Origin of the sequence: Amycolatopsis sp. NPDC050768 (assembly GCF_040654155.1) — a bacterium.
Classification (GTDB): Bacteria; Actinomycetota; Actinomycetes; order Mycobacteriales; family Pseudonocardiaceae; genus Amycolatopsis.
In genome coordinates, this window is sequence record NZ_JBFAHL010000001.1 from 839,486 (window position 1) to 895,170 (window position 55,685).

Annotated in this window: 56 protein-coding genes and 1 tRNA gene (1 of these 57 cut by a window edge); 17 read left to right on the forward strand and 40 right to left on the reverse strand. The window is 68.5% G+C overall.

The window, feature by feature from the left end; translation table 11 throughout:
• Positions 1-224: 224 nt before the first annotated feature.
• The 10 genes from AB0H62_RS04330 to AB0H62_RS04375 all read right to left on the reverse strand — a co-directional run bounded on the left by AB0H62_RS04330 (position 225) and on the right by AB0H62_RS04375 (position 10,203).
• Positions 225-1,193 carry a glutamate ABC transporter substrate-binding protein gene (locus AB0H62_RS04330; protein WP_255638613.1) on the reverse strand — a complete coding sequence of 323 codons (969 nt, stop codon included), beginning with the start codon at positions 1,191-1,193 and terminating at the stop codon, positions 225-227.
• Positions 1,194-1,350: 157 nt separating this feature from the next.
• A complete protein-coding gene (locus AB0H62_RS04335; RefSeq protein WP_220245839.1) occupies positions 1,351-2,763 on the reverse strand; it encodes a hypothetical protein in 1,413 nt (470 codons plus the stop codon).
• Between the two features lie 95 nt (positions 2,764-2,858).
• A complete protein-coding gene (locus AB0H62_RS04340) occupies positions 2,859-3,104 on the reverse strand; it encodes a DUF397 domain-containing protein (RefSeq protein ID WP_360584046.1) in 246 nt (81 codons plus the stop codon).
• Between the two features lie 11 nt (positions 3,105-3,115).
• A complete protein-coding gene (locus tag AB0H62_RS04345) occupies positions 3,116-3,964 on the reverse strand; it encodes a helix-turn-helix transcriptional regulator (protein ID WP_220245837.1) in 849 nt (282 codons plus the stop codon).
• A gap of 108 nt (positions 3,965-4,072) precedes the next feature.
• Positions 4,073-5,320 carry a GAF domain-containing protein gene (locus tag AB0H62_RS04350; RefSeq protein ID WP_360584663.1) on the reverse strand — a complete coding sequence of 416 codons (1,248 nt, stop codon included), beginning with the start codon at positions 5,318-5,320 and terminating at the stop codon, positions 4,073-4,075.
• A 210-nt stretch (positions 5,321-5,530) separates the two neighbouring features.
• Positions 5,531-6,673 (reverse strand): acetoin dehydrogenase dihydrolipoyllysine-residue acetyltransferase subunit, encoded by a 1,143-nt coding sequence (locus AB0H62_RS04355; RefSeq protein WP_360584048.1) that lies wholly within the window; start codon positions 6,671-6,673, stop codon positions 5,531-5,533.
• The gene (locus AB0H62_RS04360; RefSeq protein WP_360584050.1) at positions 6,673-7,686 is read right to left on the reverse strand and encodes an alpha-ketoacid dehydrogenase subunit beta; all 1,014 of its coding nucleotides are present in this window, start codon (positions 7,684-7,686) and stop codon (positions 6,673-6,675) included. The genes AB0H62_RS04355 and AB0H62_RS04360 overlap by 1 nt, the downstream gene beginning before the upstream one ends.
• A gap of 14 nt (positions 7,687-7,700) precedes the next feature.
• Positions 7,701-8,657, reverse strand: a complete 957-nt coding sequence (locus AB0H62_RS04365) for a thiamine pyrophosphate-dependent dehydrogenase E1 component subunit alpha (protein ID WP_354873093.1) — start codon at positions 8,655-8,657, stop codon at positions 7,701-7,703.
• Entirely contained in the window at positions 8,654-9,703 is a 1,050-nt protein-coding gene (locus tag AB0H62_RS04370) for an NAD(+)/NADH kinase (RefSeq protein ID WP_360584053.1), read from the reverse strand. The genes AB0H62_RS04365 and AB0H62_RS04370 overlap by 4 nt, the downstream gene beginning before the upstream one ends.
• Positions 9,704-9,981: 278 nt before the next feature.
• A complete protein-coding gene (locus AB0H62_RS04375) occupies positions 9,982-10,203 on the reverse strand; it encodes a heavy-metal-associated domain-containing protein (protein WP_220245832.1) in 222 nt (73 codons plus the stop codon).
• 108 nt (positions 10,204-10,311) lie between these two features.
• Between AB0H62_RS04375 and AB0H62_RS04380 the strand changes: the two genes are divergently transcribed.
• Complete coding sequence (locus AB0H62_RS04380; RefSeq protein WP_360584055.1) at positions 10,312-10,452, forward strand: hypothetical protein; 141 nt, start codon at positions 10,312-10,314, stop codon at positions 10,450-10,452.
• A 1-nt stretch (position 10,453) separates the two neighbouring features.
• Here the strand turns inward: AB0H62_RS04380 and AB0H62_RS04385 are convergent, their stop codons facing one another.
• From AB0H62_RS04385 to AB0H62_RS04395, 3 genes are all read right to left on the reverse strand, one after another.
• Positions 10,454-10,657, reverse strand: coding sequence for a cold-shock protein (locus AB0H62_RS04385; protein ID WP_013222289.1), 204 nt, complete (start codon positions 10,655-10,657; stop codon positions 10,454-10,456).
• A gap of 227 nt (positions 10,658-10,884) precedes the next feature.
• The gene (locus AB0H62_RS04390; protein WP_220247900.1) at positions 10,885-11,115 is read right to left on the reverse strand and encodes a hypothetical protein; all 231 of its coding nucleotides are present in this window, start codon (positions 11,113-11,115) and stop codon (positions 10,885-10,887) included.
• Positions 11,116-11,394: 279 nt separating this feature from the next.
• Positions 11,395-13,056: a thiamine pyrophosphate-dependent enzyme gene (locus tag AB0H62_RS04395; RefSeq protein WP_220247311.1), complete on the reverse strand. Its 1,662-nt coding sequence runs from the start codon at positions 13,054-13,056 to the stop codon at positions 11,395-11,397.
• Between the two features lie 117 nt (positions 13,057-13,173).
• Between AB0H62_RS04395 and AB0H62_RS04400 the strand changes: the two genes are divergently transcribed.
• From AB0H62_RS04400 to AB0H62_RS04415, 4 genes are all read left to right on the forward strand, one after another.
• Positions 13,174-14,454, forward strand: coding sequence for a hydroxyacid-oxoacid transhydrogenase (locus AB0H62_RS04400; RefSeq protein WP_220245830.1), 1,281 nt, complete (start codon positions 13,174-13,176; stop codon positions 14,452-14,454).
• Entirely contained in the window at positions 14,448-14,861 is a 414-nt protein-coding gene (locus tag AB0H62_RS04405) for a thioesterase family protein (protein ID WP_220245829.1), read from the forward strand. Before AB0H62_RS04400 ends, AB0H62_RS04405 begins: the two co-directional genes overlap by 7 nt.
• Positions 14,862-14,948: 87 nt before the next feature.
• Positions 14,949-15,572: an isochorismatase family cysteine hydrolase gene (locus tag AB0H62_RS04410; protein ID WP_360584058.1), complete on the forward strand. Its 624-nt coding sequence runs from the start codon at positions 14,949-14,951 to the stop codon at positions 15,570-15,572.
• A 218-nt stretch (positions 15,573-15,790) separates the two neighbouring features.
• Positions 15,791-17,005, forward strand: coding sequence for a cytochrome P450 (locus AB0H62_RS04415; RefSeq protein ID WP_360584060.1), 1,215 nt, complete (start codon positions 15,791-15,793; stop codon positions 17,003-17,005).
• Here AB0H62_RS04415 and AB0H62_RS04420 read toward each other — a convergent pair.
• From AB0H62_RS04420 to AB0H62_RS04450, 7 genes are all read right to left on the reverse strand, one after another.
• Positions 16,992-18,242 (reverse strand): cytochrome P450, encoded by a 1,251-nt coding sequence (locus AB0H62_RS04420; protein ID WP_354873082.1) that lies wholly within the window; start codon positions 18,240-18,242, stop codon positions 16,992-16,994. The two genes, AB0H62_RS04415 and AB0H62_RS04420, sit on opposite strands and share 14 nt — an antisense overlap.
• Positions 18,239-18,769, reverse strand: coding sequence for an ATP/GTP-binding protein (locus tag AB0H62_RS04425; RefSeq protein ID WP_220247310.1), 531 nt, complete (start codon positions 18,767-18,769; stop codon positions 18,239-18,241). Before AB0H62_RS04425 ends, AB0H62_RS04420 begins: the two co-directional genes overlap by 4 nt.
• Positions 18,770-18,821: 52 nt before the next feature.
• Positions 18,822-19,181, reverse strand: a complete 360-nt coding sequence (locus AB0H62_RS04430; protein ID WP_220245825.1) for a DUF742 domain-containing protein — start codon at positions 19,179-19,181, stop codon at positions 18,822-18,824.
• Positions 19,178-19,591: a roadblock/LC7 domain-containing protein gene (locus AB0H62_RS04435; protein ID WP_220245824.1), complete on the reverse strand. Its 414-nt coding sequence runs from the start codon at positions 19,589-19,591 to the stop codon at positions 19,178-19,180. The genes AB0H62_RS04430 and AB0H62_RS04435 overlap by 4 nt, the downstream gene beginning before the upstream one ends.
• Before the next feature lie 67 nt (positions 19,592-19,658).
• Positions 19,659-21,110, reverse strand: a complete 1,452-nt coding sequence (locus tag AB0H62_RS04440) for an ATP-binding protein (RefSeq protein WP_360584063.1) — start codon at positions 21,108-21,110, stop codon at positions 19,659-19,661.
• A gap of 481 nt (positions 21,111-21,591) precedes the next feature.
• Entirely contained in the window at positions 21,592-22,821 is a 1,230-nt protein-coding gene (locus tag AB0H62_RS04445) for a glycosyltransferase 87 family protein (RefSeq protein WP_360584065.1), read from the reverse strand.
• A gap of 149 nt (positions 22,822-22,970) precedes the next feature.
• Entirely contained in the window at positions 22,971-23,681 is a 711-nt protein-coding gene (locus tag AB0H62_RS04450) for a LysR substrate-binding domain-containing protein (protein WP_360584066.1), read from the reverse strand.
• Between the two features lie 37 nt (positions 23,682-23,718).
• Here AB0H62_RS04450 and AB0H62_RS04455 point away from each other — a divergent pair, with 37 nt between their 5' ends.
• From AB0H62_RS04455 to AB0H62_RS04470, 4 genes are all read left to right on the forward strand, one after another.
• Entirely contained in the window at positions 23,719-24,090 is a 372-nt protein-coding gene (locus AB0H62_RS04455; protein ID WP_360584068.1) for a DUF5997 family protein, read from the forward strand.
• 126 nt (positions 24,091-24,216) lie between these two features.
• A complete protein-coding gene (locus AB0H62_RS04460) occupies positions 24,217-25,023 on the forward strand; it encodes a metalloregulator ArsR/SmtB family transcription factor (RefSeq protein WP_360584070.1) in 807 nt (268 codons plus the stop codon).
• The gene (locus tag AB0H62_RS04465) at positions 25,020-25,607 is read left to right on the forward strand and encodes a dihydrofolate reductase family protein (RefSeq protein WP_360584072.1); all 588 of its coding nucleotides are present in this window, start codon (positions 25,020-25,022) and stop codon (positions 25,605-25,607) included. The genes AB0H62_RS04460 and AB0H62_RS04465 overlap by 4 nt, the downstream gene beginning before the upstream one ends.
• Positions 25,608-25,719: 112 nt before the next feature.
• Positions 25,720-25,795, forward strand: a tRNA-Lys gene (locus AB0H62_RS04470).
• Positions 25,796-26,175: 380 nt separating this feature from the next.
• Here AB0H62_RS04470 and AB0H62_RS04475 read toward each other — a convergent pair.
• Positions 26,176-27,348 (reverse strand): tyrosine-type recombinase/integrase, encoded by a 1,173-nt coding sequence (locus AB0H62_RS04475; protein ID WP_360584073.1) that lies wholly within the window; start codon positions 27,346-27,348, stop codon positions 26,176-26,178.
• A gap of 409 nt (positions 27,349-27,757) precedes the next feature.
• Here AB0H62_RS04475 and AB0H62_RS04480 point away from each other — a divergent pair, with 409 nt between their 5' ends.
• A complete protein-coding gene (locus tag AB0H62_RS04480) occupies positions 27,758-29,137 on the forward strand; it encodes a hypothetical protein (protein WP_360584075.1) in 1,380 nt (459 codons plus the stop codon).
• Here the strand turns inward: AB0H62_RS04480 and AB0H62_RS04485 are convergent.
• Both AB0H62_RS04485 and AB0H62_RS04490 read right to left on the reverse strand, forming a co-directional pair.
• Positions 29,131-30,045, reverse strand: coding sequence for a hypothetical protein (locus AB0H62_RS04485; RefSeq protein WP_360584077.1), 915 nt, complete (start codon positions 30,043-30,045; stop codon positions 29,131-29,133). The two genes, AB0H62_RS04480 and AB0H62_RS04485, sit on opposite strands and share 7 nt — an antisense overlap.
• A 135-nt stretch (positions 30,046-30,180) precedes the next feature.
• Positions 30,181-30,573, reverse strand: coding sequence for a hypothetical protein (locus AB0H62_RS04490; protein ID WP_360584079.1), 393 nt, complete (start codon positions 30,571-30,573; stop codon positions 30,181-30,183).
• Positions 30,574-30,735: 162 nt separating this feature from the next.
• On the opposite strand from AB0H62_RS04490, the gene AB0H62_RS04495 reads away from it, so the two are divergent.
• Positions 30,736-31,410, forward strand: coding sequence for an ATP-binding protein (locus tag AB0H62_RS04495; protein WP_360584081.1), 675 nt, complete (start codon positions 30,736-30,738; stop codon positions 31,408-31,410).
• 102 nt (positions 31,411-31,512) lie between these two features.
• Here AB0H62_RS04495 and AB0H62_RS04500 read toward each other — a convergent pair whose 3' ends face one another.
• Positions 31,513-31,833, reverse strand: coding sequence for a hypothetical protein (locus AB0H62_RS04500; protein ID WP_360584083.1), 321 nt, complete (start codon positions 31,831-31,833; stop codon positions 31,513-31,515).
• Positions 31,834-31,874: 41 nt separating this feature from the next.
• Positions 31,875-35,147, reverse strand: a complete 3,273-nt coding sequence (locus tag AB0H62_RS04505; RefSeq protein ID WP_360584084.1) for a polymorphic toxin-type HINT domain-containing protein — start codon at positions 35,145-35,147, stop codon at positions 31,875-31,877.
• Here AB0H62_RS04505 and AB0H62_RS04510 point away from each other — a divergent pair.
• Positions 35,118-36,023 carry an MFS transporter gene (locus tag AB0H62_RS04510; protein ID WP_360584086.1) on the forward strand — a complete coding sequence of 302 codons (906 nt, stop codon included), beginning with the start codon at positions 35,118-35,120 and terminating at the stop codon, positions 36,021-36,023. The genes AB0H62_RS04505 and AB0H62_RS04510 overlap by 30 nt on opposite strands.
• Positions 36,024-36,069: 46 nt before the next feature.
• Here AB0H62_RS04510 and AB0H62_RS04515 read toward each other — a convergent pair whose 3' ends face one another.
• The 7 genes from AB0H62_RS04515 to AB0H62_RS04545 form a co-directional block, all read right to left on the reverse strand.
• Positions 36,070-37,044: a GlxA family transcriptional regulator gene (locus AB0H62_RS04515; RefSeq protein ID WP_360584088.1), complete on the reverse strand. Its 975-nt coding sequence runs from the start codon at positions 37,042-37,044 to the stop codon at positions 36,070-36,072.
• On the reverse strand, positions 37,041-38,474 hold the full coding sequence (locus AB0H62_RS04520) for an MFS transporter (RefSeq protein ID WP_220245816.1): 1,434 nt from the start codon (positions 38,472-38,474) through the stop codon (positions 37,041-37,043). Before AB0H62_RS04520 ends, AB0H62_RS04515 begins: the two co-directional genes overlap by 4 nt.
• Positions 38,475-38,651: 177 nt before the next feature.
• A complete protein-coding gene (locus AB0H62_RS04525) occupies positions 38,652-39,092 on the reverse strand; it encodes a nitroreductase family deazaflavin-dependent oxidoreductase (protein ID WP_220245815.1) in 441 nt (146 codons plus the stop codon).
• A 100-nt stretch (positions 39,093-39,192) separates the two neighbouring features.
• Positions 39,193-39,795, reverse strand: coding sequence for a TetR/AcrR family transcriptional regulator (locus tag AB0H62_RS04530; protein WP_255638609.1), 603 nt, complete (start codon positions 39,793-39,795; stop codon positions 39,193-39,195).
• A 24-nt stretch (positions 39,796-39,819) separates the two neighbouring features.
• On the reverse strand, positions 39,820-40,008 hold the full coding sequence (locus AB0H62_RS04535) for a hypothetical protein (protein ID WP_220245814.1): 189 nt from the start codon (positions 40,006-40,008) through the stop codon (positions 39,820-39,822).
• 246 nt (positions 40,009-40,254) lie between these two features.
• Positions 40,255-40,959 (reverse strand): GAF and ANTAR domain-containing protein, encoded by a 705-nt coding sequence (locus tag AB0H62_RS04540; RefSeq protein WP_220245813.1) that lies wholly within the window; start codon positions 40,957-40,959, stop codon positions 40,255-40,257.
• A gap of 115 nt (positions 40,960-41,074) precedes the next feature.
• The gene (locus AB0H62_RS04545; protein WP_255638608.1) at positions 41,075-41,209 is read right to left on the reverse strand and encodes a hypothetical protein; all 135 of its coding nucleotides are present in this window, start codon (positions 41,207-41,209) and stop codon (positions 41,075-41,077) included.
• A 132-nt stretch (positions 41,210-41,341) separates the two neighbouring features.
• Between AB0H62_RS04545 and AB0H62_RS04550 the strand changes: the two genes are divergently transcribed.
• The gene (locus AB0H62_RS04550) at positions 41,342-42,058 is read left to right on the forward strand and encodes a GAF and ANTAR domain-containing protein (RefSeq protein WP_255638607.1); all 717 of its coding nucleotides are present in this window, start codon (positions 41,342-41,344) and stop codon (positions 42,056-42,058) included.
• 25 nt (positions 42,059-42,083) lie between these two features.
• On the opposite strand, the gene AB0H62_RS04555 is transcribed toward AB0H62_RS04550, so the two are convergent.
• On the reverse strand, positions 42,084-42,803 hold the full coding sequence (locus tag AB0H62_RS04555; RefSeq protein ID WP_360584092.1) for a glutamine amidotransferase: 720 nt from the start codon (positions 42,801-42,803) through the stop codon (positions 42,084-42,086).
• Positions 42,800-43,342, reverse strand: coding sequence for an XRE family transcriptional regulator (locus AB0H62_RS04560; protein WP_220245810.1), 543 nt, complete (start codon positions 43,340-43,342; stop codon positions 42,800-42,802). Before AB0H62_RS04560 ends, AB0H62_RS04555 begins: the two co-directional genes overlap by 4 nt.
• Positions 43,343-43,469: 127 nt before the next feature.
• Here AB0H62_RS04560 and AB0H62_RS04565 point away from each other — a divergent pair, with 127 nt between their 5' ends.
• Positions 43,470-44,900 carry an amidase family protein gene (locus AB0H62_RS04565; RefSeq protein ID WP_360584094.1) on the forward strand — a complete coding sequence of 477 codons (1,431 nt, stop codon included), beginning with the start codon at positions 43,470-43,472 and terminating at the stop codon, positions 44,898-44,900.
• On the opposite strand, the gene AB0H62_RS04570 is transcribed toward AB0H62_RS04565, so the two are convergent.
• The 3 genes from AB0H62_RS04570 to AB0H62_RS04580 form a co-directional block, all read right to left on the reverse strand.
• Entirely contained in the window at positions 44,897-46,021 is a 1,125-nt protein-coding gene (locus tag AB0H62_RS04570) for a DUF916 domain-containing protein (protein WP_360584096.1), read from the reverse strand. The two genes, AB0H62_RS04565 and AB0H62_RS04570, sit on opposite strands and share 4 nt — an antisense overlap.
• Positions 46,022-46,110: 89 nt before the next feature.
• On the reverse strand, positions 46,111-47,703 hold the full coding sequence (locus AB0H62_RS04575; RefSeq protein ID WP_255638606.1) for a metallophosphoesterase family protein: 1,593 nt from the start codon (positions 47,701-47,703) through the stop codon (positions 46,111-46,113).
• A gap of 121 nt (positions 47,704-47,824) precedes the next feature.
• Positions 47,825-49,036 carry a HupE/UreJ family protein gene (locus tag AB0H62_RS04580; protein WP_360584098.1) on the reverse strand — a complete coding sequence of 404 codons (1,212 nt, stop codon included), beginning with the start codon at positions 49,034-49,036 and terminating at the stop codon, positions 47,825-47,827.
• 181 nt (positions 49,037-49,217) lie between these two features.
• Here AB0H62_RS04580 and AB0H62_RS04585 point away from each other — a divergent pair, with 181 nt between their 5' ends.
• Complete coding sequence (locus tag AB0H62_RS04585) at positions 49,218-49,871, forward strand: hypothetical protein (protein ID WP_360584100.1); 654 nt, start codon at positions 49,218-49,220, stop codon at positions 49,869-49,871.
• A 60-nt stretch (positions 49,872-49,931) separates the two neighbouring features.
• Here AB0H62_RS04585 and AB0H62_RS04590 read toward each other — a convergent pair whose 3' ends face one another.
• Entirely contained in the window at positions 49,932-50,822 is an 891-nt protein-coding gene (locus AB0H62_RS04590; RefSeq protein WP_220245806.1) for an SDR family oxidoreductase, read from the reverse strand.
• A gap of 47 nt (positions 50,823-50,869) precedes the next feature.
• Positions 50,870-51,613 carry an SDR family oxidoreductase gene (locus AB0H62_RS04595; RefSeq protein WP_220245805.1) on the reverse strand — a complete coding sequence of 248 codons (744 nt, stop codon included), beginning with the start codon at positions 51,611-51,613 and terminating at the stop codon, positions 50,870-50,872.
• Positions 51,614-51,904: 291 nt separating this feature from the next.
• On the opposite strand from AB0H62_RS04595, the gene AB0H62_RS04600 reads away from it, so the two are divergent.
• Together AB0H62_RS04600 and AB0H62_RS04605 are read left to right on the forward strand one after the other, a co-directional pair.
• On the forward strand, positions 51,905-53,317 hold the full coding sequence (locus AB0H62_RS04600; protein WP_360584103.1) for a phosphodiester glycosidase family protein: 1,413 nt from the start codon (positions 51,905-51,907) through the stop codon (positions 53,315-53,317).
• Between the two features lie 965 nt (positions 53,318-54,282).
• Positions 54,283-55,281 carry an Ig-like domain-containing protein gene (locus AB0H62_RS04605; RefSeq protein WP_360584665.1) on the forward strand — a complete coding sequence of 333 codons (999 nt, stop codon included), beginning with the start codon at positions 54,283-54,285 and terminating at the stop codon, positions 55,279-55,281.
• Between the two features lie 57 nt (positions 55,282-55,338).
• On the opposite strand, the gene AB0H62_RS04610 is transcribed toward AB0H62_RS04605, so the two are convergent.
• Positions 55,339-55,685: the 3' portion of a DUF427 domain-containing protein gene (locus AB0H62_RS04610; RefSeq protein WP_220245803.1), read on the reverse strand. The gene runs 31 nt beyond the window's last position; 347 of the gene's 378 nt are visible here — the last part of the coding sequence; the start codon falls outside the window, past its right edge; the stop codon is at positions 55,339-55,341.

The window sequence follows — 55,685 nt, forward strand, 5'->3', positions numbered from 1 at the left end:
GAGCGGTCCCCTCACGCACCGGCGGCGGTCTGAACGGTCCCCTCGCGAGGTGAGAGCGGCGCGAGCGATCCCCTCACACGGCCGAAACGGCGCGAGCGGTCCCCTCACGCACCGGCGGCGGTCTGAACGGTCCCCTCGCGAGGTGAGAGCGGCGCGAGCGATCCCCTCACACGGCCGAAACGGCGCGAGACGGCCGTGGCGGAAGGGTGCGCCACTCGATCGGACTACTTGTAGTTCGGCGAAGGCGGCGTGGCCGGGCCCAGGCGGGCGCCGACCCATTTCTGGTAGCTGGATTGCCACGTGCCGTTGGTGCGGGTGGTTTCGAGGACCGAGTTGACGTAGCGGACGAGGTCCGGTTGGTCCTTGGGGATGCCGATGCCGTAGTTCTCCGTGGTCATGGGCGCGCCGGCGACCTTGACGGTGGGGTCTTGGGCGGCCATGCCCGCGAGGATGGTGTCGTCGGTGGAGACGGCGTCGACCTGGTGTTGCTGGAGCATGATGAGGCAGTCGGACCAGTTGTCGACCGAGATGGCCGTGGGGTGGGCCGGGTCGGTGGCGATTTTGGCCAACGAAGTCGACTGTTTGGTGGCGCAGACGCGTTTGCCCTTCAAATCAGACAAGGATTCGGCGTTGGAGGCCTTGGGGACGAGGATCTTCTGGCCTGCGACGTAGTAGACCGACGAGAAGGCCACGTCCTTCAGGCGCGCGCACGTGATCGAGTAGGTGCGGACGACGATGTCGACCTGGTGGTCCTTCAGCACCTGCTCACGTTGCGACGACGCGATCGCCCGGAACTGCACGTGGCCCTCGGCCGAGCCGAAGATCGCGGCGGCGATCTGGTTGACCATGTCGATGTCGAAGCCCTCGAGGTTGCCCGACTTGGGATTCCGGAAGCCGAACAGGTACGTGGTCTGGTCGACGCCCGCGATGAGCTTGCCGCGGGCCTTGATCTTCGCGACCGAAGGCGAGCTGACGGAGGCGCCGGCGGGAGAAAGGCTGGCGGTGGGGTCGCAGCTGGAGTCGGACGAGCCACCGGCGGAGGCGTCGGGCCCGCCGACGTCCGCGGGCATCGGCCAGGCCGCGTCACTCACCGGAGCCGGGTCGATCGGCTGAAGTGCCGAGCCGCACGCGGTGGCCAATACCGCGACCACCGCCAGTGCGGCCGCCCGGAACAAGTGACGCGACCGAATCACCGGTACTCCCTCAATCTCCGCCGTCCGCAGGTCACGATGCCCGCTGTCGCCGATCTCCGTCTCATGCTGTGGGCGCCGTCAACCGACGCCGAACCCCGCCGAGCGCACGACACGGCAGCCGCCGGCCGTGCGGAGGACGTCGGGGAGGGAGCCGGGGTCACCGGTACTCCCGGAGGCGTTCGCGGACGCCGACCGTCACGCCGCCGGCGGCGAGCACCGCGAGGAAGCCCACGCCGGGGGCCAACGCCGTCAACGCGTTGTCGCCGGCCTGGGTGTCGTCCAGGAATTCCTGGCGGCAGACTTCGATGGCGTCCTGGAGGTTGGCGTCGAGGCGCGCGAAGGCGGCCGCGGCGCTGCCCTGGCTGACGGAGGTCGCGAAGTCGACGGCCTGCTGGTACTGGCCGGAGTCGTCGAGTTTGCGGACTTCCAGGTGGGCCAGTGACCACTCGCGGGCGGCTTCTTCGGCGGCCTCGATCTTCTGCTGGCCGGGGGTGCCGGCGGCGAGGTCGCGGGCCTGGCCCAGCAGGCCGCCCGCGCCGTCGGCGCCGACCAGCTGCTCGGCGAGCTTGATGAACTGCTGTTCGTACGTGCCGCCGTCGCCGCGGGCGACCAGGGTCAACGTCTCGTCGGCGCGGGCCTGCAGGGCGGCGATGCGCGCGCGGGCGAGCACGTCGACCTGCGAGCTGCCGTCGGTCTTGCCCGCGCCGACCAGACTGCCCTGCACGACGAGCGCCACGGCGCCCCACAGCATCGACAGCACGATGCACGCCGTCGCCACGAGCAGGCCGATGTTGACCACGCGGTTGGTCTTGCGCGTGAGGTACACCTGCGTGACGACCAACGCCGCCACCAGCGCGAGCAACAGCGCGACGGCCGCCCACGGGAAACCGGTGCTGTCGTCCTGCTCGGCGGAAAGCTTGTCGGTGTCCGCGCGGTACAGCGCTTCAGCCGCGGGCAGGATCGTCGTCCGCATCAGCTGGGAAGCCTCGCGAAGGTACGAAGCACCCGAGGGGAAGCCCTGACGGTTGTTCGCGCGCGCCGTCTCGACGATCCCGGTGTACACGGGGATCTTCTGGTTCAGGATGTCCACCTGGTGAGCGGCGTCACCCACATCGGCGGTGTCCGACGCGGCCTTCGCCAACGCCGAACCCGCCTCCGCGATGTCCTGCTCGTACTTCTTGCGAAGCTCCGGCGGCTCGGTGCCCACCGACAGGAACGTGGTCGCCGCCGTCGCGTCCGCATCGGACAGCGAGCGGAACACCTGCTGCGCCGCCGCCGCGAGCGGTTCGCGGTAGCTGATCAGGCCGGAGATGGTGTCGTCTTTGTCCTGCGCCGACAGCGTGCCCACAAGCCCCGCCACCAGCGACAGCAACACCAATCCCACGGCGATCACCGAAAGACGGCCCGGCGTCGTCGCCGCCGATCTCACGATCGCGCGCACCGCCTGGCCCGGCAGCTCCAGCAAGCCCGCGATGCCGCTGCGGCCTTCCGGTTCCTCAGGCGGGGGCGCGGAAGCACCCGTACCGCCAGTGCCCGCAGACGTCTCCGGCCGCGTCACCGTGCTGGTCATCCCCGATCCTCCCCGTACGCCACCCGCAGAAGGTAGCCGGTCGCGGAGAGCCGGGCGAACCTCACCCGGAAGGTGTCACCAGCACGTGATCTCGATCAGCGCCCGGCAGCGGCCAAGAACGCGGTCCACGCTTCAGCCGAAACGGTGAGGTGACCCGCACCACGGTCCTTCGTGTCCCGCACGCCGATCTCGATCGACGGGGTGGCAGTGACCTCGACACAGTTGGCCTGGTCAGTGCTGAAGGAACTCTTCTGCCACCTGCCAACCTCAACACAGTTGGACTGCGAAGTGCTGTAGGAGCTCTTGCGCCAAGTTGCCTGGACTGGGTTCGGGGCGATCATCGTGCGTGCTCCTAGGATGCGGTCATCTTGTCGATCACCGTGGAAATCAGCCCGGCGGAATCCTCGGGTGACAAAGCCGCGGCAAGAATCCCACGCCAGCCGAGCCTAGCACGGGCAACTGGCTCCTCATCCTCGATAAAGCTGGTGGCGCTGCGGGTTTCCGCATGGGTGAGAGTCGGCTCATCGCGAAACTCGAGGATCACGAGCGGCCCTTCGAGGCCGGGGTGCCCGCCTGCGCTGAAGGGCACAACCTGCATCGTGACACAGCTGCGATTGTTGATAGCGAGCAAGGACTCCAGTTGCAGCCGCATCACTTCTGAGTCGCCGATTATGCGGCGGACTGCCGTTTCCTCAACCAGCAGATGGACTTCGGGTGCATCTCGCCGACTGAGAACCAGCTGCCGAGCCAATCGCGCCGCGACGAGTCCCTCGACATCGGACTCGGTCAAGCTCGGGTTTGTCGCGTGAATGACCGCCCGCGCATAGTCCGGCGTCTGCGCCAGGCCGGGGATCACCAGCGGCTCGTAGTTCTTGATCCGCAGCGCGTCGTCCTCGAAGCGGATCAGTTCCTTCCAGGTGGGTGGCAGCTTGCCGTGGATCTCGTGCCAGTTGCGCTCCTCGCCGTCGCGCAACAGCTTCAGCAGCTCTTGGCGCTTTTCCGTTGGTGCGTGCAAGAAGCCGAGGATGGCGGAGACGTCGTCCACGTAGAGGCCGCGGTCGCCGGTCTCCATGCGGCTGATCTTGCTCTCCGAGAAGCCGAGGCCCTCGGAAACCTCTCTGCACGTGAGGTTCGCCTTGATCCGCAAGGCCCGCAGCTCCGCGGAGACCCGGCGCTGCCGCACCGATGTTCGCTTGGTCATGGTGCACACCATCGCCGCTTGCCACGCGGGCAAGAAAGATCACTCACACCAATGGTGGTTGCGCGTACGCGGGGCAACCCGCGCGTGCCAGCGCTTCGCGCACCAAAACTAGCCCGCGACGGCCGATCCGTGCACGACGACTTCGAGGTTGTCGGCGAACCGGTACGGCCGCCCGACGATGATCCCGCCGACGATCCGCCGCAGCCGCGAAACCTCGGCGCGGACGGTGACCGTGCGCGTCGCGTCGCCGAACAACACTGACGAGAGTTGTGAAGCGCTGCAGCCGTTTCGGTGGGCGGCGAGGGCGTACAGGAGCTGTGCGTGACGCGGGGAGACGCGGTGGGTCCATTCGCTCGCGGAGCCGTAAACCGTGAGCACCGGTTCGCCGGGGATGCGCAGGTCGAGGGAAACCCGGGTCGGCGGAGCGGCTTCGGAGTCGGTCATGCGAATGAGCCAGCCGCCGGGCAGTGGTTCGACCACGCAGTGACCGTGGGCGGGCAGCCACAGCGGGCCGGGTCCCACGGACACGGGCAACGGCAGCCGGCCGGCGGCCGCGAGGCCGGTGGCGGCAGAGATCGCGGAGGGAGTGGTGGTGGCGATCCAGCCGTGCTGATCGGTCACCAGCGCGCGGCCGGAAACCTTGGCCAGCAAAGGAACCGCGATGCCACGCAGGCGTTCGAGGTCGGTCAGGTGCGTGGTGCGCAGCTGGGATTCGGCAAGGCGGCCGACGGCGTCGACGAGGGCGAGGGTGGTGGCGTGGACCGTCGAGGCGGAGCCGGAGAGGTCGACGACGCCGAGGAGCCGGCCGTCGCGGGGATCGTGCAGCGGGGCGGCGGCACAGGTCCAGTCGTGCTGGGCGCGGACGTAGTGCTCGGCGGAGTAGACCTGCACCGGCCGGCGAGCCACGAGCGCCGTGCCGATGGCGTTGGTGCCGACGGCTTCTTCCTGCCAATCGACGCCCTCCACGAAGCCGAGGCGATCGGCGCGGCGGCGGACGGGAACCGAGCCGTCGCGCCAGAGGACGTGGCCTGCGGCGTCGACGATCACCATGATGTGCGCGGCCTGCTCGGCCAGGCTGAGCAGGCCGCCGCGCAGTATCGGCAGCAGCGGGGCGAGGCCGCTTTCGCGGCGGCGTTCTTCGAGCTCGACGGCGTCTAGGATCGGCGAGGACGCGCCGCGGTCCGGGTCGATGCCGAGCCGCTGTACGCGGGACCAGGACTCGCTGATCACCGAACGCGGCGCGCTGGGCAGCGCTTCGCCGGCGATGGCGGCTTCGTGGAGACGGGCGAGAGCGCGCGCGTGCCGTCGGGGGTCAACCCCGACCGGCAACGCTGCCTCGAGGTGCTGCTGGCCCAACAACCACCCGCTCCTAGTCCGACTCCCCCAATGTGGCGTTCGGTGCGCTCAACGCACCCAACGCCGCATTGGGGTGCTCCTCACCCGGCCTCCGGCGCCAGTGTGCAGGTGGTCGGGCCGTGATCGGAAGGGGCGGTGACTTCACCGACAGAGTCGATCAAGGGTCGAGCAAGGCCGTGACGGCGTCGGTCAAGGCCGTAAGGACGTCGGTCAAGGCCGTGCCGATCTCTCCGTCGCCTCTGAGACGATCTCGACAACCACCTCGACAACGGCCGACGGTTTCTCCAAGTGGACCAGGTGGCCGGCGCCCTCGACGGAGTGGACGTCCGGGAGGCCGGCCGCGTTTTCGGGTGGGAGGACGGCGTCTTCGCTGCCCCAGACCACAGTGATCGGGCCTTCGTACCGGGCCAGGAGCGGGGCGATGTGCAGGGCCGGGGTGTCGTCGTCTTCGAGCAGGGTGCCGAGGAGTTTCTCCAGGACTCGGTCGACGCCGTCGAGGCGTTTGTACTTGAGGAGGTCGTCGGCGAGACGGCGCGTGACCAGGTCCGGGTCGGCGAAGAGTGCGCTGAGGTGGGGTTTCAGTTCTCGCCTCGACGTGGCGGTGGCGAAGCCGCGCAGGTAACCGGCGTTGATGCGGTCACCGAAGCCGGCCGGGGCCACCAGCGCGAGCGAAGAGACCTTCGCGGGTTGTGCCGCGGCGGCAGCCACGACGACGGCGCCGCCGAGCGAGTGGCCGACGAGGTGCGCCTTCGTGACGTTGAGTGTTTCGAGGAAGCCGAGGACGGCGTTGGCGAGGGTGGTGAGGGAGCCGTCGCCGACGTCCTTGGTGGACTCGCCGTGACCGGGGAGGTCGAGCGCGTGGACGGTACGGCCGTCGGCGAGCGGCTCCTGGACGAAGAGCCAGGAGTTCTTGTCGCCGCCGTAGCCGTGGACGAGGACCACCACCTCGTCGTCCGCATCGCCGCTGTCACCGAGCGTGGCGTAACTGAGGGTGCGGCCGTCGACCTCGACGGTGCCGGTGACCGGTCCCGCCGCCTCCTCGACCACGCCTTCGGCCAGCTCCCGCAACGCGGTTTCGGCTGCTTCGTTGACCTCGGCGTCGGCGACGGAGGAGGGCGCGACCAGGGCGATCGTTGCGCCGACGGGCACGTCCTCCCCCGCCGGCGCGATCACCCGGCGCAACACGCCGGAGCCCGGGGACTCCAGCGTGCCGGTGATCTTGTCTGTGTCGATGTCAACGAGGTCGTCACCCTCGGTGATGTCGTCGCCTTCGGTGGCGAGCCAGTCGGTGATGCGGCCCGTCTTCATCGACAGGCCCCACTTGGGCATGGTCACACGCTGGATCTCGGCCATCACCGAGTCCAGCCCACCACGGCTTTCGCCGCGTTGACCACCTGCTGGGGGCCGGGGATGTAGAGGTCTTCGAGCGCGTCGGAGAAGGGCACGGGCGTGTGTGGCGGCGTGACCATCTCGATGGGTGCGCGCAGGGACGCGAACCCTTCGCGGGCGACGAGCGCGGAGATGTCGGTGGCGAGGTTGCAGCGCGGGGAAGCCTCGTCGACGATCACGAGCCGGCCGGTGTTCTCGACGCTTTCGAGGATCGTCTCGGTGTCGAGTGGACTGGTCGTGCGCGGGTCGATCACCTCGGCCTCGACCCCGGTCGAGGCCAGCTCGCGCGCGGCTTCCTCGGCGACGCCGACCATGCGGCCGATGGCGACGATGGTGACGTCCTCGCCGTCGCGGACGACGTTGGCTTCGCCGAAGGGAATGGTGTAGCTGTCTTCGGGGACTTCGCCGGAGGTGTCGTAGAGGGCCTTGTGCTCGCAGAAGATCACGGGGTCGTCGTCGCGAATGGACTGGATGAGCAGGCCCTTGGCCTCGTACGGGCTGGAGGGCACCACGACCTTGAGTCCCGGGATGTGCGTGAAGATCGGGTACAGGCACTGGGAATGCTGGGCGGCGGCCCGCAGCCCGGCGCCGTACATCGTGCGGATCACCACGGGCGTGCGCGCGTTGCCGCCGAACATGTAGCGGAACTTGGCCGCCTGGTTGAAGATCTGGTCGAAGCAGACGCCCATGAAGTCGATGAACATCAGCTCGGCCACGGGCCGCTGGCCGGCCGTCGCGGCGCCGATGGCCGCGCCGATGAAGGCCGATTCGGAGATCGGCGTATCGAGCACCCGGCCGGGGAAACGGTGGAAAAGCCCTTTGGTGACACCGAGAACGCCGCCCCACGCGTCTTCCTCACCGGGGCTGCCCGCGCCGCCGGCGTTGTCCTCGCCCATCACGATCACCGACTCGTCGCGCTGCATCTCCTGCGCGAGGGCCTCGTTGATCGCTTCGCGGTAGCTGATCGTGCGTGCCATGACTCGCGCTCCCTTCAGTACGAGACGTAGACGTCGGTCTCCAGGTCGGCTCGGGTGGGTTTGGGTGCGGCTTTGGCTTCCGCCACGGCTTCTTCGACAAGTTTCGCGACTTCGGTGTCGACCTTGTCGAGGCTTTCCTCGGACAGCTCGCCGCTTTCGACCACTCGGGTACGGAAGCGCTTGAGGCAGTCGAGGTGCTCGCGGGCGTGGGCGACCTCGTCGGCGCGGTAGGCCTGCTGGTCGCCCTCGAAGTGGCCGAAGTAGCGCGTGAACTTCATTTCCAGGAGCGTGGGACCGCCGCCGGCGCGGGCGCGGTCGATGGCCTCACCGGCGGCTTCGGTCACGGCGAAGAAGTCGTAGCCGTCGACGATCACGCCGGGCATGCCGAAGCCGGCGGCGCGGTCGGCGATGTTGTCCGAGGCCACGGACCAGGTGCTCGACGTCGCTTCGGCGTAACCGTTGTTCTCGGCGACGAAGACCGCGGGCAGGTTCCACACGGACGCGAGGTTGAGGGCTTCGAGCGTGGTGCCCTGGTTGCTCGCGCCGTCGCCGAAGAAGGCGACGCCGACGCCACCGGTCCCCTGCTGCTTCGCCGCGAGCGCGGTGCCGCAGATGAGCGGCGGGCCGCCGCCGACGATGCCGTTGGCGCCGAGCATGCCCTTCGACAGGTCGGCGATGTGCATCGAGCCACCCTTGCCGTGACAAGATCCCGTGGTGCGGCCGTAGATCTCGGCCATCATGGCCTTCACGTCCACGCCCTTGGCGATGCAGTGGCCATGGCCGCGGTGGGTGCTGGCGATGGTGTCGCGGCGGTCGAGGTGGCTGCAGACGCCGGTGGCCGAAGCCTCCTCGCCGGCGTAGAGGTGGACGAAGCCGGGGATGTCGCCGGTGGCGAACTCCTCGTGCACGCGTTCCTCGAACGCGCGGATCGTGCGCATGGTGCGATAGGCCTCCAGCAAGGTCTCCGTCATCGTCGACGCTCCTTTCCCTTCGTAGGCGCACCGCCTTCGGTGGATGTGGTGCGCAACAACCCTCGTTGGGCCGCTTCGGCCATCACCGCGCGGACGTCGACGCACCACGGCCCGTCGGACCGGAGCTCGACGTACGCGCTCTCCCCTGGCTTGAGTTCGAGCTCGCGTTCACCGTCGACGGCGATCACGCCACCGCCTGCGGCGAGGTCCACGCGCATGCCCTGCTGGAGCACGCCCCAGCCGCGCACGCCGACGGCTTTCACCAGGCCGGGGGCGATGGGCGCGTGGACCACGTGCGGGGTGACGCCGACGGGCCCGAGCTTGAGGGCGACGCCGTCGGCGCTGGAGCGCGGGCTCGGGCAGAGCTGGCCCGCGATGCTGGAGAGGCCGATGCCGTCGGGCTCGGCGAAGGTGCAGTAGAGCTCGGTGAGCGACGCCGGATCCCACAGCGCCTTCGCGCCGACGTGCTTGCTCAGGGTCACGGCGACGTCCACCAGGGCGATCTCGCGCCGCGCCTTGGTGACGACTTCGAGCTTGCTGACGCGGTGGGTGACCAGGTCGGGGTCGATCTGACCGCTCGCGATGAAGCCGGCGGCGAGACCCGCGACGGTGGCTTCGCGCATCTGCGGGAAGGCGTTGTTGGTGCCGGTGGACAGCGCGAGCAGCGGCACCTCGCCGCACGCCTTCGCGGCGACCCGGGCCGTGCCGTCGCCGCCGAGGCACACGATCACGCCGGCACCCGCGTCGACCATCCGGCGGACGGCGTTGATCGTGTCCTGCGCCGTGCCCGTGAGCGGGTCTTTGTCGCAGAACTCGACACCCGGCAGCGGCTCGCGGCTCAGCCGGCGGTGCACGGCCGCGGAAATGCCACCGAGGTCGGTGGAAACGAGCGTTCTCTCGACGCCCGTGATGGCGAACGCGGCCAGCACGCGCTGGACCATGTTGGCCTTCTCGGCCGTCGGGAACACGGACGCCTGCGCCACCAGCCGCCGGATGTCCCGCCCCGACGCCGGGTTGGCGACGATGCCCGCCACACCTGGGCCCACCACAGTTCTCCTTGTCCTGCTTGTGCCGGTTCAGCAGACCGTGTGAAGCCGGATAGGGGAAGGGTTGCGGAGGGTTGCAGCTCGATTGCTCACCCGGACGGCCCAGTACTTCGGCCGGGGGAATCACCCACCCGAGGCAGGGCACGAAGGGGCACACCGTGCGACACGGCTTGCGCCGATCCGGTGACTTCCCCGCGTGGGCGGCGGCCGCGGCGGCGCGACGCAGTGCTCCGAGGCAGTGCTCTGAGGCGGTGCTCTGATCCGCCGGTTCTGATCCGCTAGACGAGTGCCGCGGTGCCTTCGTAGGTGTAACCCGCTTCTTCGACCGCACCGCGGACGACGTCTTCGGTGAGCTCTTCGGCGCTGCGCACGACAACGCGGCCGGTTTCGACGTCGACCTCGACGCTTTCGACGCCCGGAAGGTCGGTGATTTCCTCGGTGACCGACTGTGCACAGTGGCCGCAGGACATCCCGGAGACGGTGTAGCCGTTCTCGATCATGGCGCGCAGCCTACGAGGTCCACGTCAGACACGATCGGGTGATAGCGGGGCGACCTGGAGGCACGGAAGTCGTTGTCCGGCAAAGGAAACCAGATCGTGAGACGGTCTGTGGCAGAGCAGACGGCAGCGATGAAAAGCGACGGCGCCGACAACGACAGCGCTGATTACGACAGCACTGACACGACAGCGCTGACAATGAAAAAGGCCGCCACCCGTAGCGCGGGTGGCGGCCCCTTCACGAAGGTCTAGGTCAGATGACGGTGACCGACGTGGCCTGCGGGCCCTTCTGGCCCTGGCCGATCTCGAACTCCACGCGAGCGTTCTCTTCGAGGCTCTTGAAGCCGTTACCCTGGATCTCGCTGTAGTGAACGAAGACGTCGCCGCCACCGTTGTCGGGGGTGATGAAGCCGAACCCCTTCTCGGAGTTGAACCACTTCACAGTGCCCTGAGTCATTAAATATCTCCATACATAACACCAAAAACGGGAAGCCACATCAGCACCCCGAGTCAAACCCGGGCGGTTTGCTTCCTCGAGTGAGGAGACACTACGCCCGCTGATATCTGCGAGCGTAACTCACAAAAATCAAGACCATCGAAAGTAAAGCACAGCTTGTGGCACGTGGACAACCCGAACCACCCGGACTCACCCTGGTGAACAGGCGTGAGCCAGGCCGGGGTGAGCTATTCGCCACTCGCCGGACGCAGACCGCCGCCGAACGGCGAACGCCAGCCGGCGTCCTGGTCGCCGACCACGACGGCCACGTCGTGGGCCTCCGCGACGGCGCTGAACAGCACCGGCACGACACCCGAGGTCTCGCGGACCTGCTCCGTCGCCGTGCGCGCCCCGGCGGCACGCGCCGCCGCGGTGCGGGCAGACGAACCACGCGAAACCGTGGTCTTTTCGTCGGCCATGTTGAAGCTCCCCTCGTTCCCACCCGCCTCCCAGCGGGCGATGCCGTGATGATGTCACCCGGCACCGACAGAAACCGGCCGTTCCCGTCCGGGCCAGACCACTGAATCGGTAACCCTCGCACTGTGGAAGCGTGCGCGGCGCGTCCCGATGTGACGCTGCATGTGACTGCCGGATCCCGGTTCTCCCGCGAACCCCTGGGAACACCGTCAGGCTACCGGAGCCACCCCCCTGCGGCCACTGAACTTTCCCGGCGTTTCCCGTTGCGCGCCGGAGAAAAATCACTGCCCGGGTGATTGCGGGCGAACCGCGCTCAGCAAGGTGCTCAGGCGGACGTCGGGCGTTACGACGTCCGGGTCCGTCCTCACATCGATCACACACGGACGCTGGCGCACCAACGCACTCGCGACGATCGCCTCGAGCTCTTCGCGATCGTCCACCGTGTACCCGGCGGCGCCGAGCCCGCGGGCCCACGACGCGAAGTCCGTGAGCGGGATGGTGACGCCCGAGAGCCGGCCGTGCGCGCGGGCCTGGTGCATGGCCAATGCCCCGTGGACGCCGTTCTGAAACACGACAACCATCACAGGCGCTCGGTAGCGGACGGCGGTCTCGATCTCCTGGCCCGTCATGAGGGTGCCGGCGTCGCCGACCATCGCGACGACGGCGCGGCGCGGTTCGGCGAGCTTGGCCGCGATGGCGGCGGGCACGGCGTAGCCCATGGCCGCGTTACTCGGGCCGAGCTGGCTGCGCGGCGCGGTGAAGCACCAGTAGCGGTGCATGAACTGCGCGAAGTTGCCTGCGTCACTGGTCACGATCGTGTCCTCGGGCGCGAGCTTGCGCAGGGCGCGGATCACGTCGACGGGGTGCACGCGCGTGTTGCCGCTCGTGTCGGGCGGGGTCATGAAGGTGTGCACGGCGGCGTTGGCGGCCGAGGCGCGGCGCGTGCGCGGCGTCGCGATCGAGCGCAGCTCGCGCAGGAACGGCTCGACCTCGGAGTCGACGCGGAAGGTGAGGCCGCGGCGGCGCTGCTCGTCGATACCGGTGCCGACCAGCACGAGCGTCTGCTGCGACGTCGGGTAGCGGTAACCCTGGGTGGTCACCTCGTCGAGCTGGGTGCCGAGGGCGAGCACGAGGTCGGCGCGTTCGAGGGCGTCGAGCTGGCGCGCGGGGATGCCGAGGCCGAGGTGGCCGGCGTAGCGCGCGTGCGTCTCGGGGAAGGCGTCCTGGCGGCGGAAGGCGTTGTAGACGGGCAGGGCGAGCTCGTCGGCGACGGCGATCAGCTCGTCTCGCGCCGAACGCGCGCGGCCGCCGACGATGACCACCGGGTAGCGGGCCTCGTCGACGAGCCCGGCGACGGCTTCGGCCGAACGGCCCAACGTTCCGGTGATCGGCGGGCGCACCTTGGCCACCGGTTTGGCCGAGTCGTACGGCACTCCCCACGCGTCACTGGGCACGCCGAGCACAACCGGTCCCGGACGGCCTTCGCGACAGCGCGTGAGCGCTTCGGCGAGCAGGCCCGGCACCGCGTCGGGGTCTTCGGCGCGTACGCACCACTTCGCGATGGACTCGAACATGGCCGTCAGGTCGGAGGTCGGCAGCTCGCCGGTGATCGCTCGGTCGAGCGCCGGCGTCTCGAGGAGGACGACCATCGGGGTCTCGTCCTGGTAGGCCGTTTGCACGCCGATGGCGAGGTTCGCGGCGCCCGGGCCGCGACTCGCGAGCAGCACGGCGGGGCGCTCGGTGAGCTTGCCCTCGGCTTCGGCCATGAACGCGGCGCCCGAATCGTGCCGCGCGGAGACGAGGGTCACTTCGCGCTCGCGCTGCAACGCGTCGAGCAGCTCCAGGAACGCTTCGCCGACGACCGCGTACACCCGGCGGACCTGGGCCTCGGTCAGGATGCGCACGGCCGTCTGGGCGACGGTCGCTCCTAATTGGTATCTAATGAGGAGAGCTTAGGGCGGCACGGTTCACCGCAGTCAAGTGATCTTCGAGGAATGACCGCGAAAATGGGACAAATGTCCACTTTGACCGCCGGCTGACAGGAAGCGAGGACCGGGGCCTTGACGTCCACCGAGCATGAAACCGTTTTCACGTACGGCGCGCCCGCGTTGAAGTACGGCACGGGAGCCAGCGACGAAATCGGTTACGACCTCACGCAGTACGGCGTTCGCCGGGTACTCGTGGTCACGGATCCGACCGTCGCCGAGACAGGGTGGCCGGCGCGGATCGCTTCGGGGATCGAGTCGTACGGGATCGCGACGGAGGTCTTCGACGGCGTCCACGTTGAGCCGACGGACGTGAGCATGCAGAAGGCCGTGGACTTCGCGCGCGGGACCGGGCCGTACGACGCGTTCGTGGCCGTGGGTGGCGGGTCGAGCATCGACACCGCGAAGGCGGCGAACCTGCTGACGTCCAACGAGGGCTCGTTGATGGACTACGTCAACGCGCCGGTCGGCGGCGGGCGGGCGCCGTCGAACCCGTTGAAGCCGCTCGTGGCCGTGCCGACCACGACGGGGACCGGGTCGGAGAGCACGACGGTGTGTGTGCTCGATGTGTTGTCACTGCGGGTGAAGAGTGGGATCAGCCACCTGCGGCTGCGGCCGACGCTGGCGGTGGTGGACCCGCGGCTGACGGTGACGCAGCCGGCCGGGGTAACGGCCGCGTCCGGGATGGACATTCTCTGTCACGCGGCGGAGAGCTACACGGCGAAGCCGTACACGTCGTTCGACCGGAAGAAGCCCGAGCAGCGGGTGCCGTACTGCGGGTCCAACCCGTTGGCGGACATGTTCGCGGAGAAGTCGTTGTCATTGCTGTCGTGGGCGCTGCCCAGGGCGGTGCGCGACGGCTCGGACCTGGAGGCGCGCGAGGCGATGGCGCTGGCCGCGACGTTCGCGGGGCTGGGGTTCGGCAACGCCGGGGTGCACATCCCGCACGCGAACGCGTACCCGATCGCGGGGCAGGTGCGGGAGTTCCACCCGGACGGCTACCCGGGCGACGAGGCGATGGTACCGCACGGGATGGCGGTGTCGCTGACGGCACCCGAGGCGTTCCGGTTCACGTTCTCCGCCGCGCCGGAGCGCCACCTGCGGGTGGCGCGGCTGCTGGCGCCGGACTTCGAGTGGGCCGGGGACTTCGAGGACCACCTGCCGGCGGTGCTGGTGAACCTGATGCGGGAGATCGGGATTCCCGCGGGAATCGGCGCGGTGGGGTATGCGGAGTCCGATGTGGACTCGTTGGTCTCCGGCACGGTGAAGCAGCAGCGGTTGCTGGCGACGGCGCCGCGGGAGGCTTCCGAGGACGACTTGGCCGGGATCCTGCGGGCTTCGGTGCACCTGTGGTGAGTTACCCGTTCTGGCAGACGATTCCGTTGCGGTGGAAGGACAACGACGTCTACGGCCACGTGAACAACGTGGTGCACTACTCGTTGATGGACACCGTGATCAACACGTGGCTGATCGATCGCGGCGGGCTGGACATCGAAGCCGGCGAGGTGATCGGGCTGTGCGTGGAATCGCGGTGCCAGTACCACGCTTCGGTGTCGTTCCCGGGGTCGGTGCGGGTGGGGCTGCGGGTGGCGCACCTCGGGCGGTCGAGCGTGCGGTACGAGATCGGGATGTACACCGCCGCCGAGGCGCTGGTGGCGGAGGGGCAGTTCGTGCACGTGTTCGTGGACCGGGAGTCGCGGCGGCCGGTCGAGGTGACGGGGAAGCTGCGGGAAGCACTGGCCGAGCTGGTCACGGCCGATTGATTTCAGCCAGTGGAAACCCTCCTGGTGGCCGCGTGGTCCAGCCGGTAGGTTCCCGTCTCCCGAAGCGGCTCGACCGAGGTGGCGACTGTGCGATTCGACGAGGAAAAGCTGAACCCCGCCAAGGCGGCCGTCGTGGTGGTGGACGTGCAGAACGACTACTGCCATCCCGACGGCGCGTGCGCCCGGCGCGGCGAGGACGTGAGCGCGGCCAAGGAGATGATTCCCCGGCTGCAGGCGCTGCTGGCCGGCGCGCGAGCGCACGACGTACCGGTCGTGTTCGTGCAGACGGCGCACGAGAAGGCGACCGACTCGGCGGCGTTGACCGCGCGGTCCGGTGGCCGCTCCAGCGTGGTCTGCCGGGCGGGGACGTGGGGCGCGGAGTCGTTCGAGGTGGCGCCGCTGCCAGGGGAACCCGTCGTGCTGAAGCACCGGTACAGCGGGTTCGTGAACACCCGGCTGGATTCGGTGCTGCGCACCCTGAAGGCCGAGACGCTGGTGATGGCCGGCGTCAGTACGAACGTGTGCGTGGAATCGACCGCGCGGCACGGTTACATGCTCGACTACCACATCGCGTTCATGGGCGACTGCTGCGCGGCTTTCACGCAGGCCGAGCACGACGCGGCGCTGGTGAACATCGACAAGTACTTCGGTGCGGTGATGGACGCCGATCAGCTGCTCGGCACGTGGGATTCGATCGCGCCGAGGGGCTGAGGACGGCCCGGATCGGCACTTCCCGAGGCGGTAATCCCGCTGACCGGAAAAACTCTAGAGAGTGACGCGAGGCTCCCGATCACTACGCACGGACACCGAACGACGTTCGGCCGGTAATCCACCTGGAGCAGTGGTCTACTCCAATGGTCTGAATTTTCCCCGCGCACGCAACGTCCGTCGATAACGTGGTTACTCCACCGCCCGAGCGAGGGAGCTCCATGACCACGGCACGTCACGCGCCGGACATCCTTTCCGCCGAATTCGCAGCCGACCCGTATTCCGCGTACGGCATCATGCTGGAAGACGAGCCCATCGTCTGGCATGAAGGCATGCAGAGCTACATCGTTTCCCGCTACGACGACGTCGCCCGAGCGTTTCGGGAGCCCGTGTTCACCACGGACAACTACAGCTGGCAGCTGGAACCCGCGCACGGGCGCACAATCCTGCAGATGAGCGGGCGCGAGCACTCGATCCGGCGGGCACTGGTGGTGCCGGCGTTCCGCGGCAACGAGCTGGAGCAGAAGTTCCGGCCCGTGATCGAGCGGAACTCGCAGCAGCTCATCGACGGCTTCCGCAGCCGCGGCGAAGCCGACCTGGTGCAGGACTACGCGCGCCACTTCCCGATCAATGTGATCGTGGACATGCTTGGTCTGGACCAGAGCGACCACGAGCGGTTCCAGCGCTGGTACACCGCGATCATCGGCTTCCTCGGCAACCTCAGCCAGGACCCGGACGTGGCCGCGGCCGGCGTGCGCACGCGCGAGGAGCTGGCGGAGTACCTGATCCCGATCATCCGGGCCCGCCGCGAAAACCTCGGCGACGACTTGCTTTCCACGCTGTGCTCGGCCGAGGTCGACGGCACGCGGATGAGCGACGAGGACATCAAGGCGTTCTGCAGCCTGCTGCTCGCCGCCGGTGGGGAGACCACCGACAAGGCGATCGCCAGCGTGTTCAAGAACCTGTTGGAAAACCCGGCGCAGCTCGAAGCCGTGCAAGCCGACCACGGGCTGATCCCCAAGGCGTTCGCGGAGACGCTGCGCTACACGCCGCCGGTGCACATGATCATGCGCCAGCCCGCCGAGGACATCGAGATCGCGGGCAAGCGTGTGCCGGCCGGCAGCACCGTGACCTGCCTGATCGGTGCGGCCAACCGCGACCCGCGACGGTTCGAGAACCCGAACGAGTTCGACATCTTCCGCACGGACCTGCCGACGGAAACCGCCTTCTCGGCGGCCGCGAACCATCTGTCGTTCGCGCTGGGCCGGCACTTCTGCGTCGGCGCGCTGCTGGCGAAGACGGAGATCGAGGTCGGCGTGGCTCAGCTGCTCGACGCGATGCCGAACGTGCGGCTCGCCGACAACGCGGACACCCACGAAGCGGGGGTGTTCACGCGCGGACCGTCGGCGTTGCCGGTGCGGTTCAGCCCCAGCTGACGGCGTGACTTGCGACGTAAGTCGGCGTGAACGTGACGGGCAGTGACTCCAGCCCGCGCATCCACATCGACCGCTGCCACTTCAGGGACTCGTCCGGCACCGAAAGCGACAGGTCGGGCAGCCGGTCGAGCAGCACCTCGACGGTCGTGCGGGCGATGACCTCCGCGACCTCGGGCGCGGGGTGCGGGCAGCCGTGCTCGCCGTGGCCGAACGACATGTGCGCGTGGTTCCCGGCAGCGCCGCCGGCGAGGTCGGGACGCACGTGCGGGTCGGCGTTCGCGGCGGCGAGGCCGAGCACGAGCAGGTCGCCGGTGCGGATGCGGCGGCCGCCGAGCTGCGTGTCGCGCGTGGCGAAGCGGCCGATGAAGTTCTGGGTGGGCGTGTCGTGCCAGAGGACCTCGTTGAGGGCCTCTCCGACACTGCCGCGCCCGCCCGAGAGCGTCATCGCGAAGCGGTCGTCGGTGAGCATCAGCCGGATGGTGTTGCCGATCCAGTTGGCCGTCGGCTGCTGTGCGGCGGCCGTGACCACCAGCAGGTCCTGCACGATTTCGGCGTCGGTGAGCCCCGCCGGGCTGTGGGCCATGTGCGAAGGAACGTCGTGGCCGGGCTGCCGGTGCTTGAGCGCCAGCAGCCGGCCCATGGCCTCCTGCACGCGGCCGTACGCCGGGATCGCGTCGGGGCCGACGTCGAGGGAGATCGCGACGTCGCGCACCAGTGCCGGGGTCTCGGCCTCGGGCATGCCGTACATCTTCGCGATGGCCAGCAAGGGAATCTGCATCGCGAACTGCGTGATGAGGTCGGCCTCGCCGGTGCCGGCGAACGTGTCGATCAGCCGGTCGGCGATCTGCTCGCAGTGCGCGCGCAGGTCGAACTGGTCCACCGCGGACAGTGCGTCGCCGATCGCGCCGGCGCGGCGGCGGTGTTCCAGCGCCTCGGTGAACATCACCGACGGGTTGTGCGCCACGTAGGGCAGCAGCGGCCAGTCGGCCGGCACGTTCTCCCACTGGTTCCAGCGGCGCGTGTCGCGGGCGAACAGCTGGGAATCGCTGGTGACCTGGTGCAACTCGCGGTAGCCGCAGACCAGCCACGCGGGGACGTCGCCGTCGAGCAGCACCGGGGCGACACCGCCGTACTCCTGGCGAATCCGGCCGTAGAGGGTGGCCGGATCCTCCTGGAACTGCGCGCCGTAGAGCTTGACGAAGTCCTCTGTGGACACTTCAGGCCGGTGTTCGGTCACGGCTGGTTCTCCCGGGCGGTGGACAACGAGTAGAGGTGGTCGACGAGCGAGATCAGCACCTGCTTGGACGAGTCGCGGCGGCGCGCGTCGCAGTCGATCAGGGGCACGTCGGGTGAGAGGTCGAGCGCGTCGCGGACCTGGCTGAGATCGTGCGCCGGCGGCTCGAAGTTGTTGCGCGCCACGATGAACGGCGTGCCGTGGTGCTCGAGCCGGTCGATCGCGTACCACGAGTCGGCCAGGCGCCGGGTGTCGACGAGGACCACCGCGCCGAGCGTGCCGGAGAACAGCCGGTCCCACAGGAACCAGAAGCGCTCCTGGCCGGGCGCGCCGAACAAGTACAGCACCATGCGCTCGTCGAGGCTGATTCGGCCGAAGTCGAACGCCACCGTGGTCGTGGTTTTCCCTTGCAGGCCCTGGTCGATGCCGACGCCGGCCTGCGTCATCGTCTCCTCGGTGCTCAGCGGCCGGATCTCGCTGACCGACCGGACCATCGTGGTCTTGCCGACGCCGAAGCCCCCGACGATCACGATCTTCAACCCGTCGGCGGCAGTGGCGGCCAGCGGGGCGCGAGGGGTGCGTTCAGAGATTGCGGAGTCCAACGAGCACCTTCTTGAGGAATTCGGAGTCGGGGATGGACGCGCGCTGCAGCGCCGAAGAGGGGTGGCGGGCCGAGACCTTGCCGCTGTCGAGCAGATCCGTGACCAGGATCTTCACGACGCTCACCGGCAGCGAGAGCTCCGAGGAGAGCTCGACGACCGACGTCGGGTGCAGGGCGATCCGCAGGATCCGCACGTGCTCGGACTGCATCCCGGCCGACGGCGCCGACTCGGCGACGATGATCGTGACGAGGTCGAGCTCGAGGTCCTCGGTGCGGCTGCGCCCGCCGGTGAGCGTGTAGAGGCGGTCGGGGTCCTCTTCCTCGACAGCGCGGCGGATCATGCCGTCGGACCGGCCTGCGCGTAGCGCGGAGCGGCGGTCAGGAACGAGCCGATCTGCTCGACCAGCTCGTCCATGTTGTGGCCGATCAGGCCGACGTCGGCGTCTTCGGCCGCGATCACCGCGAGGTGCGCGCCGATGCCGGCTTCGACGATGAACAGGATGCCGCCGTGGAACTCGGTCATCGAGTTGCGGATGCCGCCGCTGCCGTCACCGAACTCGGCCGACGCGCCGTGCGAGAGCGCCTGCACGCCGGCGGCGATCGCGGCCAACTGGTCGGCCTTGTCGATGGAGAGGCCGGCGGTGTGGCAGAGCTTGAGGCCGTCCTTCGACAGCACCAGCGCGTGGACGGCTCCCGGCGTGTTGCCGACGAGGTTCTCCAGGAGCCATTCGAGGTTCGAGTTCTGGGTCATCGAGGATCCGGGGGCGGAAAACGCGCGCCCCCTCACTCCAATCTGGGGGTTCCGGTGCGGCAGGGACTCAGTCGTTGTCATCGGCGTCCGCCTGCGACTCGGCCGGACTGGTGGCGACCCTGCGGGTGCGGCTCTGCTGGAAGGCCCCGAACCGGGCGCCGCTGTCGCCGTGGCTGCGGTTGGTCGGCCGCGGGCCGGGGCTCGGCGCCAGCTGGCGCGACGCGGCGAGCGTCTGCCCGCGCGGGCGCTTCGGCAGGCCGCCCGACTCGCTGAGCACCGGTTCCAGCGTGCCGCGCGTGGACTCGCGGCCCTCGGCGCGCACGGCGCTGACCAGCGCCTCGCTGCGCGGCTGGGCGTCGGAGAGGGGGTCGGTGAACGGGTCGGTGCGCGGCTGCGTGATCAGGTGGTTGGGGATGCGCAGGACCACGCCGGTGCCACCGCGCGAGGACGGGCGGAAGAACACGTGCAGCTGGTGCTTGCGGGCGAGCTGGCCGACGACGGCGAGGCCGAGGCGCGTCCCGGAGATCGTGGTGAGGTCGAGCTTTTCGTTCTGCGCCACGGCGATCTCGGCTCGCGTGAGCGCCTGCGGCTTCATGCCGAGGCCGCCGTCTTCGATGGTGATCACGGCGCCGTTGTGGAGGTCCTCGACGTAGACGTGGACCTCTTCGGAGGGCGCGGAGAACTTGGTGGCGTTGTCCATCAGCTCGGCCAGCGCGTGCATCACGTCTTCGGCGGCGTACCCGGCGATGGCGCTGCTGCTGGTGGAGTGGATGCGCACCCGCGTGTACGCGCCGATGCGGCCCATGGCGCCGCGCAGGATGCTCTCCATGCGGATCGGCTTCGCCCAGCGGCGGCCCGAGCGCGCGCCCGTGAGCACGGCGATGGAGTCGGCGAGACGGCCGGCCTGGGCGGTGCTGTGGTCGACCTTGAGGACCTCGCCGAGCATGTCCTCGGGGCAGTGGTTCTCCATCTCGCGCAGGTCGGCGAGGATGCTGGTGGACAGCGCCTGCACGCGGCCGGCGGCGTTCGCGCACGCGGCCGTGGCGGCGGCGCGGCGGCGCTCGCCCTGGGCGACCTCGTCGATGAACAGGCGCATGATCCGGTTCTGGAACGGGTCTTCCGGCAGCTGCGTGGAGTTGTAGACGTCGGCGGCGCTCGTGCCGTCGCGCAGGCGATTGACCAGGGCCGGAAGGGTCTGGTCAACCATCATGGAGAGCTCGAGGTTGACGGCCGTCATCTGCCGAGCCTCGATCTGCGCCCGGCGCTCGGCGTGGCGGGCACGCTCCTCGGCGCCGGTGAGCGCTGACGACCCGCGCGTGGCGAGGTAGACGGCGACGACGAGGGCGACCCAGGTGACGGCCGCGACGACCGCGACGAGCACCCGGTTCTGTGTGGGCACCTCCAACGTCACCCACGCCCACAGCGCACCGGCGACGACCGCCGTCACCGGGACCGCGACCGCGGCCGGGACGACGCGCCCGCGCTGCTGCGCGTGGCGGGCGGGCAGTTGTTCCGACATGGCTTCAAGTCCTCGCGTCCGGTTGGTGGCAGGCCGTGCGCCGGGTTGGTGGTCTCGCTCGTTGTTCTGGCTCGTTGTTCGGGCTCTTCGCTGGTTCACGGCCTTCGGCGAAAGCGCGGTTTTCGCTTCCCGCCGGTGGCGCCGCTCCCCCATGTCTGGATGGCGGGACCCGGATATTAGCGCCATCACATCCGGGCTGCGAGCACCAGTGCCCTGGCGGGGTGCTAATAGGGCTCCGCGCCAGGGGTTTGACGAGGGATTTCCGGCGCGTCGCCACTCTTCGCGTTTCCCGATGTGACGCTGCGTGTGATCAAGGCGCGCCGCGGGACCTTTCGCCCGGGGCGGGCGTTGTGCGCGGCAATTCCCCCGAACAGAGCAGTGCGTTCACCAACTCAGCCCTAGGGGGCTCGCGGCGGGGTGACCGATTGTTTGGCGCGGTCACCCGACGGGGAGATGAATTGTTGTGTTTTGGCGATCGCGATTATGAATTCTGTTCGATGAGTGGGGAAATACGTCCGGTGGGGCGTGGACAGGCCTCAGCGGCGAGTGCCGGTTCTTCGAGGCTCACCGAGGCCGGCTGCGTGACGACCAGCAGCCAGGTGAGGAGGCCGAGGGCGAACAGGAGGTACGAGTCGCCGACGACGTGCTGCCAGGGTGCCCACGCGAGTTCGCGCATGTCGCTGTTGGGCAGGAAGGCGTGGGGTGCGGCGATGAACACGAGCGTGCCGGCGGCGAGGGCCGCGCCTTGGCGGGTGGTGCGGACGCGGGCGGCCAGGATGACCAGCGCCGGGGCGACCCAAACCCAGTGGTGCGACCAGGAAATCGGGGAGAGGACGAGGACGGCCGTCGCGTTGACCACGAAGGCGAGCGGCGGGTCCACTCGGCGCATCACGACCACGGCGGCCGCGATGACGAAGGCGGAGATGCCCAGCCACAGCACGTCGTACGCCAGCGGCGGCAGCTTGAGGCGGTGGAGCGCGCCTTCGATGGTCTGGTTGGTGGCGTAGGGCGAGCCGCTGAGGCCGGCCGCGCCGGTGAGGCCGCCGCCGAAGAAGTACTTCGCGGAGGCGGCCGGGGCGACGAGGAAACCGAGGCCGGTGGCCGCGGCGCCGGCGATCAGGGCGTTGCGGGCGGAGCGGAAGTCCTTGGTGAGCAAGAAGAACAGGAGAAAGCCCGCCGGGGTGACCTTGATGGCGGCCGCGATGCCGACGCCGATGCCACGGGGCCAGCGCGGGTTGGGCATGAGGATGTCCACGGCGACGAGGGCCATGAGGACGAGGTTGATCTGTCCGAAGGAGAGTGTGGAGCGCACGGGTTCGAAGGCCAGCGCGGCGACCGTGAGCGCGGTGGCGGGGAGCGCGGCCTGCCAGGTCGGCTTCAGGCGGCGGACGGTCGCGTAGAGCGTGACCCAGAGGGCGGCGACGGAGACGAGGTCCATCAGCACGGCCGAGACGGCGAGCGGTGGGAGCGTCATGACCGTGAAGACGACGGCCGCGAACGGTGGGTAGATGAAGGGCAGCGGGAAACCGGAGGTGGTGGCGGGCAGCTGGCCGTAAAGGTCACCGCCGTGGAGGACCGCGTCGGCGCCGAAGCGGTAGACCTGCAGGTCGACGGGCCCGAAGCTGCCGACGATGGCGAGCACTCCCCCGACGATCACCGTCGCTGCGGCGACGAAGAGCAGTTTTCGCTTGGTGGGTTGTTCTCGCAGCATGTCCCCAGTCACCTCGTGCTCCGGTGTGCTTGATCCGGAGTCCGAGCCTGCTGGGAACGGCGTTTTTGTTGATCATCTGAACGGCCGGGGTGGGCTGGCCGTTCGGCTGGGGTTCGGGGGTGAGGTTCGGCCGAATGGCCGAGGTGGGGTCAGCCGCGGCGGCGGGGTTTGCCGCGCTTGGGCGGATGCTGGGGTTTCTTGGGGCTCTTGGTTTTCGGTAGAGGCTTGGCTTTCGGCTTCGGTTCCGGTGCCTTGCCGCGGGTGCTGTTGACCGTGCGGCCGCGGACGATGCCGATGAACTGTTCCATCAGGTCGGTGGTCTCGTCTTCGAGCCAGGACAGCGCGACTTGGGATTCCGGAACGTCGGCGAGGGGCCGGTAGGTGAGGTCGCGGCGGTGGTGCAGCCGGGCGAGCGACTGCGGCACCACGAGCAGCCCGACGCCTGCGGCGACGAGCTCGATCGCGTCGGCGGTGGTGTCCGGCCGGTGCTCGGCGAGCTTGCCGGGTGGGTGGGGCCAGCCGAGCGTGTCGTCGTGGGGGTGGAGGAAGAGCTCGTCGGCGAGGTCTTGGGGCGTGACCTCGTCGGCGGCCGCGACGACGTGGTCCTTCGGCACGACGACCACGGTGGTCTCGATGTAGAGCGGGATCGCGTGCAGCCCGGTGCGGTCGATGGGCAGACGCAGGAGTGCGGCGTCGACTTCGCGGTCGTGGATCTTCGCGGTGGCTTTTTGGGGCTCGACGGGTTCCAGGATCAGCGGAACTTTGGGCAGGCGCTCCTGCCAGGTGCGGACCCACTTGCCGGGCGTCACGCCCGGGACGTAGCCGAGCGTGAACGAGGGCGGTGCGTCCGGGCCGGTCACGCAGGCCAGATTACCGACGGTGGTTACCCTGGGCCCCATGACCTCGCGCAAGACCCCTCAGACGATGAAGCCCGCCACCGCCGCGAAGAAGCTCGGCGTGTACCTGGAGGCGACCCCCTCGTCGTTCCAGGAGGGCGCCGTGTCGCGCGACGAGCTCAACACCTTGCAGACCGACCCGCCCGAATGGCTCCGCGCCCTGCGGCGCAACGGCCCCCACCCGCGCCCGGTGGTGGCGGCGAAGCTGGGGATCTCCATCGGCGGCCTGTCGCGGGCGGGCTTGACCGAACCGCTGACGACGGCGGAGATCGAGGAGATCAAGGCCACGGAGCCGGAGTGGCTGGAGCGGGAGCGGGCTACGCAGGCTGAGGTGCGTCGGGAGGCTGCGAAGGTGAAGGGGTCGGAAGGCTGATCCTGGGCCTGTTCGGTCTCGGGGCTTCTGCCGGCTGATCGAATTTTTTTGGTGAACTCGCAGGCCAGAGGCCTGTTCTTGTATATTCCTTGACAAGAATATTCTGTCTGAGGAATACTTCTCCTCATGAACGAGATAGCAGCAGCGTTGGGTGACGGGGCGCGGTGGCGCATCGTCGAGCTGCTGGCGGGGCGGCCGAGGTCCGTGGGGGAGCTTGCGGAGCTCACGGGGCTGCGTCAGCCGCAGACGACGAAGCACCTGCAGGCGCTCGCGAAGGTCGGGGTGGTGTCCGTGACGCCGCTCGGGCAGAGGCGGGTGTACGCGATCGACGCCGTGCCGTTGAGGGCGTTCGCGGATCGGCTGGAGATCATCCTCGACAAGGTCGAGGCGCACGCCGGCGAGCGGGACGTGCTCGAGCGGTACCGGAAGGCCGTCGAGACCGAGACGGCGGCCGCGGATCGGGAGCGGTGGGCGGACGGGCGGGAGTTCTCGTTCGAGCGCCTGGTGCCCGCGCCGCCGGACGTGGTGTGGCGGTACTGGGTGGAGCCGGAGAAACTGGCCGACTGGTGGGCGCCGCCGGCGTTCTCAGTGGTGGAGGTCGTGCTCGACCCGCACCCGCACGGCGAGGCGGTGGTCGAGTTCCGCGACGCCGAGGCCAGCTACCGGTCCGAGGGCCACGTGCAGGCAGCCACCGAGAACGAGCGGCTCGTGTTCGACCTGGCCGTGCTGGGCGAAGCGTCGTTCACGACCGAGTACGACCTGGAGCTCGACGAAGTCGCCGAAGGCACCCACCTGCGGCTCGGGCTGCGCATCACCGACACGACCGTCGAGGCGGCGCCGCACATCGCCGGCATCGCGACCGGCTGGGGCCAGGTCCTCGACAACCTCATGGACACCATCAAGATCGACACCACCAAGGGAGCACAGAAATGACGCGCACGGTTTCCGCCAACATCAGCATCACCCTCGACGGCCGCTACAACGGCCCCGGCGGCGTCGGCGACCTCGCCGCGATCGTCCCCTACGCCATGACAGAGGTCGCCCGCAACCACCTCGCCCGCCTGCACGACGGCGCCACCACAGCCGTCCTCGGCCGACTCAACGCCGAAGGCTTCCTGGGCTTCTGGCCGACCGTCATCGACAACGAGGACGCCGACCCCCGCGACCGCGGCTACGCGAAGTGGCTGGTGGACACGGAAAAGGTCGTGCTGTCGACCACGCTCACCGAGGCGCCGTGGCCCCACGCGCGCATCGCCAACGCCCCCGCGGCCGACGTCATCACCGAACTGAAGGCCAGAGGCGACGGCGACATCCTGGTCAACAACAGCACCACCGTGATCAAGGCACTGCTCAAAGCCGACCTCCTGGACCGCCTCTACCTCATGATCACCCCCGAAATCGCCGGCGGCGGCGAGCGCCTCTTCGACGACGGCCTGCCCGCCACGAAGTGGAAGCTGTCCCTGCACGAAACCGGCGACCTCGGCGAGATGGCGATGGTCTACGACCGGGCCCGGTGAGCCCTTGTCCATTGTGGAATCCCCGGCCGGGTCCGGCCCCCACTGGCGAGGTGACGAGGATCAAGGCCCACCCTGCTGGTGACACGGCGGGCGCCCGCTAAACTGAGCCTGCGGGCCGCTAGCTCAGTTGGCAGAGCAGGAGACTTTTAATCTTCGGGTCCAGGGTTCGAGCCCCTGGCGGCCCACCACTTTCAACCCGTTGACCTGCGCAAACGACGGTCTTGACGATCATCATGGAAGTCCACCGGTCCGGGTGTGACCAGTGGCGTGACCGACCCAGGGTTGCGGAGCTTCCACCGTGACGAAATCGATCATCGTTGGCCCTGAGTTCCGGCAGCAGTCACCGCCGTTCCCCGCCGTCGGACACCACCACCTTTCGCAGGTAGACCCACATTGGCGCAGACGCCTCGCCACTGTCGACATACCGCATACCGCAGCGAATCCGCCGCGGATTTGATGTGACGTTATGTGTCCGACGGTGTGTCCCGACCGGTCGCCGCGCCCCGGGCTGATGAGCACAGCCTGAGCAACGGAGCCCAATTGGAGACAGTACTACGGGCACCCGCCGTCATCTTTGCAGGTCAGAGCGGCGATGGGTCGTCGTTTCCCGCGGATTGTTGATCCGTTGCCGCGATTGGCGCTGACCACGAGAGGGGGCAGCATGCCCGGCCAGGCGCCGGCAGCTGATCTGACGGCTGGCCCGGCCAAGCCGGTTCGACTCAGCAGTGAACAACGAAGCCCCGATCCGCTCCGCAGCACGGTGACAGCGGCTGGGGTAGACCGAAACGTAGTAGTCGGCGGTGAAGGACAGCGAGGCGTGACCAAGCATCTCCTGAATGTCCTTGAGGTCATTGCCCGCAGCCAGGGAAATCGACGCAGCGCCGTGCCGCAGGTCATGGAGCCGGATCGGCGGTAGGTTCGTGCATTCATAGAGCAGGTCTTTGAACTCATGTGTGAGTCCGCTGAGCCCACGGGGCTGCCCCTTCGGGGTCGTGAACAGATAGCGTTCCCCGTCCTCGGCCGGGGGCACGTCACGGCGGCCAGCGATGTGGCGCCGAAGCAAACCTGCAGTGACGTGGTCGAGAGCGACGGTACGGGCGCTAGCCTCACTTTTGAGTTCACCGTCGTCGTCCGCCTGGCAACCAAGCCGCGGCTCTACGAACACCTCGTTGCGGCGCAGATCCACATCGGTCTCTCGCAAGGCTGCCGCCTCGGCGCGACGTAGACCGGTCACGGCGACCAAGTGGTAGTAGAGATACCACTTCTGCCCGGAAGTGGCGCGAAGGAACTCCATGGTCTGCTCCCGGGTCCATACACACACCGGCCCGGGTGTGCGGCCGGTCGCCCGCCAATGAGCCACCCGCGCATCGGTCCACACCAGAGGCCGCACCTTGTGCACCTTCGGCAGCTCAATCTCCCGCCCCCGCGCAGGGTTGTGCGCAATCAGCTGCTCCCGAACGGCAGCGGTCAACGCTGAACTCAGCGTCGAACGGATCCGCGCCACCGTCGACGGCGCAAGCCGCCTACCTCCCACGCCGGCATCACCGGCAATCGCGGTGAAGGCCGCCTGAACATCAGCGACACTCAACACTGCCACCGGCACATCATTTAGTCGCGGCTTCAAGTAGTTCTTTACATGCCGACCGTAGACGTAAACAGTGCCTGACCGCAGACGACTACGCTCAAGCCAGCGATCCAGCCACTGGCCGGTCGTTAACCCGATCCCCTTCGCCGCCGCCAACGCAGAATTCCGAGCCGCGAGCGCAGACTCCTCCGACACATATCCGCCACGACGTGCGCGTGAACGCGCACCGCCGGCAGCGGACGGCCCCTCGGCTGTAAACCACCACGACCCATGCCCCACCTCGCTCAGGTGCGGACACTCCGCCCCTCGCTGCTTTCGCCCCTTCAGCGATCGGCACCCACACCGCTTGTACACCCCACGCGTCGACATGATCACCCTCGATTCCCAACTGGTTAGCGCGGCCTCACGAGGTGGTCGACTTCGACATCGTCATGGAGGCCGCGAGGAAGCAGCGGACGGGAGGCAACGGCGTTCGGCTTGCGGCCCGACTGCTGTGGCTACCACAGTGACACTCGGACCGGCCGAACGTTCAAGGACGGGGTTGCATATGCGTCGATGGGACAGGTTGAACGAGCGGCAGCTCGCAGTACTCCAGCGCATACACGCGGGCGACGATTTGAGCGGCTCTGACGGGATTACGGATCGCCGCTCGGCAGGGGCGCTGGCCGACCGAGGCCTGCTGGTGGTTGACAGGCGTGGTGGCCGGTGGCGAGCGAAGATCACCGAGCCTGGCCAGTTCTATCTGGAACACGGGCATCACCCAGATGATCCCGCGTTCACGGTTGCCCGCGAGCTGCTTCCGCAGAAGCGGGCCTCGCCGGCGGTCGGCAACGGTCAGCGTAAAGCCGCGAACCATCGCCCCCCGCCCCACACCACGGCGGCGATCACAGCGCAGCGGCGTGCGGCTGCGACGGAACTGGTCGAGAAATTGGTCGAGACAGGCCACTTGCTGGTGCCGAAGCCTGATCCGGGCACGGAAGCGGAACTGCGGCGCGTGATCGACTTCGCCAAGCGGCATGGTCTCGCGCCCGAGGGCAAGCGGATTGAGAAAACCCGCATGTACGACGGCAGGGTCCGCATCCGCCTGGTGGACGGGCCGCATGTCAACTCCAGGCCGATGGAGATTACACCGGTTCCGGTGCCGGACGAGGTGGCCAACCTGCATCCGCTGCTGTCGAGTCTGACCGCACCGGCCGACGTGTTGGGCGTGTCGACGGAAAGCTTGCCCCGTGCGCTTCGAATCATGCACGCGTTGCTGACTGAGGCACAGCGACGCGGCCACGAGGTGGGTTGGGCCGAGGACACCTCACGAGGGATCGAAATCCGTATAGACGGTTGTGTACAGACCGTCACGATGGACGAGGAGAAGACTGCTCAGGAGGCGTTGCCGACACTAGATGAGCTCGCCGCGAAGAAGATGTACTCGTGGCAACGTGTCAGCCCTCAGATATCGATGGTGCCGTCCGGCAAGCTGGCGATCTCCGTCGGCGGTGAGGGACCGTATCGCACGCAACGACGGTGGGCGGATCGAAAGCGGTGGACTCTGGAGGACCGGCTCGGCGATGTGCTGTCGACCGTCGAATTGCAGGCTCGGGAGAAAGAAGAGCGCCGCCGCGACGACGACGAGCGCACGCGGCAACGCCAGAGCGCATGGGAGCAAGCGATGACCGACGCGCGGCGGCAATTCCGCCGTGATCAGCGGGCCGCCCTGTTGGCCACGCAGGTTGAGGCGTGGGAGCTGGCTGACCGCATCAGGGCGTTCTGCCAGGCTGCGAACAGATCAGGGCACGGCGACGGCGATTGGTTGGCATGGGCTCGTGCCTATGCTGACGAGATCGATCCCACCACCGGCCTCATGACCGGCCCGGAGGACGTCGAGCCTGGCCCCGACGACTTGCGTCCCTACCTCGGCCGGTGGAGCCCTTATGGCCCTCAGCGTCACTGAGTCGCCCGGTTCGCTTGACGGAGCACTTCGAGGGGAACTCCGAGGTCTCGTTCGAGATTGCGTGCGGTGTGCGCCTGCCCCGCCTGGTCAAGTTCATTAATCGCCCGCTCAATCAGTCGTGCCAGACGATCCACTTCCTTCCGGAGTGCGTGCAGTTCGTCTTGGCGCTCCTGTGCCCCGACACCGCACCAATCGCGAATGAGCTGCCGCATCGGCTGATACTTTTCCTCAACCTCACGGCAGATTTCGGCGCTGATATACGTGGAGCCGGCCATGTAGCCCCATCGGCATTGCGTGTCGCGCTCGCTTTCCTCTTTACCCATCTCGGGAAGCAGCCGATCGGCATACTTACGCGCCAGCGCTTGTACCACCGGCTGCGTCACCCGCCACGGCAGCACCAGTGACCCGTCGCCGTTCCTGAACCCCACCGGATCGTCTGCCAACATGGCGCGGTCGATCCCCAGATCCGCAACCAGGCCGTCGACATCCGTGACAACGAGAATTCCGGAATTGCCACCCCACAGCCGGTTCGCGTAGTTCCAGTCCGGCAGTGTGTCGAACACCCAACCGGCTGCGTCTTCCTCGGGGGTGTCGCGCATGTCGGCAGAGACGTCTCGTACTGCCGCCCACCGGGCCTCATTAGCCTGCCAAACGTCCACGTGCTCCCATAGCACTTTGAGTCGGCCTGGTGGAACCCACTCCTCCCGACCTTCGTACTCATCGTCGGTGAAGCGCACCCGGACCCGTGGCGGTCGCGACGAACCGACCCGGACCACATCCACGCACGCCGCATGATCGCGAGCACCCTTCCGACACGCCCACCGCTGGCCCACCTCGATCGGCTCACCATTCGCCGCCTTCATCGCAGGGCCGTTTCCACCCGGGATGTGCGCCGTTTCGTCACTCACGTGCCCAGAGTCCCACAGGTTGTCGCCCGCCAGATCCCCGACAACCGTCGCGCAATCACCACGCCGGTCAGTGCCAGTCCGTGCCGCTGTCACCGGCGTTCACACCGGTACGGTGGCGACATCGATCGAACGGCGCTACGTCGGGTCGAGTGTCTCTGGGCTGAAGGCGAGCTGCGGGGTGGCCGCAGTGTGGATGCGCACGTGGCCCCAATCGCCTGTGACGTCGTAGTAGCCGTCGCGGTAGTAGAGGCTGTCGATGTTGCCGAGATCCTCTTCGCCCGCGGCATCGCGGTAGGTCTGGCCCGAGCGGGTGATCCAGTCGATCTCTGTGGCGTTACCAATGGTCAGTATGGCGTCGGCATAGCAGTACTGCTCGCCGGGCGCCGGGTCGTGGTAGCGGGGGTGGCCTGGGGTGAGCACGAGGTCGAGTGTGAAGGACACGGCGTCCGGCCGTTCGGTTATGGCCAGGACGTAGCTGTCCTCAAGGTAAACCTGGGCGAGGTTGGCGATGTCGGTGTAGTTCTTCATGCTTAGTGATCCCAGGTGATCGGTGTGTGGTTGCCGGGGCTCTTCCTCGTGACGGGGTTCCCGGATGGGTCGGTGCGGACGCCGTCCTCGTTGCGCAGCTCGACGTGTGGGTTCTCGCTGCCAGGTGTTCGCCCGCTTCCCTGTTTAAGGGTCATGCGGACGATGCCATTGTCGTCGACGTACTTTTCCGGGCCGGTCGCACGGCTTCCAACCTCTGCGGCGATTGCTGCTCACCGGCCCGCCAGGAACCGGCAAGACCATGTCGCGGCACATGTACTGGCCGGCGAGCTGCGGCTTCCCCTTTTTATGATCCGGCTCGACGGGCTCATCACCAAGTTCATGGGAGAGACCGCCGCGAAGTTACGGCTGCTCTTCGATGCGTTGTCGGAGACCCGCGGCGTCTACTTGTTCGACGAGGTCGACGCCCTTGCGGCTGACCGCACCGCCGGCAACGACGTGGGCGAGATCCGGCGGGTGCTGAATTCGTTCCTGCAGTTCCTCGATGTCGGCGCTTCGAACAGCCTGCTGGTGGCCACGACAAACCATCCGCAGCTGCTGGACCGGGCGATGTTCCGCCGGTTCGACGCGGTGATCGACTATCCGCTGCCCGCCGGCGAGGTCGTGCGCGACGTAGTCCGGACCCGCTTGGCCAACGTCCCCACCGAGCGGCTGAGCTGGCCGAAGGTCGACGCTGCCGCCGATGGTCTCAGTCACGGCGAGATCACCATCGCCGCGGATCTGGCGGCCAAGGAAGCGATCCTGGCCGACGACGGCCGGGTGACCACTACGAGTCTTTGCGCGGCGCTGCGGGAGCGGCGTCGGCACCTGCTCGGCTGACCCACGGAAGATCAGCGACGCCCGTCGAACACCGCGCCCGGACGGGGCTGAGCTCCTCCAGGCACGGCGTCGTCGTGACGACCGGCTACCGGCGGGCCCATCTCAATTATCCAGTGCCTCCATCGCCTTCACCAGTCCATCTGCAACCTCCAAGGAGTTCTCCATGAAGAATCCGATTTTAATGTAGAAGTCCTCTTCGGACCTGAACAGGGTCGGGACGACGACAAGCGTAGCTAGCAGCGTGTGCAGCTCTGCGATCGAGAATCCACCGGGCTCCGAACTACGGACTTTTTGACGCAGCGAGGATAGCTGCTCACCACTGCAGCCAGTCCAGACGCGCAGAACCAGATCAGACTGAGGTCGATGGTCCATAAAAATGAGGAGCGAATCGATCAATTCGATTTGCGGCACCGTCAGCCGCAAAAAATACAATTCGCCGTCTCGATATAATGAAATTATGGATCTCATCGCGCCACATACCTACCCGAGGTCAAGAAGTTATGCTCACTGAACTTATAGCCATGAATCATGTATCCATTCTGCACAATCAAAACACCGCGCTCCGCGTCGTATGCAACATTTGCGCCGGTTTTTGTGTCTCGGTGCGTCATGCGGCCGCGCCAATCAGCAAAGTAGTTCCCAAGAGCAGCCGGGTCGTGGCCAATTCCAGGTATCTCATGATCAGCCGCTTCACTTGAACCGTCATGCATTCGTTGAACTTGATAGTCGACCCCCTCGGCCACGTCGGTACCATGGGCTTCCTCGATTGCATTGTAGGTTGTGTCATCAAGCCCTCCTCTTGCAGCATCGATTCCACCACAGTTGTGCACCAAAATTGCAGTCTTGCCCGCAAGCACGTAGTACGCGTGCAGGCCTTCGACTGTCAGATCGTACGTCTCACCGTGGCCATCATGTAGCGTTGCGCTCTCGACCGCTGCAACACCCTCAACGGATGCAACCTGATCGCCTGTCCTCAGCTGACCGGCTTCGACCCAGTGGTGAGTGCGTGCTTCCCAGATCTGGTGGAGCACGGTGGTGTGTATGACCTGGTCGTCACCGCTGGCAAGCTGGAGGTCGACGCGGTCACGATCGTCCGTGGTCACATGGACGGCGGTGACGACGTGCTGTTCCAGTCTGCCACTGTCAGGGTCGGTGTTGGTGATCTTGTCGCCGACCTTGACCTGAGAGATGGGTTTCGTTGAGCCGTCGGCCATGAGGACGCGAGTGTCGCCGGTGAAGCTGTGAGGTATTGGACAGCCGGGGCCGGCGTCTTCCTTGATGACGTCGTCGATGTCCCTGATGAAGTCCAGAGCTCGTTCCGCTCGCTTGGATTCGACCAGTGCCTTGAGCGCTTTCGCTCCCCTGCCGACGGGGATCACGGAGGCGAGCGTGGATAGGCAGTCGCCCCAGTTGGGGTTGTCGACACACCGGGCAGCTCCGGGGATCCCTGTCATTTCCCAGCCGACTTGGAGGATCTCCTTGAGCGTCATGCCCTCGGGGTGGTATTCGCGATAGATTTGCTCTGCGCGCTCACGTGTGGGCGCGTGTCGACCTTTACTCAAAACCTCGGCGTTCTTGGACAGGCAGTCGCGGCTCCAGTTGCATGTGTAGATCCCGGCCTGCCTGTATGGCCTGTAGAACGAGTCCAGGTGTCCCGTGTAGCCCCAGTTCTCACAGGCAAGCCGGTCGTCAACACCGCTGCAAATCGAGAGCTGCGGTTCGAGGCCGGTCGGGTCAGTGTTGGCGATGGGGTTGTCGAACCCGTAGGTGTAGGCGTTGAGATGCAGAGGGTTCATCGGATCCAGCAGCGGGTCGGGTGTGATGAACGATCCGGTGGCGGGGTCGTAGTCGCGGGCGCCGAGGTGAGTGAGGCCGGTCGTGTTCTGGTAGCCGCCGAGGAAGCCGTGGCTGTCAGCCCACGGGCCATCGGCGGTGCCGCGCGGGACGCCGTAGGGGTCTTGGTAGCGCTTGTGCACGGCGAGGTTGGCGGCATCGACGGTGGCGTACACCGTGCCTTGGGCATCGGACATCAGCCAGGACACACCGGCGACGCCGTTGCGTTCGGCGATGAGCTGGCCGTTGTAGGTGTAGTAGCGGGTGCCGATGGCGGTGGTGGTGCCGGCGGCGACGTGGACTTCAGTGTCGCCGACGGTGAGGGTGACTCCGGTGGGGTCGCGGGTGATGAGGCGGTTGCCGTCGGCGTCGTAGACGTAGGTGCTGGTTTTGCCGTCGGCTTCGGTGACCGAGGCGATGTTGCCCTCGGCGTCGTAGGTGAAGGTTTGTCCGGCGCCGGCGGGGCCGCGGGTGAGGGTGTGGCCGGAGTCGTCGTAGCCGTAGGTGCTGGTGCTGGTGGTGTTGCCGCTGACGCGGGTCACGGTCTGCGGGGCGTGCGGCTGGCTCGCGCCGGGGTCGGGGTAGGTCGTGGTGGTGGTCGCGTCTCCGCCGGTGGAGTGCTGGACCTGCTCGATGCGGTTGTCCTCGGCGTCGTAGCCCCAGGATGTCCAGTACGGTGCCGCGCCCCCGAGCGCTGCCGCAGAGGCCTGTGCCGAGCAGTCGGCGGAGGACGGTGTCCAGGCGTCGGTCAAGCGTTGGCGGTAGTCGTAGGTGAAGCACTGGACGTCACTCGCGCCGTCCTGGGGGGTGTCGGCGAGTTTGGTGAGGTTGCCGGCCGGTTGGTAGGTGTACTGGCGATTGGTGATGTCGTAGCCAGTGCTGGTGGCGCGTTGCGCCAGCGTGCTGGCCAGCCGGTTGGTGCCGTCTTCGTAGGTGTTGGTGACGGCGACCTGGTAGGGGCTGGTCGGGTCCTGGAAGTTGGTGCGCAGGACCTGGGCCTGGGGGTTGTAGTCGGTTTCGGATACCAGGTACAGCAGACCGCCGGTGGACGAGGACGCTCGCAAGCCGGTGGGTTGTCCGAGCGTGCCGTAGTCGTGGTAGATCGTTTCGCGCGGGACTCCGCCCTTTTGCGGGCTGGTCGTCGTGGCGACTGCTCCGGTGAGCGGGTCGTATTCGGTGCTGAAGCTGTAGGTGCCACCGAGTCCGGTTTCGAACGCGGGGATGGTGTAGCGGTTGCCGGTGGCCCGTCCGGCGTTGTCGTAGCCGGTGACGGCGGTCGAGTAGGAGCGGCCGTCGACGTAGTGGGTCGAGCCGGCCGGCAGACCCGGCCGCACGGTGTCGTATGTCCAGTCGGCGAGTTTGGTGCCGCTGGTCGTGCCCTGGTACTCGGCGGTTTCGCGGCCGAGGTTGTCGTAGGTGTATGCGAGGGTGCGGTGCTGGGCGTCGGTGCTCGTCGTCAGCTGGTCGGCGTCGTCGTAGGTGTAGGTGGTGGTGCCGGTGTCGGGGTCAGTGGCCGAAACCTTGCGGGCGTGCAGGTCGTAGGTCGTGGTCCACGTGTTCTTGCCGGTCGCGTCGGTGACGGTCGCGAGCTGACCGTTGGGTGCATAGGTGTAGGTGGTGACGTCCGCGGGATCGGTCGGGCCGGTGTGGTCGCGGTCGTGGTATTGGATCGTCTGGACGTTTTGTCCGAGCCCGTTGTTGACGAGTGCCATCGCCGTGCCGCCAACCGGCGGGATCGTGGTCGTGTGGAGGCCGTCGTAGCGGGTGGTGGTACGCCACTGTTCGGTGCCGTCCAGGGCGTAGGCCGCGCCGATGGCGCGCCCGGCGCTGTGCTGACGATCTGGCAGGTGTACGCGGCGGTTTTCGTGGCGGGGGTGTTGACGGTTTTCTTCGATGTGGCGCACCAGTCGTTTCTGCCGAGGCTGGTGGCGAAAGCGGATCTGATCGAGGGAAACGCGAAGCTGAAGTTCAGCACGTCCGCGGCGGCGTTGGTGGGGCCCGGGTTGGGTGGGCTGCTGGTGCAGTGGCTGGCGGCGCCGGTCGCCGTGCTGGTCGACGCGGTCAGTTATCTGTGGTCGGCGGCGTGGTTGAGGACCGTGCGGGTGCGGGAGGTCGTCGCGCCTGAGCACCGCGAGGCGACGTTGCGGGCGCAGATCCGGGAGGGGCTGCGGCTGGTGCTGCGCCACCCGGTGTTGCGGGCGATCGCGCTGAACAACATGGTGTCGGCGTTGTTTTCGAGCGCGTACTTGGCGATTTCGACGCTGTTCCTGGTGCGTGTGATCGGGTTGTCCGCCGGGGCAGTAGGGCTGTTGGGGAGCCTTGGTCTGGTGGGGGCGTTGCTGGGGTCGGTGCTGGCCAGGCGGTTGAGCAGGAAGGTGGGCGCGGCGAGGTTGCTGGTGACGGTCGCGGTGGTCGAGGGGCTGGCGTACCTCCTGGCCCCGCTGACCGGGCCCGGGTGGCAGCTGGCGTGGTACGTGGTGGCGGGCCTGTTCACGAGCACGTGCGTGATCATCGTGATCGTCGTGCAAGTGAGCTTCCAGCAGACGCTGTGCCCGGATCACCTGCTCGGCCGCATGAACGCCACGATGAACTTCCTCTACTGGGGCGCCGCGCCCATCGGCAGCCTGCTCGCCGGCGTGCTCGCGACCGGCATCGGGTTGCGCCCGATGCTGTGGGTGGCCGGCGGCGGGATGCTGCTCGCCGCGGTGCCGCTGCTCGCGTCGCCGCTGCGGAGGATGGTCGACCTGCCCGCGGGTGAGGACGAGCCCGTGGGCAGGTGAGTGATGACCTCGGCACGATCAGGCAAGACCGCCCCCAACGATCAGCTCAGACACCGGTGCTGTTGAACCGCTCGCGGAAGGCCGTGGGGGTCACGCCGAACTCGCGGGCGAAGGCGCGGCGCAAGGACGCCGGCGAGCCGAAGCCGACCTGGCGCGCGATGGTGGCGATGGCGTCGTCGCAAGATTCGAGGCGGGATTTGGCGGCTTCGACGCGGACCTGTTCGACGTAGCGGGCCGGGGTGGTGTCCAGCTCGTCGCGGAAGAGGCGGTTGAGGTGGCGGACGCTGAGGCCGGCCGTGCGGGCCATGCCGGCCAGCGAGTGGGGCGCCGCGGGGTTGGCGGTGATGGTGTCGAGGAGTTTGCGCAGCGGCTCGTGCCGCGGGTGGGTGGTGCTCGTGCGGACGCTGAACTGCGACTGCCCGCCCGGGCGCTGCATGAACACGACCATGTCCTTCGCCGCGGCGCGCGCGACGTCGGCGCCGAACTGGCGCTCCACCAAGGCGAGCGTCAGGTCGATGCCGGCGCTGACGCCCGCCGACGTCACAACCTTGCCGTCCCAGACGAAGAGCGCGTCGGGCTCGACCGTCGTCGTCGGGAAGCGCGTGGCGAGCTCGCCGGTGAAGCGCCAGTGCGTGGTGGCGCGCCGGCCGTCGAGCAGGCCCGCGGCGCCGAGGAGAAAGGCGCCGGCGCAGATGGACGCGACGCAGCCCGCCCGGGCAGCGAGGTCTCGCACCGCGTCGACCATGGGCGGTTCGAGGACGGTCGACGCCCAGTCCGCGCCGCCGGCGACGAGGAGGACGTCGCAGGCGCCGGTGACGTCGGCGATGCGGCCGTCGACCGCGAGGGCGGTGCCGTTGGAAGTCGCCGCGGGGCGGCCGTCGGGTGAGACGACGGTGATGTCGTAGCGCGCGCCGAAGTCGTTGGCGGTGGTGAGGACTTCCAGCGGCCCGGTGAGGTCGAGCAGCCGGACGCCGTCGTAGGCCAGCACCACGACCCGGCGCGCACCGTTCGACGGGCTCACCCGCCACCTCCGTTCAGGGTCGGTTTCGATGCTAGCCGCGGCTTCGGCAGGAAGACGGCCGCGACCAGCGCGGTGAAGGCCATCAGGCCGGCGGTGACGGCGAAGCTCAGCGCGTAGCCACCGGCGGCGGCGTGAGCGCTGTCGGCCCCGGACGAAAGCAGCGAACGGGTGTGCGCGTCACCGACGGCGACCAGCGTGGCCAGGCCCAGGGCCATGCCGATCTGCTGTGAAGTGTTGTTGATGCCGCTGGCCGTGCCTGCGTCGGCGCCCGTGGTGCCGTCGACGCTGGCGATCATCCCCGAGATCACCGCGAAGCCGGCGCCGAGCGGGAAGAGCAGCATCCCGATGAGGACGTCACGCACGTAGGAACCGCCGACGTCCACGCCCGCGAACATCACGAACGCGGCGGTGAGCAGCAGCAAGCCGAGCACCATGACGGCGCGTTGCCCGATGCGCGGGATGAGGCGGGCCGTGAGCCAGCCGGTGAGCATGAACAGCGGGCCGATCGGCAGGAACGACAACCCGGAGTACAGGGCGTTCAGGCCGGCGACCTGTTGCAGGTACAGCGCCATCGTGAAGAACAGCACGCCCATGGCCGCGCTGAACGTCAGCAGCACGAGGTTGCCGATCGCGCGGCGGCGCGACAGCAGGAAACCCAGTGGCACCAACGGGTTGCTCGCCTTGGACTGCCACCAGCCGAACGCGAGGACCAGCACGACACCCACCACCGCGGCCCACCGGCCGGCGGAGGCGAGGAGGCCGTAGACGACCAGTGTGAGACCCACGGTCGCGAGCACGGCGCCCGCGATGTCGGGGCGGCCGCGGCGCGGGCTCCGGCTTTCCGGCACCAACGCGGGCGCGCACACGAACGCGACCACCGCGATCGGCAGGTTCACGAAAAACACCCAGCGCCACGACAAGTACGTGACCAGCACCCCGCCCAGCACCGCACCGAGCGCGGCGCCCAAGCCGCGCAGCACGCCCCACGTCGACAAGGCGCGGGCGCGTTCGGCGGGTTCGGTGAACAGCACCGTGACCAGCGACAACGCGGCGGGCGCCACCAGCGCGCCGCCCACGCCCTGCAGCACGCGGCTGATGACCAGCATCGCGGGCGTCACCGCCACGCCGCCGATCGCCGACGCCACCGCGAACAACGCGAGCCCGGCCAGGAACACGCGGCGCCGCCCGAGCGTGTCGGCGATCCGCCCGCCCAGCAGCAGGAGGCCGCCGAACGGGAGCGTGTAGCCGTTGACCACCCAGGAAAGCCCGACGTGGGAGAAGGCGAGGTCGTGCTGGATCGGGGCGAGCGCGACGTTGACGACGGTGGTGTCCAGCAACAACATCAGTTGCGCCACGGCGAGGACGATCAGCCCCCACCACCGCTTCCGGTCGACAGCGGGGGACGCGATGCTGGGCAACGCTGAGGACATCGAAGGCACTCCCAAGACACTCCACGGGCCGGCGCTGATCGCCGGCCCGTGAGTTCCAACCGCCGCCGCTGCCCGGGCGATGGTCCAGAACGTGCCGTGCGACGGGCAGTTCCGGCCACCAACGCAAAACGCCGCGGCGGGCCCGGGACAGGGGCCTCGCCGCGGCGTCGAGGGAGCTCAGGCCTCGATCGGGCTGAGAACGAAGATCGGCATCTTGCGGGTGGTCTTGGTCTGGTAGTCGGCGTAGTCGGGCCACACCTCGACGGCGCGGTCGAACCAGGTGGCGTACTCGGCGTCGTGGACTTCGCGGGCCTCGTAGTCCTTCTTGACGGCGCCGTCCTGGAGCTCGACGTGGGAGTTCGCGACGACGTTGTAGTACCAGACCGGGTTCTTCGGCGCGCCGCCGAGCGAGGCGACCACGGCGTACTCGCCGTCGTGCTCGACGCGCATCAGCGGGGTCTTGCGGAGCTTCCCGGTCTTGGCGCCCACCGAGGTCAGCACGATGACGGGCTTGCCCTGATTGTCCGTGCCGTCCTGACCACCGGACTTCTCGATCAGCTCCGCCTGGTCACGGCTGAAGTCGAAGGGGCTCGGCTCGTATTCGCCGGTCAGCGGCATGTCCGCACCTTTCGTGTCGGGGCCTCGACCTGAGACCCATAAACGGACTATACCCCGCTTTGGTCGGCAGACGTGACGGCGGCAACACCCACGCCGAAGATCAGCCGCAGACGCGTTCGATCAGGGTTTTCCAGCCGGCCGCGAGGTCCCGTGGCATCGTGGCGGGGGCGGCGCCGTCCGGAGCGCGCAAGTACAGCAGGAGCGGGCCTTCCAGCGCGGCCGTCAGCTGCAGGGCCAGCGCGCGAATCCCCGGGACGTCGGGGCAGGCCTCGCGCAGCAGCATCTGCACGTGGAACAGCGACGGGCTCGAGCCGACCGGGATCGGCTGGCTCGGATCGAGCGCCGCACGGGCCACCGCCGTGCGTTCGATGAGGAACTCCATGCGCGCGTGCCCGAAGGCGACGAGGCGTTCGACGGCCGGCGCACCCGGGCCCAGCGGGGGCGGGCCGTTGAGGATCCGCTCCTGGAACGCTGCCTCCTCCACGTCGAGCAGCGCGAAGAAGATGCCCGCGCGCGTGCCGAAGCGGCGGAAGACGGTGCCCTTGCCCAGGCCGGCGCGTTCGGCGAGACCGTCCATCGTGACCTTGTCGGCGCCGAGTTCGTCGACCATCGCCCGCGCGACCTCGATCAGGTGCGCGCGGTTGCGGGCCGCGTCGGCGCGCTCCTCGCGCGGGCCGCCCAGGGGGATCGCGATGGGTTCCACGAGCGGCACGCTACCCGTCGCAGGTCACCGCACGATGGACGTCGCGAGATCCCACAGGTGTTCGGAATTGGCCGGGTCCAGCGCGTACGCGGCGACGCCGGGGACACCGAACTCGGTGGGGCGCGAAGGGACCACCGGTGCCTGGTTGACGTCCTCGAAGTAGCGGCCGGCCGATCGCCTCGACCAGCGGTGACGCGGCCAAAGCCGGCGCACGGGTCGGTGTCGTCGTCCGTGGTCGAGCGGTCGGAGTGCCGTGCGAACAATGCCTGATGCCGAGAACAAGAGGCTGCTGTCCCCCGGGTACGGGAACCGGACCCTCGTCACCCACCACGCCGAGCCAGGCAGGACCCCAGGCAGCAACCCCAAGTGACTCCGAGGAGCGGTTGCGGCTTCTGGCTACTTTGGACAGTCCGGTCGACCGCGTGGCACCGGTTTCGCCGGCCGCCGCGGCGGAGTGAGTCAGCGGTCGGACACCGTCGTCACGAAGCGCATCGCGATGTCGCGGAGTTTGGTGTTGGTCGTCTGAGATTCGACGACGAGGCGCTGCATCGCATCGTCCGCGCCGATGCGGTGGATGGCCATGAGCATGCCCTTGGCCTGCTCGATCACGGCGCGCGTCTGCATGGCGTGTTCGAGCTGCTCGGCGCGGGCGCGCGCGTCGCGGTAGCGGTGGTGCGTGCGCAGGCCGAAGGCGACCATCGTGACGTAGACCTTGAGCAGCTGGCCGTCCAGCTCGCGGAAGCCGTGGTCGCCGAAGCCGAAGAGGTTGAGCGCGCCGGAGAGCTCGTCGTCGACGCGCAGGGGGGCCGCGAGGTAGCTGCCGATGCCGAGCTCGGCGGCGACGTCGGTGAACTCGGGCCAGCGACGGTCCGCGGCGGGCAGCGAGAGGCGCACGATCTCGCCGGTTTCGGCGGCCTGCAGGCAGGGGCCTTCGCCGGCGGCGTACTGCGCGGCGTCGACCTGTTCGGCGCGGGGATCGGTGGTCGCGGCCGTTTCGCCCTTTCCCGAGCGGATCACGGTCACGCTCGCCAGGTCGGCGTCGGGAACCGCGCGCACGGCTTCGGCGCAGATCACCTCGAAGAGAACGGGTTCGAGCCGGTCGTCCTCGAGCGCCCGGGTGAGGCCGCGCATGGCCTCGGCGAGCTCGTCGAGCTCTTCCGACATTTTCGTCTCCTCATCCACTCCGCCAGTCTCCTGTCGTACGCGTGCGGGCGAGCTGGGTGACGGATTGGGTTGCGCCGAGCGCCTCCGGGAGAGACCGCTGACAATTTCGGCCGGGTCAGTCCCAGTCCGGATCGGAGCGACCGCGCGCGTCGGCGTCGACCGCTTCGCGCAGAGCCGACCGCGACTGCCCGCGCGCGAGCATCCCTCGTGCGGCGGTGTCGCACGGCGCTGTGCCGTCCTGGGCGGTCATACCTCCAACGGTCCTCCTGAAACCGGCCGAGCGCCACCTCGGCAACGCCGTGAGCTCGGCGAGGGTCGGCGGGGTGCGCCAAAATGGGGACAGACCGGGCTGACCCGGGTGGCGAGGGCGGAGGTTGGAGCCGTGGACGAGCAACGCCGGGAACGGCTGTGGCAGCTCGTCGCCGCGTTGATCGAACACGCCGGTGAGCGGCCGCAATGGGTGCGTGCGGTGTGCGAAGTGGCCGTGGGCGAGGTCAACACGGACGCGGCCGTGATCTCCGTGCGCACGGCCGGGCGGGCGCAGGACCTCGTCGCGGCCAGCGGCGACTGGGCCGAATCGCTGGAAGAACTGCAGTACACGGTCGGCGACGGGCCCGCGGTCGAGGCGTTCACCACCGGCGAGCCGGTGCTCGTCGACGACCTGACGTCGGGCGAGGGGCGCTGGCCGGGCTTCGCCGACGGCGCGGCGGAGACGGCTGCGGCCGCCGCGTTCGCGTTCCCACTGCAGACCGGCGCCGCACGGCTGGGCACGCTCGGGCTGTACCGGCACCGGCCCGGACCCCTGTCGCCCGAAGAGCTGGCGAACGCGCTGACGCTGGCCGACCTGTCGACCACGGCGTTGCTGGCGGACAGCTCGGGCGCGATCAGTCCCGTCGCGAACTGGGCCCGCGAAGACGTTCCGGGGCACTACGACGACGTCCACATCGCCACGGGGATGCTCGCGACGCAGCTCCAGATCAGTCTCGCCGACGCGCTGCTGCGCCTGCGAGCACACGCGTTCAGCCGGCACCTGCCGCTGATCGGGGTGGCACGCGCGGTGCTCAACCGGGAGCTTCGCCTCGACTCCTTCACCGACTGACGGGCGGCGGTCATCGGGGCGGACCTCAAGCGGACGCGGAGAGCACCTGTTCGGCTTCGTCGAGCCACGTCGTGAAGACCGTTTGCGCCGCGCGGGCCAGGGTTGGGCCGTGGGTGGCGGCGTCGGCGCGGAGGGTGTGGGGATCGACGCCGGCGGTGGTGAGTTCGAAGGTGTGGCCGATGAGCCAGGGTTCGAGGCGCGTGTGGTCGGCTTCGAGGTGGAACTGGAGGGCGAGGGTGCCCGGGGCGGGGCTGAAGGCCTGGTGGGGAAAGCCCGGGGTTTCGGCCAGGGTCGTCGAGCCGGCGGGGATGGCGAACTGGTCGCCGTGCCAGTGGAGGACGGGGACACCGTCCAAAGGGGACAGCACCGAGTCGCGGCCGGCGGGCGTCAAGCCCAGCGGGGAGTAGCCGATTTCCTTCTTGCCGGTCGGCGTGACGTCGGCGCCGAGGGCCGCGGCGATGAGCTGGGCGCCGAGGCAGATGCCCAGGGTGGGGCGGCCGGTCGAGAGCCGCGTGGCGATCGAGGTGAGTTCGTCCGGCAGGAACGGGTACAACGCGGTGTCGCCGACGCCGATGGGGCCGCCGAGGACGACCACGACATCCGGGGCGGACAGCAACTCCGGCGTGATCGGGTCGACGCCGACTTCGAGGTAGTCGACGGTGTAGCTGCGGGCGAGCAGCAGCGGCGACAGGAGACCGAGGTCCTCGAAAGCCACGTGCCGAACCGCCAACGCGCGCTTGGTCACGCGCGCTCCTCCGGCGCCCCGATCACCACGAGCACCTCCGCGGGCTCGGGGCTGATCGACTTGACGTAGTGGGGAATCCCGCCGCGGAAGTACACCGAGTCGCCGGCGGACAGGCGTTCCGTGCGGTCCGGGAAGCGCATCTCGATCTCGCCGGAGCGGACCAGGATCAGCTCGTCGCCGGAATGGGCGCGGTAGAGGCACTCGACCTCGGTGGTCGGCGGGTAGATGAGGAACGGCAGCATCTGCTTGCCGACCACGCCGCCGGCGAGGTGCACGAAGCTCGAGCCGGAGTCGGGGACAGTCGGATCCGCAGCGGTGCCGACTCGGCGGACTTCGAGGTTGGCGCTGTCCTGCGCGTCGCCGAAGAGCTGGGTGACGTCGACGCCCAGTGCCTCCGCGAGGCCGATCGCCACGGCGATGGAGGGCGTGCTGTTCCCTCGCTCCACTTTGGACAGATACGACTTGGTGAGGCCCGTCCGGCGGGCGAGCTCGTCGAGCGTCCAGCCGCGTTCCTGGCGCAGCATCCGCAGGGTCCTCACGTTTCGCAGCCTCTCACCCGGTCATTGTCTCATAATGACACACCGTTGACGATAGGACATATTGTGTCATGGCGCCGGTTGTCCTACCTTCGAACAAGCCCACCAGCCGAACAGGAAGGGCACCGCGATGAGCAGCCCCGCCGCTGTTGACGAGTCCCTCTGTTACCTGCCCGCCGAAGAAGCCCTGCGCCGGTTCAAGGATCGCACCCTCGCGCCCAGCGAGCTCATGGCCGCCGTGATCGACCGCTGCGAAGAGGTCAACCCGCACGTCAACGGGATCACCAACCGGTTCTACGACCAAGCCCGGCAGCAGGCGGCCGACGCCGACCAGCGCTACCGCGACGGAACCGCGCGCCCGCTCGAGGGAATTCCCTTCGCCGTGAAGGAACTGCACCCCGTGAAGGGCGTGACGACGTCGTGGGGCTCCAAGATCTTCGAAGGCGTTGAGGCCGACCACACGCTGCCGGCCATGCAGCGCATGTTCGACGCCGGCGCCATCATGCACATCCGCACCACCACGCCGGAGTTCGCCCACGCCGGCCACTGCCACAGCCCGCTTTACGGCATCACCCGCAACCCGTGGAACCTCGACTTCAGCAGCGGCGGCTCGTCGGGCGGGTCGTCCGTCGCCGTCGCGACCGGCATGGCCCTGCTGGCCGGAGGCGACGACGGTGGTGGTTCGCTGCGCATGCCCGCGTCGTCGTGCGGGATCGTCGGGTACAAGGCGCCGTTCGGACGCAACCCCTCGGCGCTGCTGGACACGATGTTCGAGGCCATCGTGCACGTCGGCGTGCTCGGCCGGACGGTCGGCGACGTCGCGCTCGCGCAGAACGTGGTCTCCGGCCAGCACCCGGACGACATCACGACGCTGCGCGAGCGCGTGACGATTCCCGCTGGTCCCGGCTCTGTGGCGGGCCTGCGGATCGCGTACTCGCCGGACCTGGGTTACGTCGAGGTCGACACCGAGGTAGCGCGGAAAACGGAGGAAGCCGTCGCGAAGCTGGCCGAGGCCGGTGCCGTGGTGGAGCAGGTGGATCTCGGCTGGAACGAAAGCACCTACGACGCCTGGGTCACGCACTGGCAGGGGCTGTTCGCGGCGATCGCCGGGGACCACGTCCCGCAGTGGCAGTACAAAATGGACCCGTTCGTGCGCCACCTCATCCTGCAGGGCCGGCAGCTCGACCACGTGCGGGTGAAGAAGACGGAGCTCGTGCGCACGGAAATGTGGACGAAGCTGTCAGCCGTGTTCGCGGACTACGACCTGATGGTGTGCCCGACCCAAGCCGTGCCCGCGCTGGCCGCGAACCACCAGAACGACGACAAGTCCTTCACCGTCAACGGAAAACCGGTCGACGCGTACCTCGCGTGGGCGCTGACCTACCCGTTCAACCTGCTGAGCCAGCTCCCAGTGCTCACCGTGCCGTCGGGCGTCAGCTCGTCGGGGGTGCCGACGGGGCTGCAGATCGTCGGCAAGCCGTACCACGACGAGGCGGTGTTCTCGGCCGCGAAGGCGTTCGAGGCCGTCGCGCCGTGGGCGCAGCGGCACCCGAACCTTTAGGACACAGCGGTTTCGGACTCGGCGGTTTCGGACTCGGCCTTCTTGGATTCAGCACTGTCGGGCGTCACGGTTTCGGGTGTTTCAGAGGGGAGCTCAGCCGGGCTCCCGTCGTCGCCCACTCGGCGCTTGCGCAGCCGCCGAACCACGAAAACAACAACGAGCACCACCAAAACCAGCACGACCAGCAACGTCCACGGAACCGCCCAGCCACCGGCCGAGCCCGTCACCACGGCGAGCGGCGCGACGGAGCCGGACGCGTCCGGGAGCAGCGGCGTGATCGAGACGTCGGCGGCCACGCGCACCCCCGGAACCACACCGTGGACGGGCACCGAAACCTGCCACGTCTCCCCCGGCAGTAGCTGCGGCGAGTCCGGGATCGCGGCGGCCGGGGTGGTCCAGGCGCCGAACAAGCTGGAGACCGACGCGCTCTGCCGCGCGGCGGCGATGGCGTTGCCGGTGTTGTGCAGGGTGTAGGACAGCGTGGCGTCACCCGTGCCGAACGGGTTCGCCGTGCCCGAGTAGTCAACGTGCGCGTCCTCGACGGACAGCGCGGGCGCCAGGTCACCGCCCACGCGCAGGCGGATGCGGATGCCGAGGCGGCGCTCGACAGTGCCCTGCTGCACCGACGTGACGATGCCGCCCAGGAAGTCACCGGCCTTGGTGCCGGCGGGAACGGCGACCGTGAAGGGCACGTCGGCCGATTCGCCGGGCCCCAGCTTCAGGTGGTCGCTCGCCGCGCGCGCCCACGCGCCGACGCCGACCGACTTCTTGTCGTGCGCGAGGAGGTCGACCTGCCCGTCGGGCCGGGTGAACGCGTCCGCTGTGTACACGGCCAGCTCCAGCGGCGCGGTGCCGTTGTTGACGACCTTGAGGCCGTCGTGCACCTGCTCCCCCGCCTGGGCGGTGTAGCTGTAGTTGACGCGGTCGGCACCGAACTCGTTGTCCGCGGTGCTGACGGCCCAGGGCGCGGTGTCCTGAGAAGCCGTGTCCTGAGAAGCGGTGTCCTGAGAAGCGGTGTCCTGAGAAGCGGTGTCCTGCGCGGCGGCCGGCAGCGCCGTGGTGGCGGCGAACCCGGCGGCGAGCAGCACGGCGGCGAGCGCGCGGGTGAGCGTGGAACGCATGTGCAGTCCTCGGGCAGGTGGGCAGAACGGAGTGGGCGGCAGGGGCGGGTGCCGGCGAGCACCCGCCCCTGCCTGGTGGATCAGGCGAGTCAGCTCAGCGCGGTGAGCGTGGAGCCGAGCGTGCCGAGGGTCTGGCTCAGCCAGTGCGGACCGTCGTGATCGTCGTGACCGTGACCGTCATTGCCATGACCGTCGTCACCGTGGCCGCTGTTGTTGCCCGGCTTGTACGGGTGGATGACGACCTGGTCGACCAGGGAACCGACCTTGCCCGCGGGCGAAGCGCCCTCGTCCGGACCGCACCACTTGACGTTGCCGCGCTCGACGGCGGCGTTCGGAGCGGCACAGGTGCCACTGCGGACGTTCTCGACCATCAGCTTGTCGTCCCGCACCTCGACCTTGACATAGGTGCGCACGTGCTCCTGGTTCTCGACCGAGTTGGCCCAGTGGTTGTCCGGGTTGAGCGGGTCGGCCCCGTAGTTCGGGTCCTTCGTGGTGTCCGGGTCGGTGAGGTCGTAGTACTTCGACCCCGACGCGGAGTTCGCCGTCACGTAGACGACGCCGCCCGGACCCTGCTGGACCTGCGTGGCGCTCGGCTGCTCGGCCGGGTTGGCCTTCTTGCCGTTCTTGATCACGTAGCTGCGCGAGTAGCTGTGGTCGTGGCCCTGCAGGACCAGGTCGACACCCAGGTTGGAGAACGCCGTCGGGAAGTCCTGGCGGCGCAGCTGGTTGTCACCGTCGTTGGCGTGGTCCGCCGGCGAGTAGATCGAGTGGTGGTACACGAGCACCGTGTACTTGGCCTCGCCGCCGTGCTTCTTGATCACGTCGGTGACGTAGGCGATGTGCGCCTCGTCCGCATTGTTGGCGTAGGCGTTGCTGTTCAGGTCGATGAACAGCACACCCTTGTAGGTGTACCAGTAGTCGCCACCGGAGTTCGTGTTCTGCGAACCGTTGTAAAACGGCGTCGAACGGTCGGTGTTCGGCGTCCAGAAGTGCTGCTCGTAGGCCTTGCCGCCGACGTCGTGGTTGCCGATGGTGGCGGCCCACGGGTACTGGCGCAGCTTGTCCGAGCCGAGGAACGCGTCCCAGTCCGCCTCGATGTTGGCGGACTCGACCTGGTCGCCACCCGACACGAGGAGCTCGGCCTTCGGGTTGGCGGCCAGCGACACGTTCAGGGTGTCGGCCCAGCCGGCCCCGTCCTTCGCGACATCACCCGACGAACCGATCTGCGGGTCACCGTAGAACAGGAAGTCGAAGTCGCCCTTGAACGACTGCGTCTTGAAGGAGTACGTCGGCGACCAGCCGTCACCGTTGCCGATGCGGTAGGAGTACGCCGTGTTCTGCTGCAAGCCGTCGAGCGTGACGTGCGCGTTGAACCCACCGTTGACCGCGTTGCTGCCAATGACCGCCGAGAACTTCTTGGCGTTGGTGGGGAACTTGCCGTGGTTGAGCCAGTTGGTCGGCACCAGTTCGACCGTCTGGTCGGCGTTGGTGTCGGTGTACCAGGACAACACGCGCTGCGATTCCTTGGCGCCGACACCGAGGACGATGGTGTTCGCCTTGGCCGGCGGGGTCGGCGTCCACGTGGCGGCAGTCGCCGAACCGTTGCCGAACGCGAGCATGAGGCTCACGCCCACCGTCGCGATGCCGAAGGCGAGGTTCCGCCCGGATCTGGAAGGTTTCATCGGATATGCTTTCCCTTTCGGGTCAATGGGTCGGGAAGACCGATTGGTAGCGTTTCCGCCCATGATGTGCGTTAGGTGAACTTCGCCGGAAGGACGAGTGACCCACCCAGGAATTACGTGGTCAGCCCGCCGCGATGCGCTCCACGAACCAGGTGAGCCCCATCACTGAAACGGCCGCCGCGATGGCCCCGGTCGTCCACTGTGGAGCGAAGGTCGCGCGGCAGCGGATCAGCACGAGAAGCGGGAAAACGATCGCGATGATCGCCAGCTGCACCGTCTCGATACCGACGTTGAACACGAGCAGCGACCACAGAAGTGTCCAAGACCACGCGGTGTCGATACCCAGGGCTGAAGCGAACCCGAGGCCGTGGCAGAGGCCGAAGCAGAACACCACAGCGAGCCGAGTCCACCCGGTGCGGTCGAGGCTGAAGTGGCCGTCGCCGGTGAGGTCGTCCTCGATGCCGTTGACCTTGCGCCGCCACAGCCGCCACAGCGGCCAGGCCGCGACCACGGCGATCGAGAGGGCGATGAGGGGCTCGATGATCGCGGCCGGCACCGTCACCAGCCCCAGCGCGGCCAGCACGAACGTGACGGAGTGGGCCAGCGTGAACGTGGTCGCCGCCAGCACGATCTCGCGCAGGCGCCGGGAGCCGGCGATGAGCGCGAGCAGGAAAAGGATGTGGTCGAGACCGGTGAGCAGGTGTTCCGCGCCGAGCCGGAAGAACTCCCAGAACCGCTCGCCGAACGACTGCTGCGTGGAGAACGACGGCTGGTGCGCGTCGAGGGCGGCGCTGCCCGAAGTCAGGTCGAGGTCGTAGGTGACGACGGTCTTGGTGTCGCGGACGTAACCCTCGGCATCAGGGAACAGTGCGCTGCGCACCTCGTGGGCATCGGCCCTGCCGCAGCGGTAGTCGAGGTCGAGCAGTGCGTAGGGGACCCCTTCCCGCTGCTCCATGCGGAAACCGCCGTCCTTCGTTGGCGTGCAGGGACTTTCCGTGCTCACGTGGAAGCGTTCCGTCACATACTTGAGCACGGCGGCCGAATGGTCTTCGAGCGCCTTCGCCTGTGCGGCGGAATCTTTCGCGTCGAACGCCGCAGTGCCCTGCTTGAACAGCGGGTCGTCGTGCTCGTAGTCGGCGGCGGAGACGACCAGCAGGTCGTATTCGAGCCCCAGCTCCGCTCGCACCTGTCCGGAATCGGGCGAGGTGACGTCGGCGTAGACGACCGACGAAAACCCGTGCGCGGACGCGGTCGTGGTACCGAGAATAACCGTCAGCGCGGCGAACGCGAAAACTGTTGCCAGGCGGGCGAAGCGTCTGAGGGGGCGGGGCATGGACTTCCTCTTTCCGGTTGCTCGCCCGCACTTTGCTGGGCTCAGGCGAACAAACGGCAGAGGGCGGGCGAACATGCAGCGACCGGATTCCGACGGAAGAAAGCGGCGCACCGGAAACGGGCGGCGATCGGGTAGGAAGGAGACCGATCCGCGCACCACTGGCCCGAAAGGACGATCCGGCTTGCGTTCACGATTCGTGGTCGTCGGCGCACTGACGGCAGTGCTCCTGAGCGGGTGCGGCGCCACCGACGATTGGTCGGGACCACACCCCGCGCCCACCGCCGTCGGCGTCCTCGGTCAGGGATTCACCAGTACGCCACCGACTCCGGAAGCGACGATCACCCCGCGGCCGGGTTCGTGGGACGCCGTGCACCCGGCACCGGGCTACCGCGTGGTGCTCCTGACCGCCGGCGACGACCCGCAGACGAAAACCCTGGTCGGCGCGGTCAAGGACTGGGCCGAGCAAGAGCAGGTGAGCCTCAAGGTCGTCACGGCCGACGATCCCGTCCGCCACACCGACAGCATCGTCGAGGCCATGAACCTCGCCCCGGACCTCATCATCACTGCCGGCAGCGAACTCGTCGACGCGATCACCGTGGTCACCGCCAGCCACCTCGACCGGCAGTTCCTCGTGCTCGGCGCGGAGATCGCGGAACCGACCGCCAACGTCACCGCCGCCAACTGGCCGGGCGCCACCTTCCGCGGCGCCGGCCTCATGACCGCCACGGGCGACGACCCGGGGTCCTTCACCCCGGAACGGGCGGCGGCGGCCGTGCGGGCGGGCGTGGCGAGCGTCCTGAGCGGACTGACGGGGATCGTCATCCGGCTGAAGTAGGTACGGCGAAGGGAGGGAAGCCGGGGCTTCCCTCCCTTGTGCACGGTCCCTTCCGGACGGTCACTTCCGGATCGTGAGCAGATCCGCCAGGTCGATGCGCTCGTAGAACTCGCGGTGGATGCGGTCGGCGACCGCCGAGACCTCGGCCGAACCGTCGTCGGACGGGTCGATGATCACGCGGTACGGACGTTCGCCGCGGGGCATGGCGACGATGCGGGCGATCTCGGCGGCGACCGAAGAGACGTCGGCGTCGGCCGGCTCCAGGGCGGCAAGCTTGCCCGAGACCTGCTCCATCAGGCCGGCGTACTTGGTCTCGTAGTCGGCGACCACGGCGTCGTCGGCCGGGCGGCCCGAGTGGGCGAAGTGGTTGGTGCCCGAGGTGAAGGCGCCGGGGACCACGATCGACGTCTCGATGCCCCACCGGGTCAGCTCGGTCGAGTAGCTGACGGCGAGGGCGTCCATGCCGGCCTTCGCGGCGAAGTACGGCGCGAGGTACGGCGGGGTGCCGCCCTTGACGCTGGAGCTGGAGACCCACACGACCAGGCCCTCGCCACGGCGGCGCATGCCGGGCAGCACGGCGCGGTTCACGCGCTGGGTGCTGAGCACGTTCACGTCGTAGAGTTCCGCGAGCTGTTCCGGCGTGAAGGCCTCGGCCGGGCCGGTGACCATGTGACCGGCGTTGTGGATCAGCACGTCGATGGTGCCTCTGTCGGCCTCGATCCGTGCGACAGCCGCGTCGATGGAGTCCTGCGAGTTCACGTCCAGCTCGATGGCACGCAGGTCGACATCGTGCTCCTTCGAGTAGTCGGCGACGGCCTGGACCTGCGGGGCGTTGCGGCCGGCCGTCTCGCGCATGCCGGCGTAGACGGTGTGGCCCCCCTCGGCCAGCGCGCGGGCGGTGAGGGCGCCGAAGCCGCTGGAAGCACCGGTGATGACGATGGTCTGGGACATGGGAGTTCTCCTTCGAACCAGCAGGCGGGTGGGGGTGAGCGGCGAGCTCAGATGGCTCCGCCGTTGGCGTAGATGACCTGGCCGTTGACCCAGCGGGCCGGGCCGGCGAGGAAGGCGACGGCTTCGGCGACGTCTTCGGGCACGGCGAGGCGCTCGAGCGGCGGGACCTTGGCGAGGCGGTCGATGACTTCCTGCGGCTTGCCTTCGAGGAACAGCGCGGTGGCGGTGGGGCCGGGGGCCACGGCGTTGACGGTGATGTCACGTCCGCGCAGCTCGCGGGCCAGGATCAGGGTGATCGCGTCGACCGCGCCCTTGGAAGCGGCGTAGGCGGTGTAGTTGTTCAGCGCCAGCTTGGTCACCGACGTCGAGAAGTTGATCAGGGCGCCGCCGGAGCGCAGCCGGCGGGCGGCCTGCTGGTCGACCACGAAGGTGCCGCGGATGTTGACGCGGTGCATGCGGTCCAGGTCGTCGAGCTTGAGCTCGGTCAGCGGGGCCAGGAGCATGATCCCGGCGGTGTGCACGACCACGTCGACCCCGCCGTAACGCTGCTCCGCGGTGTCGAACAGGGCCTCGACCTGGGCCTCGTCCGCCACGTCGGCCTGCGCCGAGCTCGCGGTGCCGCCGGCGGCGGTGATCGCGGCCACGACCTCGTCGGCGCGCTGCGGGTTGCCCGAGTAGTGCACCAGCACCTGCATGCCGTCCTTGGCCAGGCGCTCGGCCACGACCCGGCCGATTCCGCCCGACCCGCCGGTCACGATCGCGACACGCTGCGTGGTCTCGTTGCTGGTCATCTCAGTCTCCGTATCGTCGTTTCGCTCCGTTGGTACCAACGTTACAGCTGAACTCGTATCCGCGCTAGAGCATTCCCGTATCAACGTTATGACCTAGGCAACACCAGCGCGTAGCGGGGCTTCTCACGGCTACCCCCGCTCGTGTGGTGCAACCCACGCGGCGTTTCGCCCGAATCGGAGCCGCCCGTTCCCTGCCGCATCCCTCGTCGCCGACGGCGCGACATCTTGTTTTCACCGGGCAGTGCTGGGGTGACGTGCGCACATCCCGGTGCACCCGAGCGAGGAGCTGTCTTGAAACGCAGTCGAAGAAGCAGCGCGGTGGTCGCCGCGCTGCTCGCGGGAAGCGTGGTCACCTTCGGGGCCGCCGGAACGGCGGAGGCGGCGACACCGAAGCCGTGGCTGCCGGCCACTCCCACGAACTGGAGCCTCGTCGTCGACCAGACGAAGACGACGCCGGTGACCGTCACGCGCGGCGTGACCCAGTACTCCGAGACCTACGACACCGTCGGCGGCCGCCAGCACACCCAGGTGCTCGACGTGAACCTCGGTGACCCGAACGTACGCCTCGGCGTGGTCGAAGCCGGCGACGTGATCACCAACCCGGCCGACGAGACGGTGAGCTCGATGGCCGCCCGCACCCACGCGGTGGCCGGCGTCAACGGCGACTTCTTCGAGATCAACGCCAGCGGCCGCCCGCTCGGCGGTGTGATCACGAACGGCAAGCTGCTCAAGAGCCCGCGCCCGGACTTCAACGCGCAGCTCGGCGTGCGCGCCGACGGCACGATGGTGCTCGGCCCGCAGACGTTCTCCGGCTCGGTCACCGACGGTGCCACGAGCACTCCCCTGACCTCTGTCAACGTTGTCAACGACGTCGCGTCCGGCGGTATCACCGAGATCACCCCCGACCTCGGCGGCGCGACGGCTCTCCCGGCGAGCACGCTCGTGCTCGGGCACGAGACGAAGACGGGCACGTTCGTCGTCGACTCCGTGCAGACGGGCGTCACCGCGGCGCCTGCCCTGGCGAAGGGCCAGCTCGGCCTCCTCGGCGGCGGCGCGGGCGGCACGTGGCTGTCGACCACTGTCCACAGTGGAGACTCGGTCTCGGTCACGGCCGACACCGGCGGCCTCAAGCAGCTGCTGTCCGGCTCGACCATGCTGGTGCGCGACGGCGCGGTCTACAACGACCCGACCGGCAACCCGCCGGGCGGCGTCAACCCCGAGACCGTGGTCGGCGTGAGCAAGGACGGCAAGCACACGATCATCGCCACGCTCGACGGGCGCCTCGGTGCGAGCGCGGCATTGGGCGTTACGCCGGCTCAGGTCGCGGGCTACATGGTGGCCCACGGCGCGTACAACGCCGTGCTCTTCGACGGCGGCGGCTCCACCGAGATGGCCGCCCGCAAGCCGGGTGACCCCGCCGTTTCGGTGATGAACAACCCGTCGGACGGCCACGAGCGGCCCGTCGCCAACGGCCTGTTCCTCTACTCGACCGAGCAGGCCCCCGGCTTCGCGCGCACGATGGTCGTGAACGGCGGCAAGGGCGTGGACACGGTGCCCGCGCGACCGTGCCGGTCCCCGCGTTCGGCCTCGACTCGCTCGGCAACCCCGCGCGCGAGAAGGCGTCCGTGCAGGTCGTGCCCTCGACGCTCGGTTCGTGGAAGGACAGCCAGTTCACCGCGGGCCACGCGGGCACCGGCGTGCTGATCGCCCGCGCGGGCATCGCGGTCTCCGTGCAGCCGCTGCGGGTCGTCGACCGGCTCGGGTCGTTGCAGATCTCCCCCACCGACCCGGACCTGAACAACGGTGGCACGCAGACGTTCACCTTGTCCGGCTCGACGTCCACGGGCACCGCGGTCGCCATCCCCGCCGCCGCGGCTTCGTGGTCGGTGAGCGACGCGTTGCTCGGCAGCGTCGACAAGTCCGGTGTCTTCACGGCGGACGCGGTGAACTCGGGCCTGGAGAAGGTGACGGCGAAGGTCGGCGGCGCCACAGCGACCGCGACCGTGGCCATCGGCAGCGTGTCGCAGGAGCTCAACGACTTCAGCGACCCGGCCGCGTGGAGCCTGCGCAACACCACGGGCCGGCCGGCCACGATGGTCGCCGCGCCGGGCGTCGTCCCGCCGGGATCGACGGCTTCGGCCTCGACGCAGCTGACGTACACGATGCCCGCGGGCTCCGGCGTGAAGCAGCTCGTGCTGTCGCCGAAGTCCACGATCACGGCCGGCGCCAACACCAGCGGTCAGAACCCGACCGGCATCGGCGTGTGGGTGAAGGGCGACGGCACCGGCATCCAGCTGGCCGAGTCGTACATCGGCATCGACGGTGCCACCACCACGCTGTACCCGACCACGGTGACGTGGCAGGACTGGCGCCTGGCCATCGCGACGCTGCCGCCGGGGCTGAACTTCCCGCTGCGGATCAGCTTCGTCGACTTCCTCACGATCAACCCGAGCCAGACGACGTCGGGCACGCTGAACGTGAGCGGTCTGCAGGCGCTGTACTCACCGCGTCCGCTGGTCACGCCGCCGTACCAGGCGATTCCGCAGAACCCGTCGTGGCTGAAGTTCTCGGAGAACGCCGCGGACTTCTCGCGTTCGGGCTCGACGATGCTTTTGGGCGACGACGCGCACATGGTGGCGAGCGACCCGGGTTCGGCGTCTTCGAACGTCATGGACACCATCAAGGGCCGGCTGCCGACGTTGCCTTCGCAGGCACGGCCGTCTTCGGTGCAGGCACTGGGTGACATGTCGGACGACGGCGCGGTCGCCGACCTGCAGTACGCGCAGCAGAAGATCGCCGCGCTGGGCGTGCCGTACCACGACGTGGTGGGCAACCACGAGATCAGCCAGGGCGTGCTGCCGGAGAACGGCAACTTCGCCCAGGTCTTCGGCGCCACGCACTACCAGTACAAGGCCGGCGACGCGCAGGTGATCGTCACCGACAACGCGCACGGCAGCCTGCAGTCGTCGGACGCGTTCCAGTCGCCCGCCGAGGCGCAGTACCCGTGGCTGGTCAAGCAGCTCACGGACGCCTCGTCGCAGACCGTGCTGGTGACCACGCACATGCCGGCGTACGACCCGCACCCGGTGGCCAACAGCCAGTTCAGCGACCGGTGGGAAGCGCGCATGTACGTGCGGCTGGTGCAGCGCTACCAGCAGACGCACCCGGACAAGCACGTGGTGATGGTCTACGGCCACGCGCGCGGGTTCGCCGATCAGGTCATCGACCCGCTGGGCAACCCGACGTCGCCGGCCGCCGGCGGTATCCCGCAGCTGACGATCGCGGACCTCGGCATGCCGGCGTACGCGCCTTCGGACGAGGGCGGCATCTACCACTTCGTGCTGCTGCACACCGCTCGTGGTGACGTGCAGTTCTCGGTGGAGCCGGTGCTGTCGTCGATCGCGGTGACGGTGCCCGCTGCTTCGCTGCGGGTCGGTGCTTCGGTCAGTGCTTCCGCCACGGGCGCCGAGGTCGGCGGGGACAACCTCCCCACGGCCACCATGCCGATCGCCGATCCGGCTTCGCACGTGTGGTCGTCGAGCGACACTCGCGTCGCTTCGGTGGACGCTGTGACGGGGAAGGTCACGGCTCGCCGCCTGGGCACCGTGACGATCTCGGTGACCAGCGGTGGCGTGACGGGGTCGGCTCAGCTGACCGTCACCCGCTGAGTTCTGTTGCCGGGCGCGCTCCGTTTTCTCGGGGCGCGCCCGGCTTTTTTTCGTGGGTCAGGCGGGCAGTTCCTCGATCGAGACGCGGTCCGCGTAGAACGCGAGGTGGTCCCTGATCGGGGACACCGCGTCGTAGGGCTCCTCGTACGTCCAGACGGCGTTGTCGCCCGCGGAGCCGGCCGGGGTCAGAGAGTAGTAGGACGCGTTGCCCTTGTACGGGCAGTACGTGTGGTGCTCGGTCCGCGCGAGGGCTGCGAAGTCGACGTCCTCACGCGGGATGTACTGCACCGCCGGGTAGGTGGACTCGCGCAGCACCTGCGCCCGGGTCGTGTCGGCGATGACCGTGTCGCCCAGCTTCACGAGCACGCGCGCCAGGTTGACCTCGACCGTGATCGGGTGGTCGG

What these genes read in the sequence shown, in the direction of transcription:
- AB0H62_RS04430 (WP_220245825.1), bottom strand. Translation starts at nt 19,181, where the DNA reads ATGATCCGCCGCGCTGTCGAGGAAGAGGACCCCGACCGCCTCTACACG.
- AB0H62_RS04375 (WP_220245832.1), bottom strand. Translation starts at nt 10,203, where the DNA reads ATGATCGAGAACGGCTACACCGTCTCCGGGATGTCCTGCGGCCACTGT.
- AB0H62_RS04595 (WP_220245805.1), bottom strand. Translation starts at nt 51,613, where the DNA reads ATGACCAGCAACGAGACCACGCAGCGTGTCGCGATCGTGACCGGCGGG.
- AB0H62_RS04460 (WP_360584070.1), top strand. Translation starts at nt 24,217, where the DNA reads ATGAACGAGATAGCAGCAGCGTTGGGTGACGGGGCGCGGTGGCGCATC.
- AB0H62_RS04590 (WP_220245806.1), bottom strand. Translation starts at nt 50,822, where the DNA reads ATGTCCCAGACCATCGTCATCACCGGTGCTTCCAGCGGCTTCGGCGCC.
- AB0H62_RS04445 (WP_360584065.1), bottom strand. Translation starts at nt 22,821, where the DNA reads ATGCTGCGAGAACAACCCACCAAGCGAAAACTGCTCTTCGTCGCCGCA.
- AB0H62_RS04545 (WP_255638608.1), bottom strand. Translation starts at nt 41,209, where the DNA reads ATGACCGCCCAGGACGGCACAGCGCCGTGCGACACCGCCGCACGAGGG.
- AB0H62_RS04355 (WP_360584048.1), bottom strand. Translation starts at nt 6,673, where the DNA reads ATGGCCGAGATCCAGCGTGTGACCATGCCCAAGTGGGGCCTGTCGATG.
- AB0H62_RS04525 (WP_220245815.1), bottom strand. Translation starts at nt 39,092, where the DNA reads ATGCCGCTGACCGGCGAATACGAGCCGAGCCCCTTCGACTTCAGCCGT.
- AB0H62_RS04520 (WP_220245816.1), bottom strand. Translation starts at nt 38,474, where the DNA reads ATGTCCTCAGCGTTGCCCAGCATCGCGTCCCCCGCTGTCGACCGGAAG.
- AB0H62_RS04495 (WP_360584081.1), top strand. Translation starts at nt 30,736, where the DNA reads ATGCCATTGTCGTCGACGTACTTTTCCGGGCCGGTCGCACGGCTTCCA.
- AB0H62_RS04435 (WP_220245824.1), bottom strand. Translation starts at nt 19,591, where the DNA reads ATGACCCAGAACTCGAACCTCGAATGGCTCCTGGAGAACCTCGTCGGC.
- AB0H62_RS04565 (WP_360584094.1), top strand. Translation starts at nt 43,470, where the DNA reads ATGAGCAGCCCCGCCGCTGTTGACGAGTCCCTCTGTTACCTGCCCGCC.
- AB0H62_RS04490 (WP_360584079.1), bottom strand. Translation starts at nt 30,573, where the DNA reads ATGAAGAACTACACCGACATCGCCAACCTCGCCCAGGTTTACCTTGAG.
- AB0H62_RS04345 (WP_220245837.1), bottom strand. Translation starts at nt 3,964, where the DNA reads ATGACCAAGCGAACATCGGTGCGGCAGCGCCGGGTCTCCGCGGAGCTG.
- AB0H62_RS04360 (WP_360584050.1), bottom strand. Translation starts at nt 7,686, where the DNA reads ATGGCACGCACGATCAGCTACCGCGAAGCGATCAACGAGGCCCTCGCG.
- AB0H62_RS04365 (WP_354873093.1), bottom strand. Translation starts at nt 8,657, where the DNA reads ATGACGGAGACCTTGCTGGAGGCCTATCGCACCATGCGCACGATCCGC.
- AB0H62_RS04605 (WP_360584665.1), top strand. Translation starts at nt 54,283, where the DNA reads ATGGACACCATCAAGGGCCGGCTGCCGACGTTGCCTTCGCAGGCACGG.
- AB0H62_RS04335 (WP_220245839.1), bottom strand. Translation starts at nt 2,763, where the DNA reads ATGACCAGCACGGTGACGCGGCCGGAGACGTCTGCGGGCACTGGCGGT.
- AB0H62_RS04440 (WP_360584063.1), bottom strand. Translation starts at nt 21,110, where the DNA reads ATGTCGGAACAACTGCCCGCCCGCCACGCGCAGCAGCGCGGGCGCGTC.
- AB0H62_RS04455 (WP_360584068.1), top strand. Translation starts at nt 23,719, where the DNA reads ATGACCTCGCGCAAGACCCCTCAGACGATGAAGCCCGCCACCGCCGCG.
- AB0H62_RS04390 (WP_220247900.1), bottom strand. Translation starts at nt 11,115, where the DNA reads ATGGCCGACGAAAAGACCACGGTTTCGCGTGGTTCGTCTGCCCGCACC.
- AB0H62_RS04570 (WP_360584096.1), bottom strand. Translation starts at nt 46,021, where the DNA reads ATGCGTTCCACGCTCACCCGCGCGCTCGCCGCCGTGCTGCTCGCCGCC.
- AB0H62_RS04575 (WP_255638606.1), bottom strand. Translation starts at nt 47,703, where the DNA reads ATGAAACCTTCCAGATCCGGGCGGAACCTCGCCTTCGGCATCGCGACG.
- AB0H62_RS04580 (WP_360584098.1), bottom strand. Translation starts at nt 49,036, where the DNA reads ATGCCCCGCCCCCTCAGACGCTTCGCCCGCCTGGCAACAGTTTTCGCG.
- AB0H62_RS04465 (WP_360584072.1), top strand. Translation starts at nt 25,020, where the DNA reads ATGACGCGCACGGTTTCCGCCAACATCAGCATCACCCTCGACGGCCGC.
- AB0H62_RS04340 (WP_360584046.1), bottom strand. Translation starts at nt 3,104, where the DNA reads ATGATCGCCCCGAACCCAGTCCAGGCAACTTGGCGCAAGAGCTCCTAC.
- AB0H62_RS04540 (WP_220245813.1), bottom strand. Translation starts at nt 40,959, where the DNA reads ATGTCGGAAGAGCTCGACGAGCTCGCCGAGGCCATGCGCGGCCTCACC.
- AB0H62_RS04415 (WP_360584060.1), top strand. Translation starts at nt 15,791, where the DNA reads ATGACCACGGCACGTCACGCGCCGGACATCCTTTCCGCCGAATTCGCA.
- AB0H62_RS04385 (WP_013222289.1), bottom strand. Translation starts at nt 10,657, where the DNA reads ATGACTCAGGGCACTGTGAAGTGGTTCAACTCCGAGAAGGGGTTCGGC.